This is a genomic window from Nonomuraea cypriaca (assembly GCF_015645445.1).
Classification (GTDB): domain Bacteria; phylum Actinomycetota; class Actinomycetes; order Streptosporangiales; family Streptosporangiaceae; genus Nonomuraea; species Nonomuraea cypriaca.
Window position 1 is genome coordinate 1 of the sequence record NZ_JADOGI010000055.1, and the last position, 50,798, is coordinate 50,798.

The 50,798-nt window shown below is 70.5% G+C and carries 46 protein-coding genes and 1 pseudogene; 10 read left to right on the forward strand and 37 right to left on the reverse strand.

The window, feature by feature from the left end:
- Positions 1 to 1,972 (reverse strand): lantibiotic dehydratase (locus ITP53_RS19560; RefSeq protein ID WP_195896856.1); only part of this gene is annotated, 1,972 nt, incomplete at its 3' end.
- Between the two features lie 450 nt (positions 1,973 to 2,422).
- Between ITP53_RS19560 and ITP53_RS60330 the strand changes: the two genes are divergently transcribed.
- Positions 2,423 to 3,520: a PP2C family protein-serine/threonine phosphatase gene (locus tag ITP53_RS60330; protein ID WP_195896857.1), complete on the forward strand. Its 1,098-nt coding sequence runs from the start codon at positions 2,423 to 2,425 to the stop codon at positions 3,518 to 3,520.
- Positions 3,521 to 3,579: 59 nt separating this feature from the next.
- Positions 3,580 to 4,743, forward strand: a complete 1,164-nt coding sequence (locus tag ITP53_RS19570) for a pyridoxal phosphate-dependent aminotransferase (RefSeq protein WP_207756154.1) — start codon at positions 3,580 to 3,582, stop codon at positions 4,741 to 4,743.
- An 8-nt stretch (positions 4,744 to 4,751) separates the two neighbouring features.
- Here ITP53_RS19570 and ITP53_RS19575 read toward each other — a convergent pair whose 3' ends face one another.
- Complete coding sequence (locus tag ITP53_RS19575; protein WP_195896858.1) at positions 4,752 to 6,398, reverse strand: PstS family phosphate ABC transporter substrate-binding protein; 1,647 nt, start codon at positions 6,396 to 6,398, stop codon at positions 4,752 to 4,754.
- 206 nt (positions 6,399 to 6,604) lie between these two features.
- Between ITP53_RS19575 and ITP53_RS19580 the strand changes: the two genes are divergently transcribed.
- Positions 6,605 to 8,908 carry an ATP-binding cassette domain-containing protein gene (locus tag ITP53_RS19580; protein ID WP_195896859.1) on the forward strand — a complete coding sequence of 768 codons (2,304 nt, stop codon included), beginning with the start codon at positions 6,605 to 6,607 and terminating at the stop codon, positions 8,906 to 8,908.
- A 13-nt stretch (positions 8,909 to 8,921) separates the two neighbouring features.
- Here the strand turns inward: ITP53_RS19580 and ITP53_RS19585 are convergent, their stop codons facing one another.
- Positions 8,922 to 9,791, reverse strand: a complete 870-nt coding sequence (locus ITP53_RS19585; protein ID WP_195896860.1) for a hypothetical protein — start codon at positions 9,789 to 9,791, stop codon at positions 8,922 to 8,924.
- 33 nt (positions 9,792 to 9,824) lie between these two features.
- Entirely contained in the window at positions 9,825 to 10,718 is an 894-nt protein-coding gene (locus tag ITP53_RS19590) for a S66 peptidase family protein (protein WP_195896861.1), read from the reverse strand.
- 133 nt (positions 10,719 to 10,851) lie between these two features.
- Between ITP53_RS19590 and ITP53_RS19595 the strand changes: the two genes are divergently transcribed.
- Positions 10,852 to 11,739 (forward strand): sulfotransferase family protein, encoded by an 888-nt coding sequence (locus ITP53_RS19595; RefSeq protein WP_195896862.1) that lies wholly within the window; start codon positions 10,852 to 10,854, stop codon positions 11,737 to 11,739.
- Here the strand turns inward: ITP53_RS19595 and ITP53_RS19600 are convergent.
- The 12 genes from ITP53_RS19600 to ITP53_RS19655 form a co-directional block, all read right to left on the reverse strand.
- Positions 11,708 to 13,597, reverse strand: coding sequence for an ABC transporter ATP-binding protein (locus tag ITP53_RS19600; RefSeq protein WP_195896863.1), 1,890 nt, complete (start codon positions 13,595 to 13,597; stop codon positions 11,708 to 11,710). The genes ITP53_RS19595 and ITP53_RS19600 overlap by 32 nt on opposite strands.
- 91 nt (positions 13,598 to 13,688) lie before the next feature.
- Complete coding sequence (locus ITP53_RS19605; protein ID WP_195896864.1) at positions 13,689 to 14,510, reverse strand: enoyl-CoA hydratase/isomerase family protein; 822 nt, start codon at positions 14,508 to 14,510, stop codon at positions 13,689 to 13,691.
- Between the two features lie 149 nt (positions 14,511 to 14,659).
- A complete protein-coding gene (locus ITP53_RS19610) occupies positions 14,660 to 14,875 on the reverse strand; it encodes a helix-turn-helix domain-containing protein (protein WP_125642298.1) in 216 nt (71 codons plus the stop codon).
- 113 nt (positions 14,876 to 14,988) lie between these two features.
- Entirely contained in the window at positions 14,989 to 16,587 is a 1,599-nt protein-coding gene (locus ITP53_RS19615; protein WP_195896865.1) for an ABC-F family ATP-binding cassette domain-containing protein, read from the reverse strand.
- A 112-nt stretch (positions 16,588 to 16,699) separates the two neighbouring features.
- Positions 16,700 to 19,285 carry an exo-rhamnogalacturonan lyase family protein gene (locus ITP53_RS19620; protein WP_195896866.1) on the reverse strand — a complete coding sequence of 862 codons (2,586 nt, stop codon included), beginning with the start codon at positions 19,283 to 19,285 and terminating at the stop codon, positions 16,700 to 16,702.
- Positions 19,286 to 19,385: 100 nt separating this feature from the next.
- Positions 19,386 to 20,288 carry a carbohydrate ABC transporter permease gene (locus ITP53_RS19625; protein ID WP_195896867.1) on the reverse strand — a complete coding sequence of 301 codons (903 nt, stop codon included), beginning with the start codon at positions 20,286 to 20,288 and terminating at the stop codon, positions 19,386 to 19,388.
- Positions 20,289 to 20,298: 10 nt separating this feature from the next.
- Positions 20,299 to 21,273 (reverse strand): ABC transporter permease, encoded by a 975-nt coding sequence (locus tag ITP53_RS19630; RefSeq protein WP_328815094.1) that lies wholly within the window; start codon positions 21,271 to 21,273, stop codon positions 20,299 to 20,301.
- Positions 21,274 to 21,335: 62 nt separating this feature from the next.
- Positions 21,336 to 22,766 (reverse strand): extracellular solute-binding protein, encoded by a 1,431-nt coding sequence (locus ITP53_RS19635; RefSeq protein ID WP_207756155.1) that lies wholly within the window; start codon positions 22,764 to 22,766, stop codon positions 21,336 to 21,338.
- 116 nt (positions 22,767 to 22,882) lie between these two features.
- Positions 22,883 to 23,512 (reverse strand): YesL family protein, encoded by a 630-nt coding sequence (locus ITP53_RS19640; protein ID WP_236050991.1) that lies wholly within the window; start codon positions 23,510 to 23,512, stop codon positions 22,883 to 22,885.
- A gap of 123 nt (positions 23,513 to 23,635) precedes the next feature.
- Positions 23,636 to 24,292 carry a DUF1961 family protein gene (locus ITP53_RS19645; protein ID WP_207756156.1) on the reverse strand — a complete coding sequence of 219 codons (657 nt, stop codon included), beginning with the start codon at positions 24,290 to 24,292 and terminating at the stop codon, positions 23,636 to 23,638.
- A gap of 126 nt (positions 24,293 to 24,418) precedes the next feature.
- Positions 24,419 to 25,441 carry a LacI family DNA-binding transcriptional regulator gene (locus ITP53_RS19650; RefSeq protein WP_195896869.1) on the reverse strand — a complete coding sequence of 341 codons (1,023 nt, stop codon included), beginning with the start codon at positions 25,439 to 25,441 and terminating at the stop codon, positions 24,419 to 24,421.
- Between the two features lie 127 nt (positions 25,442 to 25,568).
- On the reverse strand, positions 25,569 to 26,144 hold the full coding sequence (locus ITP53_RS19655) for a TetR/AcrR family transcriptional regulator (protein ID WP_195896870.1): 576 nt from the start codon (positions 26,142 to 26,144) through the stop codon (positions 25,569 to 25,571).
- An 85-nt stretch (positions 26,145 to 26,229) separates the two neighbouring features.
- Between ITP53_RS19655 and ITP53_RS19660 the strand changes: the two genes are divergently transcribed.
- Positions 26,230 to 26,898, forward strand: a complete 669-nt coding sequence (locus tag ITP53_RS19660) for an NmrA family NAD(P)-binding protein (RefSeq protein WP_195896871.1) — start codon at positions 26,230 to 26,232, stop codon at positions 26,896 to 26,898.
- 95 nt (positions 26,899 to 26,993) lie between these two features.
- On the opposite strand, the gene ITP53_RS19665 is transcribed toward ITP53_RS19660, so the two are convergent.
- A complete protein-coding gene (locus tag ITP53_RS19665; RefSeq protein ID WP_195896872.1) occupies positions 26,994 to 27,644 on the reverse strand; it encodes an acVLRF1 family peptidyl-tRNA hydrolase in 651 nt (216 codons plus the stop codon).
- Positions 27,645 to 27,764: 120 nt separating this feature from the next.
- Here ITP53_RS19665 and ITP53_RS19670 point away from each other — a divergent pair, with 120 nt between their 5' ends.
- Entirely contained in the window at positions 27,765 to 28,790 is a 1,026-nt protein-coding gene (locus ITP53_RS19670; protein WP_328815100.1) for an EAL domain-containing protein, read from the forward strand.
- A gap of 74 nt (positions 28,791 to 28,864) precedes the next feature.
- Complete coding sequence (locus ITP53_RS19675) at positions 28,865 to 29,545, forward strand: endonuclease/exonuclease/phosphatase family protein (RefSeq protein WP_195896874.1); 681 nt, start codon at positions 28,865 to 28,867, stop codon at positions 29,543 to 29,545.
- Positions 29,546 to 29,636: 91 nt separating this feature from the next.
- On the opposite strand, the pseudogene ITP53_RS60335 reads toward ITP53_RS19675, so the two are convergent.
- From ITP53_RS60335 to ITP53_RS19745, 14 genes and pseudogenes are all read right to left on the reverse strand, one after another.
- Positions 29,637 to 29,750 (reverse strand): annotated as a pseudogene (locus tag ITP53_RS60335) (ABC transporter ATP-binding protein); the annotation flags it as partial.
- A gap of 69 nt (positions 29,751 to 29,819) precedes the next feature.
- The gene (locus ITP53_RS19685; protein WP_195896875.1) at positions 29,820 to 30,404 is read right to left on the reverse strand and encodes a carbonic anhydrase; all 585 of its coding nucleotides are present in this window, start codon (positions 30,402 to 30,404) and stop codon (positions 29,820 to 29,822) included.
- Between the two features lie 43 nt (positions 30,405 to 30,447).
- The gene (hisG, locus tag ITP53_RS19690; RefSeq protein WP_195896876.1) at positions 30,448 to 31,293 is read right to left on the reverse strand and encodes an ATP phosphoribosyltransferase; all 846 of its coding nucleotides are present in this window, start codon (positions 31,291 to 31,293) and stop codon (positions 30,448 to 30,450) included.
- Positions 31,294 to 31,354: 61 nt separating this feature from the next.
- Positions 31,355 to 31,618, reverse strand: coding sequence for a phosphoribosyl-ATP diphosphatase (locus ITP53_RS19695; RefSeq protein WP_020547470.1), 264 nt, complete (start codon positions 31,616 to 31,618; stop codon positions 31,355 to 31,357).
- Positions 31,619 to 31,958: 340 nt separating this feature from the next.
- A complete protein-coding gene (locus ITP53_RS19700) occupies positions 31,959 to 33,716 on the reverse strand; it encodes a DEAD/DEAH box helicase (protein WP_195896877.1) in 1,758 nt (585 codons plus the stop codon).
- A gap of 303 nt (positions 33,717 to 34,019) precedes the next feature.
- A complete protein-coding gene (locus ITP53_RS19705) occupies positions 34,020 to 34,379 on the reverse strand; it encodes a metal-sulfur cluster assembly factor (RefSeq protein ID WP_195896878.1) in 360 nt (119 codons plus the stop codon).
- Positions 34,376 to 34,816, reverse strand: a complete 441-nt coding sequence (gene sufU / locus ITP53_RS19710) for a Fe-S cluster assembly sulfur transfer protein SufU (RefSeq protein WP_195896879.1) — start codon at positions 34,814 to 34,816, stop codon at positions 34,376 to 34,378. Before sufU ends, ITP53_RS19705 begins: the two co-directional genes overlap by 4 nt.
- A gap of 2 nt (positions 34,817 to 34,818) precedes the next feature.
- Complete coding sequence (locus tag ITP53_RS19715) at positions 34,819 to 36,075, reverse strand: cysteine desulfurase (protein WP_195896880.1); 1,257 nt, start codon at positions 36,073 to 36,075, stop codon at positions 34,819 to 34,821.
- Positions 36,072 to 36,818 carry a Fe-S cluster assembly ATPase SufC gene (gene sufC, locus ITP53_RS19720; RefSeq protein WP_195896881.1) on the reverse strand — a complete coding sequence of 249 codons (747 nt, stop codon included), beginning with the start codon at positions 36,816 to 36,818 and terminating at the stop codon, positions 36,072 to 36,074. The genes ITP53_RS19715 and sufC overlap by 4 nt, the downstream gene beginning before the upstream one ends.
- On the reverse strand, positions 36,819 to 37,139 hold the full coding sequence (locus ITP53_RS19725) for a non-heme iron oxygenase ferredoxin subunit (protein WP_195896882.1): 321 nt from the start codon (positions 37,137 to 37,139) through the stop codon (positions 36,819 to 36,821).
- Positions 37,136 to 38,257, reverse strand: coding sequence for a Fe-S cluster assembly protein SufD (sufD, locus tag ITP53_RS19730; RefSeq protein WP_195896883.1), 1,122 nt, complete (start codon positions 38,255 to 38,257; stop codon positions 37,136 to 37,138). Before sufD ends, ITP53_RS19725 begins: the two co-directional genes overlap by 4 nt.
- On the reverse strand, positions 38,257 to 39,669 hold the full coding sequence (sufB, locus tag ITP53_RS19735; RefSeq protein ID WP_195896884.1) for a Fe-S cluster assembly protein SufB: 1,413 nt from the start codon (positions 39,667 to 39,669) through the stop codon (positions 38,257 to 38,259). Before sufB ends, sufD begins: the two co-directional genes overlap by 1 nt.
- A complete protein-coding gene (locus tag ITP53_RS19740) occupies positions 39,666 to 40,364 on the reverse strand; it encodes a helix-turn-helix transcriptional regulator (RefSeq protein ID WP_195896885.1) in 699 nt (232 codons plus the stop codon). The genes sufB and ITP53_RS19740 overlap by 4 nt, the downstream gene beginning before the upstream one ends.
- Positions 40,365 to 40,456: 92 nt before the next feature.
- The gene (locus ITP53_RS19745) at positions 40,457 to 41,683 is read right to left on the reverse strand and encodes a multidrug effflux MFS transporter (RefSeq protein ID WP_195896886.1); all 1,227 of its coding nucleotides are present in this window, start codon (positions 41,681 to 41,683) and stop codon (positions 40,457 to 40,459) included.
- 232 nt (positions 41,684 to 41,915) lie between these two features.
- Here ITP53_RS19745 and ITP53_RS19750 point away from each other — a divergent pair, with 232 nt between their 5' ends.
- Together ITP53_RS19750 and ITP53_RS19755 are read left to right on the forward strand one after the other, a co-directional pair.
- Complete coding sequence (locus ITP53_RS19750; protein WP_195896887.1) at positions 41,916 to 42,824, forward strand: ABC transporter ATP-binding protein; 909 nt, start codon at positions 41,916 to 41,918, stop codon at positions 42,822 to 42,824.
- Positions 42,821 to 43,588: an ABC transporter permease gene (locus ITP53_RS19755; RefSeq protein ID WP_195896888.1), complete on the forward strand. Its 768-nt coding sequence runs from the start codon at positions 42,821 to 42,823 to the stop codon at positions 43,586 to 43,588. Before ITP53_RS19750 ends, ITP53_RS19755 begins: the two co-directional genes overlap by 4 nt.
- Positions 43,589 to 43,628: 40 nt before the next feature.
- Here ITP53_RS19755 and ITP53_RS19760 read toward each other — a convergent pair whose 3' ends face one another.
- The gene (locus ITP53_RS19760; RefSeq protein WP_195896889.1) at positions 43,629 to 44,843 is read right to left on the reverse strand and encodes an MFS transporter; all 1,215 of its coding nucleotides are present in this window, start codon (positions 44,841 to 44,843) and stop codon (positions 43,629 to 43,631) included.
- A 119-nt stretch (positions 44,844 to 44,962) separates the two neighbouring features.
- On the opposite strand from ITP53_RS19760, the gene ITP53_RS19765 reads away from it, so the two are divergent.
- Positions 44,963 to 45,883, forward strand: coding sequence for an EamA family transporter (locus tag ITP53_RS19765; protein ID WP_195896890.1), 921 nt, complete (start codon positions 44,963 to 44,965; stop codon positions 45,881 to 45,883).
- Between the two features lie 296 nt (positions 45,884 to 46,179).
- Here the strand turns inward: ITP53_RS19765 and ITP53_RS19770 are convergent, their stop codons facing one another.
- The 5 genes from ITP53_RS19770 to ITP53_RS19790 form a co-directional block, all read right to left on the reverse strand.
- Complete coding sequence (locus ITP53_RS19770; protein WP_195896891.1) at positions 46,180 to 46,848, reverse strand: GntR family transcriptional regulator; 669 nt, start codon at positions 46,846 to 46,848, stop codon at positions 46,180 to 46,182.
- A 68-nt stretch (positions 46,849 to 46,916) separates the two neighbouring features.
- A complete protein-coding gene (locus tag ITP53_RS19775; RefSeq protein ID WP_195896892.1) occupies positions 46,917 to 47,876 on the reverse strand; it encodes an ornithine cyclodeaminase family protein in 960 nt (319 codons plus the stop codon).
- Positions 47,873 to 48,838: a proline racemase family protein gene (locus ITP53_RS19780; protein ID WP_195896893.1), complete on the reverse strand. Its 966-nt coding sequence runs from the start codon at positions 48,836 to 48,838 to the stop codon at positions 47,873 to 47,875. Before ITP53_RS19780 ends, ITP53_RS19775 begins: the two co-directional genes overlap by 4 nt.
- Positions 48,835 to 49,836 (reverse strand): proline racemase family protein, encoded by a 1,002-nt coding sequence (locus ITP53_RS19785; RefSeq protein ID WP_195896894.1) that lies wholly within the window; start codon positions 49,834 to 49,836, stop codon positions 48,835 to 48,837. Before ITP53_RS19785 ends, ITP53_RS19780 begins: the two co-directional genes overlap by 4 nt.
- 32 nt (positions 49,837 to 49,868) lie before the next feature.
- Complete coding sequence (locus ITP53_RS19790; protein WP_195896895.1) at positions 49,869 to 50,762, reverse strand: dihydrodipicolinate synthase family protein; 894 nt, start codon at positions 50,760 to 50,762, stop codon at positions 49,869 to 49,871.
- Positions 50,763 to 50,798: the final 36 nt, after the last annotated feature.

Here is a 50,798-nt window from a genome sequence, read left to right on the forward strand (position 1 = left end):
GGGCGGGCGGGCGGATGCGTGGCAGGGCGAGCGCCGTGTGCAGTGCGGTGTCGTGGTCGCCGTTGTGGAACATCAGCGGCTCGTCCATCCCCTTGGTGCGCAGGACGGCGTGCCGGCCGTCGCAGTGGACGTACAGCTCGTCGAGCCCGACGCGGCGGCGGCGCGGGTCGGCGGACACGCCGCCCAGCTCGAGTACGAGCCCGGGGAACTCCACCGGCGGCAGGCCGGCGGTGCGGCGAGCGACGACGTTCAGCGCGGTGAAGCCGGTGAGGGCCCGCGCGATGGCCTCGTCCCGCTCGGCCAGGCGCGCCGCGCCCTTCGGGTGGAACTGCAGCGCCCACGGCGTGAGCAGCGCCGTGTCGTGCAGCCCTCCGAGGACCAGCGGAGTCACCCCGGGCTCGTACGCTTCGAGTGACGGCGCGGCCACCATGACGTCGGCCGCGCAGAGGACGGGAGCGGCGGGCGGGACGGGCTCGCCGAGACGACCGGCGAGGTCCAGTGAGGCGATGCCGGGCGGGGCGGCGCGCACGATGGCGGCGATCCGCCCGGCGAGCCGGTCGCCGTGCCTGACCTCTAGGTCGCCGGCCACCCCCAGCACCTCGGCGAGCGGGAACGTGCCAGGTCCGAGCCGTCCGGCGAGCAGCCGGTTGGTGCGCACCCTGGTCAGCTCGGCCTCCTCGGCGAGCAGGTCGAGCACCCGGTGCATGCGGCCGCGCAGGTCCGCGGCGAGCGGGTCGCCGACGGTGACCCGCAGCGTGGCGGCGGCGGCTTCGTACACGACGACGTCGTCGTCGGAGGGGCGCCCGGCCCGCCGCCCGCCGGCGAGCGACTCGATCCTGCTCTGCACGGCCAGCTTCACGTCAGGTGAGGCGGCGGGGTAGCGGTCGAGGAGCTCGGCGATCTCCTTGACCCGCCGGGCCACGGGCAGGTCGGTGCCGAGGACCGTCCGCACTCCGGTGAGTGCGCGCCTGCGCTGCTGCGGGACGCCCTGCGCCGCCACGAGGCCGTGGTCGGGCACGCCCGGCGGCTCGGCGGCGGGCAACCGGTCGCGCAGCCAGCCGAACGGGTCGGTGAGGGTGTCGGGCGGGCACAGATCGTGGGTGAGCAGCCCGCGGCGCACCGCCACGGCCAGGGCCGCCGCGGCCCGCTCCATGCCCGTGCCCGACGCGGCGGCGATCTCGGCCAGGGTGCGGTGGCCGTCGCAGTGGCCGGCGAAGGCGGCGCCGTCGTGTGCCGGGCCCGCCCACGTCTTGCGCCGCGGCACCAGCCCGGCGACGAGGCCGGGGTCGGCCAGGACGCGCTGCTGGAGCGCCTCGCCGACCCGCGGGGCGGGGAAGGCCACCCGGCGGAGGTGGTCGCGATGATGTCCCGGCCACGTGTAGCGGCTGGTCTGGCCGGGCTCGATCCGGCCGTAGGCGATGGGCGCGAAGAAGCCGACCGGCTCGCCCGTGGCGCAGAGCCCCTGCGCGTACGCGGCCACCTGCCGCCGCGGCCTGAGCCCGGTCGGCCGGCGGCGCAGCTCCCTGTAGAGGTCGGGCGACGAGCACACGACGGCGTCGAGGAACCGCTCGTCGGCCGCGATCCCGGCGATGGCCGCCCGGGCGAGCGGCGCGTCGGCTGCGACCGCGTCGGCCAGGGCCAGGCGGGCCTCCTCCAGCAGGCCCGTGACCCGGTTCCAGTCCGCAGGCCAGCCCTCGGGGCCCGGCGTGCCGGACGGCAGCGGGCGAAGGTCGCGCAGCCGCCCCCGCAGGCCGCGCGGCAATCGCCCGCCGCTTCCCCGCCCGGTGGCGGGGGGTGGTTGTGGCCGGGTCTGGGCGCCGGCCAGCAACTCCAGCGCCTGCCGCTCCAGCCGTACGACCGCCGCGGCGGCCTCCGCCGCCTGGGGACAGGCCAGCGACAGAACGAACTCCCAGGGAAACCCGGCGCTCCGGACGACCACGGTCGGCAACAGCGTCCAGTCGTGCTCGCCCATGGGAACCTTCCCTTTCCTGACACAAATTCAAGCGGCTCGTAACCCAAATGCTTACAAGATCATTTTACCCTGTCAATAAGTTCTGAGATTAGAAACGAATGAGAACCGACCACTCTCGGCTACCACGCCCGCCGGAGGATTGCCCGCCAATACAAACAAAAGCAGCCATAAGGGACAGTGCTGTTTACTTTGCGTAGTCATCGCTCTATCCTTCCTGTACAACGCACCAGACCCACGGCCGCCTGCTCCCTCGGCGCCCGGCGGAGAAAGTGAATTACCGGCCGGAAGAATAGCGACCGAATTTCGCGTCGCGTAAATCGTTTCTGCGCGCCCGCGGGCGCAGCGGATAACCGGCCCCCATCGCCCGCCGATTTGGGCGGGCCGGGCGTGCGGCCTCCGGCGGCGAGGGCCATCCTGGTAGAAGATGAGGACCAGGGGGTGAGGGGAGCCGTGACGGATGAGGAGCCGCGGACGCGTTACCTCTCGACGGCGGTGTTCGTGGCGGGGGTCGGCGGCATCACCGCGATCGTCATCACGCTCGACGTGCTCACCGGCACGGCGGTGCGGCTGTTCCCGCTGCTGATCTTTTTGCCGGCCATCGTGGCCGGCCTGGGCAGCCTGCGGCAGACGGTCATCGCGTCGGTGTGGGTGGTGCTGGTCGAGGCGGGGACCGGGGCCTATGTGCGCGGCGAGCCCGGCGACATCCTGCTGGCGTCCGCGTTCACGCTGGTGTTCGGGGTGCTGAGCGTGATCGGGTGCGCCTACCGGGTGCGGCGCGAGGAGGAGATCCACCGGTTGCGTTCGGCGACGGCCGCCCTCCAGCGGCAGATCCTGCGGCCGCTGCCGCTGCGGACCGGGGAGGTGGCCGTCGACGGGCTCTACCATCCGGTCGAGGAGGACCCGATGGTGGGCGGCGACATGTACGAGGTGGCCCCTTCACGCCACGGGACCAGGGTGCTGATCGCGGACGTGCAGGGCAAGGGGATCCCCGCGATCGGCACCGCCCTGGCCGTGCTGGGCGCCTTCAGGGAGGCGGCCTACCGCGAGGACACGCTGACCGGGGTCGTGGAGGCCCTGGAGAGCGCCGTGGAGAGGCACAACTTCTTCACCGCGCGCACCGGCGAGCCCGAGCGCATGGTCACCGCCCTCGTGCTCGACCTCAGCCGGGAGCTCGGGGTCGAGGCGGTCAACTGCGGGCACATCGCGCCGTTCGTCCTCCATGACGGCCGGGCCTGGCAGGTGGGTCTCGGCGAGCCCGGCGTGCCGCTCGGCCTGGCCGCCCTGGCCCCGGGGCCGCGCAGGATCGCGCGGTTCACGTTCCCGTACGGCGCGACCATGCTCCTGGTCACCGACGGCGTCACCGAGGCCCGCGATCCCGTCGGCGTGTTCTACCCGCTGGAGCAGCGCCTGCGCGCGTGGGCACTCGAACCGCCCGCCAAACTCGCGGACACCCTGCGCGACGACCTGCGGGCCTTCACCGCCGCCGCCCCGCGCGACGACATCGCCCTGCTGACGCTGCGGCGGCCCGAGTGGGGAGCGCCTCCGTGAACCACTCCGGCCATCGGCGCGTACCTCCACACATCGGACACGTGGTCCATGGAGGTGTCGTGGAGCTCAGCCTCTTACGCGCACAGGCGCACAGCCCGTCGTACTTCACACTGATGCGCGGCTCGTCAGGAGAGCGCGCCCCGGTGGACTTCTGCATTCCGTGCAACCCGTACTTCCCGACGCCTGAGATCTTCGAGCACCTCGGGAGAAACCTGGAGACGATACTCAAGTTCTATCCGAGCGACGCCGGCACGATCATCGAGGAGCTCTGCTCGACGCTGGGGCTGCATCCCAAGACGGTCGCCATGGGCAACGGATCGACCGAGCTGATCACCTGGATCGACCACCTGCTCGTGCGCGAGAGCCTCGCGGTGCCGATCCCCACGTTCGGCCGCTGGACCGACCAGCCGCTGGAGACCGGCAAACGGGTGGACATGTACCCGCTGCTGGAGGGCCGCAACTTCACCCTCGACGTCAACGACTACGTGTCGTTCATCCGCAGGCGCGGCTCCCGGGTGGCGGTGATCTGCAACCCCAACAACCCCGACGGCGGCTACCTCCCCAAGCACGAGGTCCTGCGCCTGCTCGACCAGCTCATCGACCTGGACCTGGTGATCGTGGACGAGTCCTTCGGCGAGTTCGTCGACGCCGAGCCGTACCCGGGCGTCGCCGACGAGGCCGCCGTCCGGCCGAACGTGATCGTGCTGAGCAGCCTGGGCAAGAACTTCGGCCTGCACGGCATCAGGTTCGGCTACCTGGTGGCCAACCCGGCGCTGGCCGGCCGGGTGCGCGACGCGCTGCCGAAGTGGAACCTCAACTCGTTCGCCGAGGTCGTGGTGTTCATGATGCGGGAGTTCATGGCGGACTACCAGGACAGCCTCAAGCGGCTGGCGAACGACAGGCGGGCGATGTTCCAGCAGCTCAGCACCATGCCGGGGCTGTCGGTGTTCGCCTCACAGGGCAACTTCCTGCTGGTCAAGCTGCCGCCCGGCCACGATGGGGTGCCGCTGCGCGACCACCTGCTCACCGAGCACGGCGTGTACGTCCGCGAGTGCGGCAACAAACTGGGCACGACCAGCCAGTTCATCCGCCTCGTCGTACGCCCCCAGGACGACGTGCGGCGGCTGCTGATCGGCATGACGCAGTTCCTGTACTCGGGCAGCCTGCACGAGGTCCCCGTCGTCGGCGTGCACCACAGGCACGCCAATCCGCTGTCCGCCTGAACCGTTCCTCAGCGCAGGTCGCACACCTCCTCGACGCCCTCCTTGGTCAGGCAGGGCGTGAGACCCGCCCCGGTGAGCCTGACCTGGGCCAGTTCGTGCGACCGGAGGAACCGCAGGAACCCGGCGGCCGGTGATCCGGGGCGCGGCCGGTCCTTCGTGTAGACGTACTCGACCGTCCAGAACGGGTAGCCGGACTCCCCCGCGGTGGCGAGGTCGAACGCCTTGCCGTCCAGTGTCAGCGCCGTGATCCCGCCGGCCCGCCGCTCCGCGTCGATCGAGAGGGCGTCGGCGTACCCGATCGCGCCGGGGATCGTGCTGATCTTACGGATGATCTCGGGGTTGTCGTCGCGTTCGCACCGGATGACGGGGGCGGCCGGGTTGCGGTCGCGTTCCACGCACTCGTCGGAGGAGAGCACGTTCTCGCCGGTGCCGAGCACCTCGTGCTCGAAGAGCTGGCGGGTGCCCGAACTCTGGCCGCGGCCGATGATGCGGATGGGCAGGGAGGTCTTGTCCTCGCGGAGCTGGTTCCAGTCCGTCCAGGTGCCGTCGTTGATCTTGCGGAGGTCGTCGAGGCTGAGCGTGGTCAGGCCGACGCCGCTGTTGACGACGACGTGGTAGACGACGATCGCCAGCTTCTCGCCGTGCAGCCGGTCGTGGTAGGCGCTCCTGCCGTCCGACACGGCGACGACGTCGGCGGCGGGCGTCTCGATCAGGTTCCGCACGCCGGCGATGGAGCCGCTGGCGCTGGTCGTGATCGTGGTGCCGCACGCGTTCTCGTACTCGTCGGCGATGGCCCGGATCGTCGGCATGATCACGGTCGACCCCTCGACCCGCAGCTCGCCCGGCGCGCAGGCGATGCCGCGGTCGGGCGGCTCTGAGAGCCTGCTGAGCACGAGCACGGTGCTCAGCAGGATGACCAGCGCGGCGCTGACCCGGGGCAGCGTGACCCGGTGGCGCTGCTTCTCGTCCTGGATCATGCCGGCGTCCTTGAGCTTGCCGGACTGCTCGACGACCTTGGTGAGGTCGCCGTGGCCCGGCCCCGGCTCACGCAGCACGACGACGAGCTTGGCCTTCTCGCCGCGCTTGAGCCGCAGGCCGGCCAGCCGCACGCCGTGCCACGCGGGCTCGGGCACGTCCGGCCCCTGGGGGGCGCCGAACCAGCGGGCCATCCGGTCGGAGAGCCGCCTGCGTACCGTGACGAGGCCGTCCCTGGCGGGTTTGTCCTCGTCGGGGAAGAACCGCAGGCTCTCCCTGAGCTGCCTGCGCAGCTCGTCCGTGCTCGCCTCCGACACCCTGGCGTTCCACACCACGCGGCCGCCGAACGTGAACGACAGGGGCCGGTCGAAGTCGTCCGGGTCGATGTCGTAGCTGCCGCTGTTGCGGATCCGGATGACGACGATGCTCATCCTGTCGAGCAGCCTGGCCACCTGGCGCAGCGTGGGAGGCCCGGACTCGGTCGGGTCGCCGCCGTCGCCGAGCCGCTCGGGGCCGAGGCCGATCTTGGAGTTGTACAGGACGCGGAAGCTGACGCGCTTGCGCCGGACGAGCAGCCGGTCGACGTACGGCGCCACCAGCAGCAGCGCGATTCCGAACAGGACCGGGCCCACGCCTCCGAGGAAGTCCACCAGCCGCCCCAGCGACTCCAGCACGGCCACCGATGCCCCCTCAGTGAATCCCCCTTTACGTCTTCGATTCTCGCTATTTCTGGATCTACGGTCTGGGAGGCACGAATCGTTCACAAGGTGTTCGGCGCCCGGCAACCCGCACCGGCCGTACCGGGTGAGCCGGCGCCCGGTGGACGGTAGGCTGTCCCGGCTATCCGCTTACCGCCTAAATAGTCGCTCGACGATGGAAGGGTTCCGTGGTCTCCAGCCATCAGGCAAGCAGCGTCCATCACCGCGATCACACCGCAGCGGACAGCCACGACCTCATCCAGGTTCGTGGCGCCAGGGAGAACAACCTCAAGGGCGTCTCCCTCGACCTCCCCAAGCGGCGTCTGTCCGTCTTCACCGGAGTATCCGGCTCCGGCAAGTCCTCGCTCGTCTTCGACACGATCGCCGCCGAGTCACGCCGGCTGATCGACGAGACGTACACGGCGTTCATCCAGGGGTTCATGCCGAGCCTGGCCCGCCCCGACGTCGACGCGCTGCGCAACCTCAGCGCGGCGATCATCGTCGACCAGGAGCGGATGGGCGCCAACGCGCGCTCCACGGTGGGCACCGCCACCGACTCCCACACCATGCTGCGCATCATCTTCAGCCGGATCGGCGAACCCCACGTCGGCTCGGCCTCCGCCTTCAGCTTCAACATGGCCGAGGGCATGTGCCCCGAGTGCGAGGGGCTCGGCAAGGCCACGGACATCGACCTGGACGAGCTGGTCGACCGGGAGCTGTCGCTGAACGAAGGGGCGATCAAGGTTCCCGGCTACGCGGTGGACTCGTGGCCTTGGCAGGTCGTGGCCGGCTCCGGCCTGTTCGACCGGGACGTCAAGCTGAAGGACTTCACCCCCGAGCAGTGGGAGGACCTCCTCCACAAACCCCCGACCAAGCTCAAGTACGGCTCCAACAACTTCACCTACGAGGGCATCGCCTCCAAGGTCAGGAAGAGCTACCTCGGCAAGGACCGCGAATCGATGCAGGCGACCGCGCGGGCGTTCGCCGACCGGGCGGTCAGGCAGGCGGTCTGCCCGTCCTGCGACGGCTCCCGGCTCAACGAGGCCGCCAGGTCCGCGCGGATCAACGGCAGGAACATCGCCGAGTGCTCGGCGATGCAGATCAACGACCTGGCCGACTTCGTGCGCCGCATCGGCGACCAGGCCGTCGGCCCGGTGCTGGACGGGCTGCGCGCCACGCTGGACTCGCTGGTCGAGATCGGCCTCGGCTACCTGAGCCTGGACCGCGAGTCGTCCACGCTGTCGGGCGGCGAGGCCCAGCGGGTGAAGATGGTTCGTCACCTCAACTCCAGCCTGACCGACGTCACGTACGTCTTCGACGAGCCCACGGCCGGGCTGCACCCGCACGACATCCAGCGGATGAACAACCTGCTGCTCCAGCTGCGCGACAAGGGCAACACGGTGCTCGTCGTCGAGCACAAGCCGGAGACGATCGCGATCGCCGACCACGTGGTCGACCTCGGGCCGGGCGCGGGCACGGCGGGCGGGTCGCTCTGCTACGCCGGCGACCTGGACGGGCTGCGCGCCTCGGACACGCTGACCGGCCGCTACCTCGACCACCGCGTACGCCTGCGCGAGAACGTCCGCGAGCCGGCCGGCCACCTGCGGATCGAGGGCGCCACGCTGCACAACCTCCAGGACGTGAGCGTGGACATCCCGCTCGGCGTGCTCACGGTCATCACCGGGGTGGCGGGATCGGGCAAGAGCTCGCTGATCCACGGGTACGTCGCGGGCCGGGACGGCGTGGTCGTCGCCGACCAGTCGCCGATCCGGGGGTCGCGCAGGAGCAACCCGGCCACGTACACCGGGGTGCTCGACCCGATCAGGGCGGCGTTCGCCAAGGCCAACGGGGTCAAGCCCGGCCTGTTCAGCGCCAACTCCGAGGGCGCCTGCCCGGCGTGCAAGGGCATCGGGCTCATCTACACCGACCTGGCGATGATGGCCGAGGTGGCGTCGGTGTGCGAGGAGTGCGAGGGCCGGCGGTTCACGCCTGAGGTGCTGACGTACACGCTGCGCGGCAAGAACATCAGCGAGGTGCTGGCCATGCCGGTCGCCGAGGCGCGCGAGTTCTTCACCACGGGGCAGGCGGGCACGATCCTCGACCGCCTGGTCGCGGTCGGCCTCGGCTACGTCGGGCTCGGTCAGCCGCTCACCACCCTGTCGGGCGGCGAGCGGCAGCGGCTCAAGCTCGCCATCAACATGGCGAAGAACGGCACCACGTACGTGCTCGACGAGCCGACCACCGGCCTGCACCTGGCCGACGTGGACCAGCTGCTGGCGCTGCTCGACCGGCTGGTCGAGGACGGCAACACGGTCATCGTGATCGAGCACCACCAGGCGGTGATGGCCCACGCGGACTGGATCATCGACCTGGGCCCGGGGGCCGGTCATGACGGCGGGCAGGTGGTGTTCTCCGGCACGCCGGGCAGGCTGGTCGCGGGCGGCACCTCGCTGACCGCGATCCACCTGCGGGACTACGTGGGACGACCGTAGCGGTAGGCGCGTCTCAGACGGCGAGGCGGGCCAGGACCCTGGCGAACTCCGGCGGCGGAGCCACCACCAGCCTGGTCTGCCCTCGCCGCATGACGATGTCGGCCCTGATGAGGGTCAGCCGCTCCCTGTGCCACCAGTAGACCTGCGAGCTGAGCCCGCCCGTGCGTACGGCGTGCACGCGCAGCCGCTCGATCGCGCGTACCACGCCGATCCCGTCCACCGGATGCAGGAGCAGCGTGTACGGGTCGGGCAGCACCACCAGCACCCCGTCGGACGGCACCGGCAGGTAGGACCCCAGCCAGCGGAGATGCGTGGCGGCGGCCGGGATCGCGCCGGTCAGCCGCGTCACCGGCGTCCCCGACAGCTCGATGTGCTCCACCAGCAGCCGCTCGTCCCGCCTGACGTTGGCGACCGCCCGGTCGAGCGCCTGCGCCGACGGGACGGGCCAGCACCCGGCCTCCTCCGGCCGCACGGTACGCGAGCCGACCGTCAGCAGCTCGACCAGGTCGGCGTTGAGGTGGCGGCCGACCACCCTGGTCAGGTCGGGCACCTCGTCCACGGACTCCACGCGGGTGCGCAGCAGCGGCGCGGCCTGCTCGAGATCGCACACGTCCAGCCACTCCCCGGCGGTGGCGACGGCGTGCGCGAGGTGCTCGGAGACCAGCATCGGCCAGTCCTCCCTGGGCCTGCGCCCCGCCTCCCGCCGCAGCCCCGTGAGCTTGACGTGCAGCGTCGTCTCACCTCTGAGCGTCACGGAAGCGCCGTCACGGGCGAACTCGAAGGTGTATCCGAGGGATTCCGCGACGAGCGCGAGCAACGAGTCGAGATCGACGTCCTCGACCGGCCGGCGCGAGGGCTCCCGGTCACGCCTGAACCAGTTCACGCGCCGTGTCCCTTTCTGTCGGGTTCGTCCTTTCTACCTTGCCTGCTCCCCATTGCGGAACGGGCCAGCCAGCGAGCACGATTCGGTATCGATAACACCAAGCCTCCCCAGCCACATCGTCATCTGTGGTGACCCGTGTCCCACAGGAAGCCCCGCCAGAACAGGCACTCCGAGCGCCCCCAGCCGGTCCTCGAGCACCGGGTAGGGATCCCCGCAGTTCACCCACGACCCGAGCGCGATCCCCCGCACCCCGTCGAACACCCCGGCCTGCAGCAACTGCGTGAGCATGCGGTCGATCCGGTACGGCTCCTCGCCGATGTCCTCCAGGAACGCGACCCTGCCCGCGAAGGACGGCTGCCACCGGGTGCCGCACATGGAGGCCAGCAGCGACAGGTTGCCCCCGGCGAGCACGCCCTCGGCCCGTCCAGGCGCCAGCACCCGGTCACCCTGGACGGGCGCGCCCGTGCCGAACAGCGCCGCCTGCAGGCTCTCCCAGGTACGCGGCTCGGGCCCGTCCTCGCCGCCGACGAGGTCGTTCGCGGGCATGGGCCCGTGCAGCGTGGGCACGCCCAGCTCGATGGCGAACGCGTTGTGCAGCGCTGTGATGTCGCTCGACCCGAGGAGGACCTTGTCGCCGGCCGCCCGCATGGCGTCCCAGTCGAGCAGCCCGAGCAGCCGGCCCGCGCCGTAGCCGCCCCTGCAGCAGAAGACCGCGGAGACGGCCGGGTCGCACCAGGCGGCCTGCAGGTCCGCGGCCCGCTCGGCGTCGCCGCCCGCCAGGTAGCCGAGTCGCTGGCGGTCGAGCGCGTGCGCGCCGACCACCACCTTCAGCCCGAGCCCCTCCAGCCGCCGCACGCCCCGCCCGAGCATCGCGGCGTCGGCCGGTCCTGACGGCGAGACGATGGCGACGGTGTCACCCCGCTGCATCGATCAACTCCTTGACGAGATGGGCCAGGGGAACGCGCGCGGGCCTGGCGGCCCGCGCTTTCCCGCTTGATGCCCGCGGCGACGCCGGCATTGGTCCTTTCACGTGCCAAACGGTGCCACACTTACGTGTCGTATGCGACTTCCGCCCCACATCCTCGTGGTCAACGGCATCAAGGTCCGCCGGCCGGTCTTCCTGCTCGGAGCTCCGCATTCCGGCGCGGATCTGCTCGCCCGCGCCCTGAAACGCTCCCCCGGCTTCCACATGACGATGGGCCGCGCGTGCGTGGCCAACGTGGTGTACGCCTTCGCCAGGAAACCGTCCATGGGCCGCACGCCCGGCGCCGTACGCGTCCTGCGCGACGCGCTGGCCGAGTCGTGGCAGGTGCTGCCCGGCGCATGCGGGCGGTGCGCCGAGCCGTGCAGGGAGGCGGGCGGCGTCACCGGCGCCGGGCCCTGCGTGTCCGCCGCCGAGATCGTCAGGTTCGGCGAGGGCGGCCCCGACCTCATCTACAGCGCTCCCGTGCTGCTCCAGGCGTTCCCCGACGCCCGTTTCGTGCAGCTCATCCGGGACGGCAGGGACGTCGCGGCCGGCATACTGGACGATCCGGCGTGCCTGGCCTGGTTCAGGCCGTCGATGTCGCCGGACCAGACCGAGTTCCCCAACGCGTTCCTCGGCGTCAACAAGGACGAGCACCTCGGCCGGTGGCGGGACATGCCGGTGGCGGGCAAGTGCGCCCTGCGCTGGCGCGGCGCCGTACGCCTGAGCGCGGAGCTGCGCAGGACGCTGCCCGAGCAGCAGCTCCTGACCCTGCGCTACGAGGACCTCGTGCTCCATCCGGCCCAGGCGGTGAGGGAGCTGTCGGAGTTTCTGGAGACGCGGGTGCCCAAGGTCACGTTGTACGGCGACGACGTGCCCAAGGTGGGGGCCCATCGCACCCGCCTCTCGCCCGGCGACCTGACGCTGGTGGAGAAGGTCGCCAGGCCGGAGCTCACGCGGCTGGGCTATCTGGCGAGGACGTGAACTGAGTGCGGTAGAGCTCGGCGTAGAGCCCGCCGCGGGCCAGCAGCTCCTCGTGCGCGCCGCGCTCGGCGATCCGGCCGTCGTGCACCACGAGGATCTCGTCGGCCTCCCTGATCGTCGACAGCCGGTGCGCGATGACCAGCGACGTGCGGCCCTTCAGCGCGGTCTTCAGCGCCACCTGCACGGCCGCCTCCGACTCCGAGTCGAGGTGCGCGGTGGCCTCGTCGAGCACGACCACGCGCGGCGCCTTCAGCAGCAGCCTGGCCAGCGCCAGGCGCTGCTTCTCGCCGCCGGACAGGCGGTAGCCGCGGTCGCCGACGACGGTGTCGAGCCGGTCGGGCAGGCTCTCGACGAGCTCACCGATCTGCGCGGCCCTGAGAGCCTCCCAGATCTCCTCCTCGCTCGCCTCCGGCCTGGCGTAGCGGAGGTTGGCTCCGATCGTGTCGTGGAAGAGATGGGCGTCCTGCATGACCACGCCCACGGTCTCGCGCAACGAGTCGAGGGTGGCGTCGCGCACGTCGAGCCCGTTGATCCGCACCGCGCCCTCGTTGACGTCGTAGAGGCGTGACACCAGCGAGGTCATCGTGGTCTTGCCCGCCCCGGAGTGGCCGACCAGGGCGATGAGCTGCCCCGGCTCGGCGCGGAACGACACGCCCTTGAGCACCGGGTGCGAGGGCCCGCCGTCCTGCCTGGCCACCGACTCCAGCGAGGCCAGCGAGACCTCCTCGGCGGCCGGGTAGCGGAAGCGCACGTCGTCGAACTCGATCGTGACCGGCCCGGCCGGCACCGGCACGGCGTCCGGCTTCTGCGCCACCATGGGCCGCAGGTCGAGGATCTCGAAGACCCGGTCGAAGCTCACCAGCGCGGTCATCACGTCCACGTGCACGTTGGACAGGGACGTGAGGGGGCCGTACAGGCGCATCAGGAGGGCGGCCAGGGCCACCAGCGTGCCCAGCTCGAAGACGTCGGACACCGACAGCACGCCGCCGATGCCGTAGACCAGGGCCGTGGCAAGCGCGGCGACCAGGCCGAGCGCGACCCGGAACACGGTGCCGTACATGCCGACCGTCACGCCCACGTCGCGCACCCTGGCGGCGCGCCTGCCGAAGATCTCGGCGTCGTCCTCCGGCCTGCCGTAGAGCTTGGCGACCATGGCGCCGGCCACGTTGAACCGCTCGGTCGTGACCGAGCTCATCTCGGCGTCCAGCTCCATCTGCTCGCGGGTCAGCGCCGACATGCGGCGGCCGACGTACTTGGCCGGCACGATGAAGATCGGCAGCAGCACGAGCGCGGCCAGCGTCACCTGCCACGACAACGCCAGCATGGCGCCCAGCACCAGGATCAGGCTCACCACGTTGGACACCACGGACGACAGCGTGCTCGTCAGCGCCCGCTGGGCGCCGATCACGTCGGTGTTGAGCCTGCTGACCAGCGCGCCGGTCTGCGCCCGCATGAAGAACGCCACCGGCATGCGCTGCACGTGGTCGAACACCTCGGTGCGCAGGTCGTAGATCAGGCCCTCGCCGACACGCGACGAGAACCACCGCTGCGCCAGCGTCAGCCCGGCGTCGGCGAGCGCCAGCACGGCGATCGCCACCGCCAGCCCCACCACGACACCGGGCCGCTTGGCCAGGATGCCGTCATCGATGATCGCCTTCATCAGCAGCGGGTTGGCGACCACGATCACCGCGCCGAGCACCACAAGCGCCAGGAACGCCGCCATCTGCCGCGTGTGCGGCCGCGCGTAACGCGCGATGCGCCGCACCGTGCCCGGCCGCAGCCGCTGGCCGGTCACCGAGCCGTCGCGTCGCAGTGACGCCATCGCATGTGGGCCGAAGCCCCCACCCATCATCGCCATTCGGGGGATCCTCCTCCTCCCCCGGAGTCAGCGCCACAGGGATCCGCCGGATTCCCGGCTCCGCTCACCGCGAAACCCCGGGCGCGGCCGGTCAGCCGAAGAGGGCCTTGATACGTGCGGCCTGTTCGATCCCCTCGGCCACACTCTGCTCCTCCAGGGTGCGTGAGCGCGCCCCCTGGAGGAGTCGCTTGGTCGCGACAGCCGCGTCCCGGTTGACGGCGAGCAACTGCGCGATCCTGTCTTGTACGGCCTGTTCCAGGTCGCCCCCGGCGACCACGAGTTCCGCGAGGCCGATGCGCATGGCCTCGTCCGCGTGCACGATCCTGGCGGTCAGGCAGATGTCGATCGCCTTGGCCAGGCCAACCAGCTCCACCAGGGGCTTGGTCCCCGTCAGATCGGGCACCAGGCCCAGTGCGGGCTCCTTCATGCAGAACTTGACATCATCGGCCACGATCCGCAGGTCGCAGGCGAGCGCGAGCTGAAATCCCGCGCCGATCGCGTGCCCCTGCACAGCGGCGATGGAAACGATCTCCGGGCGGCGCAGCCACAGGAACCCCGCCTGTGCCTGTCTGATGCGCTGCTCGAAGTCCGCGCCGCCGCTCCTGGCCGCCGAACTGAACGAGCCTTGTCCGGGCACCCCCTCGGGTGTGAACATCCGCAGGTCTATCCCTGCCGAGAAGGACGGTCCCTCACCTTTCACGACGACGACGCGCACCTGCTCGGGCAGGCTCTCGCCGATGCGGCCCAGTGCCGACCATGTCGCGAACGTCTGCGCGTTGCGCTTTTCCGGCCGGTCCAGCGTGATCGTCGCTATCTCACCGTCCACCTCGAAGCGAAGCCCGATCTCCGCGAGTGCTGCCACGGAGACGTCCTTCGCCTTCCCCCCGCGCTGTCGCGCCTGCGCTTCCGCCATCGTCCGCTCCCTGTGAGTCCCGGCTGCGCACCACGGTGCGCCGCCGACGCTGACCGTCGCGCCCGAGCCTACAGAATATCGTTCTGGCTCGGGCGCGACGTCGGCCGACTAGGGACGGGCGGCTGCGGTCGCACGTTCCGAGGCGGTCGTCAGCGCTTGGACTTGCCTCGGGTCGCCCCGCCGCGCCCGCGCAGAGTCACACCGGACTCGCTAAGGATGCGGTGGATGAACCCGTAGGACCGGCCGGTAGAAGCGGCCAGCGCGCGGATGCTCTCGCCCTGCGCGTAGCGCTTCTTGAGATCGCCGGCCAGTTTTTCCCGGTCGGCCCCGGTGACCCGGGTGCCCTTCTTCAGTGTCTCGGCCACGAGTACCTCCTGTAGTGCCGGACTTCCGCAGCGTTACTCCGCCATGATCAGTCATTTCAGCGGGATCGGCTACCTACTCCACGGGAAAAGATCCGTACCCACTCAAATTAAGATCAGGCAAGTGCCACAAGATCGGAAAATTCGGCGCTCCATGCGTCTTCAGTTCCGTCAGGTAGCAAGATCACCCTATCCGGTGACAGGGCGTCAACGGCACCCTCGTCATGTGTGACTAGGACGATTGCTCCTGAATACGACCTCAGAGCGGTGAGAACCTGCTCCCTGCTGACCGGGTCGAGGTTGTTGGTCGGCTCGTCGAGAAGCAGGACGTTGGCGCTGGAGAGCACCAGGATGGCGAGCGCGAGACGGGTCTTCTCACCGCCGGACAGGACCCCGGCCGGCTTGTCGACATCCTCTCCGGTGAACAGGAAAGAACCGAGGACCTTGCGCAACTCGGTGTCGGTGAACTGGCCGCCGGCCGAACGCATGTTCTCCAGCAGGGTGCGGCCGGGGTCGAGGGTCTCGTGCTCCTGGGCGTAGTAGCCGACTTTCAGGCCGTGTCCCGGCCTGATCTCGCCGGTGTCGGGCTCCTCGACGCCGCCGAGCACGCGCAGCAGCGTGGTCTTGCCCGCGCCGTTGAGCCCGAGGATGACGACCCTGTGACCTCGGTCGATGGCCACGTTGATGTCGGTGAAGACCTCCAGCGACCCGTACGACTTGGACAGGCCCTCGGCCATCAGCGGGGTGCGTCCGCAGGGCAGCGGGTCGGGGAAGCGCAACCGCGCCACCTTGTCGGCCTTGCGCACCTCCTCGGTGCCGGACAGCAACCGGTTGGCACGGCGCATCATGTCCTGGGCCGCCTTGGCCTTGGTGGCCTTGGCGCGCATCTTGTCGGCCTGCGCGAGCAGCGCGCCCGCCTGCTTCTCGGCGTTGGCCCGCTCGCGCTTCCTGCGCTTCTCGTCGGTCTCGCGCTGGGCGAGATAGGCGGTCCAGCCGACGTTGTAGTGATCGATCGCCGACCGGTTGGCGTCCAGGTGCAGGACCTTGTTGACCGTGGCTTCAAGAAGGCCGACATCGTGGCTGATGATCACCAAGCCACCTTGATGACTTCGCAAAAAATCGCGAAGCCAGCCGATTGAGTCCGCATCCAGGTGGTTTGTGGGCTCGTCGAGAAGGAGAGTTTCCGCTCCGCTGAAAAGAATTCGCGCCAATTCCACGCGCCTGCGCTGGCCCCCGGAAAGCGTTTGCAACGACTGCGAGAGCACTCGGTCCTGCAGGCCGAGGCTGGAGGCGATGGAGGCCGCCTCCGACTCGGCCGCGTAGCCGCCGAGGACGTGCATCTGGTCCTCGAGCCGGCCGTAGCGCTTGACGGCCTTCTCGCGGGTGCGGTCGTCGGCCGAGGACATCCCGACCTCCGCCTCGCGCAGCTTGCGGATGACCTCGTCGAGCCCGCGCGCGGACAGGATGCGGTCGCGGGCCAGCACCTCCAGGTCGCCGGTGCGCGGGTCCTGCGGCAGGTAGCCCACGCTGCCGCTGGTGGTCACGGTGCCGGTGGCGGGCAGGGCCTCGCCCGCCAGCACCTTGGTCAACGTCGTCTTGCCGGCGCCGTTGCGGCCGACGAGCCCGATCTTGTCGCCCGGGTTGACCCGGAACGTGGCTTTCTCGATGAGCAGGCGCGCGCCCGCGCGCAGCTCGATATCACTGGCGATGATCATGTTGGCGGAACACTCCCGAGCTAGGAAACGAGGGTTTGGGCGTGCGACGCCGGTTCAATCGGGAGTGTGCATACAGATCAGTGTAGGGCCCCTTCCGGGGCCCCACTTCTGGTTAATGCTCCGCCAGGTGCTTGCCGATCAGCGCCAGGTTGTGGATCGCGGCCAACGCGTACTGCGAGGCGGTGTTGGTGCTCACGAAGGGCGCCTCCCGGACGGGAGAGAGCACGTTCGGCCCGTCGACCACGGCGATCTCCCAGTCGGCCTGCCGCTGCAGCATGTTCGTGTTGCGCTGGTCGCCCTCGTCGAGGTAGAACTTCCGCCACGCCCAGGCGGCCAGCCCTGCGTCGTCCAGGCGCGTCGCCGCGTACGCGGTGAGCCGGCTGTGCGCCTGCACCAGCGAGATGCCGGTCAGCCGCTGCCCCACCTCCGCCTCCTGCTGCTCGGGGGTGGCGAGATAGAGCCGGCAGTAGTCCAGCCACGTCTTCTCGAAGCCGGGCACGTCCAGCCCGAGCCCGATCAGCTCGGCGCACATCTCCGGCAGCCCGAACAACGACGAGAGGTGCGAGATGGAGATCTTGTCGCGCGTGGTGTCGAACCGCCCGGCCGCCAGGTCGAGCCTGGCCTCACCGGTCAGGAATCCGTGCGGCAGCGCGCCGATGCCGGCCATCGTGCCCAGCAGCCGGTCCTTGGCCCGCTCGTCGCCGTGCCGCTCCCAGCGGGTCAGCCAGGCCGCCGCCAGCGCCCCCCAGTCGGTCCCGAGCCCGACCGACAGCGCCGAGGGGTCCGGGGTGTAGACGTCCTCGCGCACCTTGCGCGTGGGGTCGATCACCACGAACGTCTCCTCGGGCGTGCTCAGCTCGTCCATGAGGTCGCCGGTGCGCTCGTCGGCCGTCAGGTAGTAGTAGAAGCGCCGGTAGGCGGCGTTGGAGATGCGCAGCTGCTTGCAACTGCACCCCCAGTGCTGCACGTTGTGCCTGCTGCCCAGGCCCTTCCACCTGCCGAGGTGGTAGACGTCGACCTCGCCGGTGTGGCGGGTCAGCGACTCGGCGAAGCGGAAGACGTCCGATCTTCCGGTGCGCAGATACTGCAGCCACAGCCACAGGTCGGGCGACAGCTCGGAGTTGTCCCACGCGTAGCCGCCGATGTCGTAACGCCAGGTGTGGCGGTCGCGGTCGTAGGTGTGCATCACGTCGCCGTAGTCCCAGAACCCGTACCACCTGCGTTGCTCGCGCTCGCGTACGTAGTGGTCGAACAGGAAGTCCAGGCGGTCCTCGATCCTGGCGTGCGCGGGCGTGGAGCGGTCGGGCAGGCCCCACACGCCGAACACGCCGGCCTCCAGCATCCGCTCGGGGGCCACGGCCAGCAGCCCCGGCCGGTTCATGGCGGCCGCGTGCCCGGCCAGGTCCCGCGACGGGGGCGTGGCGTCGCAGGCGCGCAGGGTCAGTTCGTGCGTACGCGCCACGCCGTGCGCGTCGCCGAACCCGGGCTCGTAGTCCTCGTACGTGATCTCCAGGGCCTCGAGCTGTTTGGCGTACGTGTCCTGGCCCAGGCCGTCGTGGTAGAAGCGCAGGTCCATGGCGGGCGCGGACGGCGACCAGAGCCAGACGGTCACGGTGGCGAGGTCGGTGGCAGCGTTCCTGATGTCCAGGCGGGTGGGGTGCAGGCGCCAGAAGTCGCGCAGGCCGAAGCCGAGGCCGCCGCTGACGCCGCCGACGTAGCCGTACCCGGCCGAGCGGGTGCCGGAGGGGATGGTCACCCACGCGTGGCCGTCGGCGGTGCGTTTGCGCAGCGTGAAGCCGTCGGCGGAGCTCTGGTCGAGGGTGTAGTCGTTCCAGGCGGGGATGAAGTGCAACCGGTTGCCGACCTCCGGGTTCAGCTCGCCGGCCGCCCTGCCCTCGATCTGCGCCCGGCGCGCGGCCTCGCCGGGGTCCGTGCGCAGGCCGGTCAGCCCGCGTACGGCCTCGGTGAGGAAGCCGCCCTCGGCCCCGGCCAGCCGCACGTGCCTGTCGTGCGGTTCGTCGCGCATGACGACGTCGGCGCTCAGGCCGAGCCCGGCCAGGAAGTCGCGCTCGGGGTCGCCGTCCCAGACGAACGTGTGCATGACACGCACGTCCTCCGCCCCCGCGTAGAAGTACAGGCGCACGGTGAACGGCAGCCAGTCGCCGTGGCGGCCCTCCAGACGCACCACGGCGCGCACGGGCCCGTCCTGCTCGACGGTGACCCGCTCGACCACGCCGGTGGCCCGCTCGCGGGGCGCGCCGCCGCCCTCGTCGGGGGTGGGCTCGCTCTGGCGGAGGCTGACCAGGCGGACGTCCCTGGCGATCTCGCGGCTCCCGCGCGAGATCGAGCGGGCCAGCGTCCCGCCCTGCTCCTCGATCGTCCACGTCACCACGCCGGTGCCGACCCGCAGCACGCCGTCCGCTCGCTCGACGGTGACGGGCGTCCCCGCCGCGGCGGGCTCGCGCCCTGGTTCGAGCCGGTACGACTCCACCGGGGCGTGCGCGCCGACGGCGTGGGCCGTCCACTTGACCGAGCCGTCGGGCCAGGTCGCGGTGACCCAGCTCTGCACGGGCACCTCGCGCCCGCCCTCGTCGGCCAGCGCGAACGCGGTGTCCCGCCCGACCGCGCCGCGCGGCCACGGGACTCCCCAGGTCACCCCCTGCTCGCCCGGTCGGTCCAGCCAGCGAAGTGCGGTCATGTGATCTCCCTGAGTCACTCGGCGACGATCGCGGCCACCTTGCCGGCGCCGCGGAAGCGGAAACGGGTGCCGCCGGACAGGGCCGGCGGCACCGGAGGGGTCACTCCTTGACCCCTCCGATCAGCACACCCTTGGCGAAGTGCTTCTGCAGGAACGGGTAGAAGAACAGGATCGGCAGCGTCGCGATCACCACGACCGCGAACTTGAGCCCCTGCTCGGGCGGCACCCAGGTCCGGTCCAGCTGGGACAGCGCGGTCGCCGCGTCGGTGCTGGTGAGCTGGCGTACGAGGATCTGCAGCGTCCACTTGCTCGGATCGTTGATGTACAGCAGCGGCGACATGTAGTCGTTCCAGATGCCCACCGCGTAGAACAGCGAGAACGTCGCGATGATCGGCTTGGACAGCGGCAGCACGATCTTGAAGAACACGCCCATCTCGTTGCAGCCGTCGATGCGCGCCGCCTCCTCCAGGGCCTGCGGCAACTCCTGGAAGAAGCTCTTCACGATGATCAGGTAGAACGGGTTGATCGCCAACGGCAGGATCAGCGCCCAGTAGCTGTTGAGCAGCCCGAGATCGCGCACCACCAGAAAGGTGGGGATCATGCCGCCGCCGAACACCAGCGTGAAGATGATCAGGTTCAGGACCAGCGCCCGGCCCGGCAGATACCGCTTGGCCAGCGGGTATGCCATGGTGAACGTCAGCAGCACCTGCACCACCGTGCCCGCCGCCGTCACGAGGACGGTGGTGACCAGGGCGCGCAGGAAGGCGTCCGTGGCGAAGATGTACTCGTACGACTCGGTGACGAACTTCTGCGGCCACAGGAAGAACGGTCGCGAGGAGATCTCCGCCTCACCCGCGAAGGACCCGGCCAGCACGTAGAGCAGCGGTAGGACCGTGATCAGCGCCAGCCCGGCGAGCACGACGACGTTGAGCGCGTCGAACACGCGGCCGCCGGGCGAGTTGTGGTGGTGGACCGCCTGCTTGGTCGCGGTCTTGGTCGACATGCGTGGCTCCTCAGAACAGCCCACGCTGGCCGAGGCGCTTGGCCAGCCAGTTGGAGCCGAAGATCAGGATGACGCCCGCCACGCCCTTGAACAGGCCGACGGCGGTGGAGTAACTGATCGCGCCCTGGATGATGCCGGTGTTGTAGACGTAGGTGTCGAACACGTCGGCCACCGAGCGGTTCAGCGAAGTGGTCATCAGCCAGATCTGCTCGAAGCCCGTGTCGAGCAGGTTCCCCGACATGAGGATGGCCATGACGACGACCGTGGGGCGGATGGCGGGCAGCGTGACGTGCCAGAGCTGACGGAAGCGTCCCGCGCCGTCCATGCGGGCCGCCTCGTACAGGTTGGGGTCGACGCCGGCCAGCGCGGCCAGGTAGATGATCGTGCCCCAGCCGGTCTGCTTCCACAGCAGCTGCAGGATGATCAGCGGGCGGAACCACTCCTCCTGCGCCATGTAGTCGACCTTCGCGGTGTCACCCAGCAGGTCGCGGATCCACCCGGAGATCGCCCCGAAGTCCGCGGCGAACAGCACGTACGTCAGCGAGGCGACGATCGTCCAGGACAGGAAGTGCGGGATGTAGATCAGCGACTGGACCGAGCGTTTGACGATGTTGATCCGCAGCTCGTTCAGCAGCAGCGCCACGATGATCGGCGCGGGGAAGACGATGAGCACGTTCAGCAACGCCAGGAACAGCGTGTTGAACATCAGCCGGCCGAAGTCGGGCCCGGCGAACAGCTGCCGGAAGTTCTCGAACCCGACCCACGGGCTGCCGGAGTAGCCGAGGAACGGCACGAAGTCCTGGAAGGCGATCGTCACGCCGTACATCGGCAGGTACTTGAAAAGCGCGAAGTAGGCGATGCCCGGGATGAGCATCAGGTAGAGCCAGCGATAGCGTAGCAGCGCGACGCGCAGCGACACCTTGCCGGCTCCCCGCCCGCTCTTGGGCACCGCCTTCTCAGGAGGCGGCGCCAGGTCGGTGGCCACAGCGGCCTCCTTTCATGCGAGGGGCCCAGGAGACGCGTCCCAGGGCCCCTCAGGGCCGGTGGTCAGTTGCCGAGCTTGGAGACCAGGTCGTTGACCTCGGCCGCCACCTGCGTGCCGCCGCTGTCGTACCAGCGCTTGATCTCCCCCTTCAGCTGCTCCTCCGTGATGGCCCCCGACAGGTACTTGATCCGGGCGTCGGGAATGATCGTGTCGATCTGGCCGCCCTTGGAGACGGCGGTGGGCGAGATGACCGGCAGGGCCGGGTTGTGCACGGCCGTCTTGAGGTCCTCCGCCATCAACTCGTTCTGCAGCTTGAGGGTGTCCTTGTACGGCTGACCGGACGGCGTGCGCGGGTAGGCGATGCCCCCGATGTCCAGGTCGCCCTTGAAACTGAGCTGGACGAAGGCGTCGTCGGCGTTGTCCTGGATGGTCCTGATCACGGGGTCGGTCTCGTTGATCAGCGTCGCGGTGTTGTCCACCACCTCGTAGTTGCGGCCCTCGATGCCGAGCTGGACCAGGTTCTGGCCCTCTTTCGTGCCCAGCTTGTCGAGCGTCTTCAGCACGTTGTCGAGGTCCTGCTCGGTCGGCACGCTCTGCCGGGAGATGGCCAGGACGTCGAGGTAGCCGGTGAACGGCAGGGAGAACTTCTGGCCGTCGGAGCGCTTGAGGTTGCCGACCATGGCGACCTTGTCACCGTAGTTCTTGTCACCGTCGTCCCTGAACAGGTCGAAAGCCTGCCTGGAGCGGACGTTCACGTCGATGATGATGCCGCCCCTGCCGTGGAAGAACGGCTCGTTCCACTTGGCCGAGTCGAGGGTGGCGAAGTCCGGGTTGACCAGGCCCTCGTCGACCATCTTCTTGAGGAACCTGTTGGCCTCGAGGAACTCCGGGGTGTCGAACCCGGGGACGAGCTTGCCGCCCCGCTCGCCCCAGCCGTTCGGGGCGCCGAACCAGGTCTCGAGCGTGTCGTAGGGGCTGGAGCTGGCGTAGTTGCCCGGCCACTTCGGGATGATCAGGCCGTAGGTGTCCTTCTTGCCGTTGCCGTCGGGGTCCTTCTCGGTGAACGCCTTGGCGACCTCGTACAGGTCGTCGACCGTCTCCGGCTCCTCCAGGCCGACCTTCTTCAGCCAGTCCTTGCGGAGGATGACCGCCGAGCGCAACGCGGCCCGCATCCGGTAGATGCCGTAGATCTTGCCGTTGACGGAGGAGTTGAGCGCGGTGCGCTGGTCCATCGGCTTGAGGTTCGGGTACTTGTCCAGCTTGTCGGTCAGGTCCCAGAACGCTCCGGCCTGGGCCGCCCTGACGAACGCCGGGAGCTTGGGGTCCACGACCATGACCTGCGGGATGTCGTCCGAGGCGAGCGTGACGTTCAGTTTGTCGGTGTACTCGGCGTTGGGCACCCAGGTCATCTGGAGCTTCTTGCCGAGGAACTTCTCGACCGCCTGCTGCAACTCGCCCTTGGGGTCGGGCGCCGTGCCGTGCAGCTTAGTCATGATGGTCAGCGTGTTGGCGTCGGCCTGGGGGGCGGCACCGCCTGAGCATGCCGAGGCGGTGAGAGCAGCCGTTAGCGTTAATGCGCCGGCCATGAGCCGCCGGCGACGGGATGCGCTCATGAGTTCCCTTTCGAATGCAGGCGCGCCTCGTTCTCCTCGAAGAAGCGCAGGCAGAGCCACGTGTTGAGGTGGATCCACGCGCCGAAGCTGACCAGGGGCGCGAGGATGGGCGCCACCGAGGTCGCGAAGGCGATGGCGGAGAGCGCTAGCAGCAACAGCACGGACGAGGCCGGGCGCAGGAGCGCTAGCTGGGACGCCTTGAGCCAGTAGGCCCGCAGCGGCAGGTCGAAATGCGCGTAGAGGGGGCCTACGTACGCGCCCGTACCGGCCAGGGCGAGGAGCGCGACGAGCGTCGCGATGCGCAACGTCCCCATGCCGGGCCCCAGAGCGGAGAAGTACAGGTAGTTGCCGATCAGGACGACGGCGGTCGCCGCCGCGGGCAGGACCAGCAACGAGGCCCGGACGAACTCCCGCCGGTAGACGGTCCAGAATTCGGTCCAGCCCTGAAACGATTCATTTCGGGCATGCCTCCGAGCCAGGGTGTAGGCGGCGACGGTGGCGGGCCCGAGCCCGAGGAGCACGCCTCCCGCGAGGGTGAAGACGATCCACATCAGATTCAGCCTGACCGCCCAGATGAGCTCTGAGCAGGCAGCTTGAATCCTGATCGACATGGCGGGATGGGTCATCCGGCACCACCTTCTCGTGGCACGTGCACGGATACGGGGGTGGGTTGTTGCACCGCAATTCCTGCCCTGTTACAAGCTGGTGAACGGCGGTTGGTGCGAAATTAGTGTTGAATCGACTCAAAGTCAATGACAAGACACGCGGAGATTTGCGTACTCACCGATGAACGGCGCCATCTGCCGGAACCCGATCTTGCCCCCTGCCAGGGCGGGACCACCGATCGAGCCGTCGTCCTCCCAGCGGAACGAGACCAAATCGTTGACCGAGAACACGACCTCCCGGCCGCTGACGTCCAGCCGCATGGCATAGGGCCCGTCGGCGTCGAGGACGCCTGGTATCGGGTCGGCTCCCTGCGCGACCAGGTGAAACCCGTGGCTCTTGCGCAGGTTGCAGGTGTGGAAGGCGCGCTCGGCGGGCCACCTGCGCCGGAAGTAGGAGACGTGGTAGGCGTCGATGTCGCCGTGGTGGTACTGCTCGTACGGCCCCGTGCGCGCGGCCAGGCGCGGATCGAAGAGGTCCGCGCCGTCGCGGCCCCTGGCGTGGAAGAAGAGTATGGCCAGCCCCGGCTCCCTGACCGGCCAGAAGTCCCACTCGATCCGCACGTCGGCGGGGAACTCCCCGGGACACCACAGCACCAGGTTGGCCTCCTGCCCGTCGGACGGCGGCCGGCGACTCTCCAGGCGCAGCCGTCCCTGCGGGAAGGACGTGGCGCCGTCCCCCTCCATGCGGAAGCCGGCCAGGTCTTCCCGGCAGGCCAGAGCGTTCTGATAGATCTCGGCCAAGGGGGGCTCCTTCGGGATCGCGGCGCCCGGCACACCGCTCGGCGCGCCCACCCGCCGCGCCTGCCGCGGCGTGCGCCGCAGTGGCCTGCGCCGTCCGAGGTGGCCGGGCGCGCTGGGTGAATGGGTTCAGCGATGATCGCGGTACGGCGCGCTGGACTCGCGGATCACCAGGTCGGGCTGGAAGATGACCTGCCGGTGCCGATGCTGCTCGGGCTCCGCGACCTCCTCGAGCAACAGGTCGATCGCCGTCCGCCCGAGCAGCTCGCGAGGCTGTCGCACGGACGACAGCGGCACCGCGGCCGCGGCGGCGAAGTCGATGTCGTCGTAGCCGATGATGGCCAGGTCCTCAGGCACCCGGAGCCCGTGCGTCGCCATGGCCTGCAGCAGGCCCAGCGCCATCATGTCGTTGGCGCAGAAGGCGGCCGTGGGCCGCTCGGCCGCGGGCAGCGCCGCCACGCGCTCCCCGATCGCCCGCCCCTCGGCCACGGTCAGCGTGGGCGCGGTGGCGGTGAGTAGTTCGACGGCGCCGCCGACGGCCGCGACCGCGCCGCTGACGCCCGCGTGCCGGTCGGCCACCTGTTTGATGGACGGCGGCCCGCCGACGAACATGATCCGCCGATGCCCCCGTTCGATCAGGTGGGCGCCGGCGATCTGCCCGCCGAGCCGGTCGTCGACCGCGACCGAGCACTGCAGGCCGGTGGCCGGGCTGTCGACCAGCACGACGGGCGTGCCCCGGGCGACCAGCTCGGCCAGCCACGGGCTCTCCACCTCGACCGGGGTGATGAGGATGCCCATCACCCGCTGCTGTTCGAGCTGGTCGAGGTGGCGCTTCTCGCGGCCGATGTCGGCGGCGCTGTTGCAGAGCACCACCATCGTGTCGTGGTCGTCGGCCACCGACTCCGCGCCCTGCGCCACGTCCACGAAGAACGGGTTGGACACGTCGAGCACCACGAGCCCGACCGTCCTGCTGCGTCCCACCCGCAGGTGACGGGCCACCTCGTTGCGGACGAAACCCAGCTTCTTGATCGCTTCGAAGACGCGTTCGCGTGTGGCTGGAGACACGATCTCCGGGCGGTTGAGCACGTTGCTGACGGTGCCCACAGAGACCCGCGCCAGCTGCGCGACCTCCTTGATGTTCCTGGTCGCCATCGATCCTCACGAGGCCGTGCTGCTGTAGGTGCATGGTCGGCTACTGACGGTGGCCCGCTGGGAGCGGCCCGCCGTGAACTCTCGCATCATAGCGGCATCCAAGATTTTTTTGAATCGTCTCAAAGACTCAACACTGCACGGTGGCCGCGGTGGCCTTCATGCCGTCGAGCATCAGGCGCAGGTATCTCCCCGGGTGTGAGGCCACCGGCTCGGGGAGTTGCCCGGGGTGGCAGGTGAAGACGTTCAGGAGGTGGATGAGGTCCTCGACGCCCACGTCCGTACGCATCGAGCCCTCGGCCTGCGCCCGGCGTACGAGCCCGTCGAACCGCTCCACCCACCCCTGCCTGGCCCGCGCGAACTCGGCCCGCTCCGCGATCGCCTCCTCGGGGAGCACGGCCAGCGCGGTGGCCAGCGCGGCCCGGCCGGGCTCGGCGACCCAGGAGACGAAGTCCCAGATCGCGCTCCAGGCGTCGGCCCGGCTCCTGGCGGCCTCGTCGAGCGCGTTCGCCATCGTGTGGATGTAGTGGTCGCCGACGGCCGCGATCAGCGCGTGGCGGTCGGGGAAGCGGCGATAGAGCGTGCCGATGCCGACTCCGGCCCGCTTGGCGATGGCCTCCATGGGGGCGTCCACGCCGCGCTCGGCCACGGTCTCGGCGGCCGCCTCAACGATCTTGTCCAGATTCCGCCTGGCATCCGCGCGCACGTACGACTCCAAAGTGGACGGCTCGATTCCGCTTAGTGTACCGTCCGGGCTAACCGGAATTCGAGATTCCACTTAGGAGGTCAGGGTGATCGTGATAACCGGCGCGACCGGGTCGATCGGCCGCGCGGCCGACGCCCACCGCGCGGTGATCGACCTTGCCGCCCGCGCGGGCGTGGCCCAGGTGGTCGCGGTGTCCGTACGCGGCGCCACCCCGGGCGCGAAGCTGGGCGGCGGCATGCACGGCGAGGTCGACGCCCATCTCAGGAAATCGGGCGTGCCCTGGTCGATCCTCCAGCCGACCAGGTTCATGCAGAACCTGCCGCGCGACGTCCAGGACGGCCGCTTCTACGGCTCGTACGGCCCCAAGGAGGTCAACTACATCGACGCGCGGGACATCGCCGAGGTGGCGGCCGCCCTGCTCACCGGACCGGTCGGCCCCGGCGGCGACCACGTGCTCACCGGGCCGGAATCCCTGTCGCACGACCGGATCGCCGGGGAGATCGGCGCCGCGCTCGGCCGTACGGTCCGCTACGTGGATCTGCCGGTGCCGGAGATGACCGCGCACCTGGAACGCCAGGGCGTCCCCCAGCCGCACGCCGGCGACCTGGCCGCGCTGATGGCCGAGACCGGCGACGGCCGGTGGGCGACGACCACGACGGCGGTCGAGGACCTGACCGGCCGCCCGCCCCGCCCCCTGTCCGCCTTCCTCGCCGACCACAAGGACGCCTTTCCTGAAGCCCTGAAGGCCATTTGAAGCTCTGAAGCTCGCTCGGCCACTCAACCCCGGCTCGGGAGCCACTCAACGCGGCCGGCTCGGGAGTCGCGCAAGGGTCCCGGCCTGGGAGTCGTTCAAGGGTCGAGTACGCGGACGCGGACCGCGCGGAAGGTGGCGGGGGTGTCGCGCAGCACGGCCAGCCGCGGATCCGGCACCACCAGGAACGGCTCGGTCTCCAGCGCCAGCAGCGGCGCCAGCCGCCGGTCGGGACGCAGAGCGTCCATCGCCCTGCGGTCCCCGCCCAGCACCACCCCGTCCAGCTCCCCCAGGTACGGCGACAACACCCGGATCGCCGTCTCCACCGCGTCGTCGAAGACCTGGGCCGCCTGGTTGCGCCGCCGTCTGGCGTAGCGCTGCTGCGACCACCCGCCGGCCGCCGTACGCCCCTGCACCAGCCGTGACCCGACCTTGGATGCCACCAGTCCGGACCCGTGGAAGACGCCGGCCGCGTACCCGCCGAGGCGTACCAGGAACACTCCCGCCCTCCGCTCCGCCCGGGCGTGCGCGACGAGCCGGGTGACGTGCGGCGGCCCGGCCTGCATGGGCGGGAAGGGCACGTGCAACTCGGCGAGGGCCCCGTCGGCGGCCAGCAGCCGCACCACCAGGGCGTCCCCCGTCGCCGTGAAGGGGCCGTGACGTGCGGCGAAGCCGTCGATCCAGGGGTGCACGCGTTCTGGCGGCACCGTCACCCACCGGCCGCCACCCTTGGCGGGACGCGCGCTCATGCCCCGAAGGCTAACCGAACGGCATTCCCCTCGGAGCCGGCAGGGAACCTAAATGGAAATGTCGGTAAATTTTGTTTCCCGGGACTTCTGATACACATGCGACGCGAGGATCCTCTGAACGTGTCCTCCCTGCTCACCAGCCCCATGGTGGATCTCGACTCCGGGGCCGTCATCGCGCACCCCGCCGTCGTGGACTCCACCGGGACCCTGCGCGCCGCCCCGCTGCCCATGGTGATGGAGCTTCCCATCGGCGTGGTGTTGTCGGGCGCGGGCGCGCTCGCCCCGCTGCACGAGGCGCTGCGCCGGGCCGGCCGCCATCCCCGCGAGGCGATCCTGCTGCTCACTGGACCGTGCCAGGAGCAGCACCGCCGGCTGCTGAGAGTGAGCCTCGACGGCCTGCGGACGATCGGCTACCTGCTGGGATTCGGCGGCGTGGGGTCGGACGGCATGTCGCTTGACCTGGTCTCGGACGCGGCGCCGTACCTGGTGGCGCTGGACCCCGAACTGGTGGCGCGCATTCCCGGGGACCACCGCGCGATCGCGGTGGCACGGGCGGTCGTGACCCTGGCCCGCGGGGTCGGCGCGCACGTGCTGGCGCCGGGAGTCGAGCGCGAGGCGCAGGTGGCGGTGGCCCGCGGCCTCGGCGTACGCCTCGCACACGGCCCCCTCCTGGCCCCCGGCCCCGACGGCAAGGTACGCGTGCCGCTCCCCGTCACCGACGAGTCGCCCGCCGGGATCATGCTCGGCCCGCGCGTGCAGGAACTGCTGATCCCGGCCGTGACGCTGCCGGCCGAGGCGAAGGCGGAGGAGGCGGTGGCGGCGTTCGGGCAGGAGCCGACGATCACCAGCGTGATCCTGGTGGACGAGTTCCAGAGGCCCATGGGCAGCCTGGACCGCAGCCGCTTCCTGCTGTCGTTCGCGGCCCGCTACGGCCATGCCCTGCACGGCTCGAAGCCCGCGCAGCGCCTGGCCGACCGGCCGCGCACGGTGCCGAGGACGACCCCGGCGATCGCGGCCATGCAGGCGGCGGGCCGGGACTCGGCCCGCGTCTACGACGACCTGGTGGTCACCGACGAACTGAACCGCTGCCTCGGCATCGTCCGCGTCTCCGACCTGATCAGGCAGGTGACCTCGGCCAGAAGCTGACGACCTGCCCCTCGCTCCCGCGGTCCCGAACCAGTATCGTGACGACCCCGTCAAGGTGGTGTGGAGGGGCCGGCATGGACTGGGCGGAGCCGTACGGACCGTTGATCGAGACCCGCGTACGCCTGCTGACGTGGAACGTCTGGGGCGAGTACGGCCCGTACGCCGAACGCGCCCAGCTGATCAGGAAGGTCGTGGGCGAGCTCGACCCCGACGTGGTCACCCTGCAGGAGTGGGCCGGACAGACGCTCGGCTACGAGCACGCCGCCTCCGGCACGGGGACGCTGCCCTGCGCGGTGTTGTCGCGCTGGCCGATCACGCGCACGGAGGAGCGCCGGCTACCCGGCGGGGAGATGCCGGGCACCGCGCGGTTCTGCGAGCTGGCAGGGCCGCGCGGGCCGCTGCAGGTGTTCAGCGCGATCATCGGCTCGTTCCGGCTGGACGAGTCGGAGGTGCGCCGGTCGCAGGTGCGGGCGCTGACCGCGTTCGTGGCCGAGGTGGCCTCGCGCCGACATCTCACGGTGGTGTGCGGCGACTTCAACGCGCCGCCCGACAGCGACGAGATCAGGATGCTGACCGGCCGCACCGCGCCCGCCACGCCGCGGGTGGTGTTCTACGACGCCTGGGAGGTCGCCGGCGACGGCGGCCCCGGCCACACGTGGAGCAACGCCAACCCGTGGGCGCGCCCCGGCCTCTACCCGGACCGCCGCTTCGACTACGTCCTGAGCGCCTGGCCCCGGGCGGCCGAACTACGCTAGTCAGCTTCTCGGCCGTAACCGACCGAGCTTGCAGTTCCTCGCCGTCGATGGCTTCGAGCAGGAGGTTGATGGAGGTCGACTTGCCCGCGCCGTTGGGGCCGAGCAGCGCCACGGTGCTGCCCGGCTCGATGGTGAGCGAGAGGTCGTCGACGGCGAGCACGCCCCCGTAGTACTTGCTGACGTGGTCGGACACGATGGCGTTCATAGAGGGAACGCTATGGCCGGGATCTCGGCCGGGTTAGTGCGTTCCCTCCGGCGTTGACCATGACATTTGTCAGGCCATCCGGGTCACCAGGCCCGTGTCGAGGCTGTAGTAGGCGCCGATCACGGTGGCGGCGCCGTAGAGGAGCGGGTCGGCTCTCAGGCGCGAGACGGTCCGCAGGATATGGGCGCGGACCATGGGCTCGACCTGGCCGTCCGAGGAGGCGTAGGCGGGTTCGAGCGCTGCGACGACGTGGGGCAGCTCGCCGGGCAGCGTCTCCCGCCCGCGTAAAGCCCGGGCCGCGGCGGTGACCGCGCCGCAGCGTTGGTGGCCGAGGACCACGACGAGGGGGGCGCGCAGGTCCTGCGGCCCGTACTGGACGGCGGCGATGCCCAGCGAGTCGAGTGTGTGCGCCGCCGTACGGACGACGAGGAGATCGCCGATGCCTACGTCGAACACGACCTCGGGTGGCACCCGCGAGTCGATGCACGACAGGACCACCGCGTACGGTGCCTGGCTCGTCGCGACCTGTTTCCTGCGTTCGGGGTCCTGGCGCGGGCGGTGCGACGTGCCCGCCGCCCAGCGCCGATTACCCTGCTCCAGCCTTGCCCACATTTGCCTGGCAGTGCCACGCCAGGCGACCAGTTCGTTACGCACGGTACCGATATGCCCACCCGGCCCGTGGCCTAGCGGGCAGATCTCACAGGCGGCAGGCGTAGATGTCGGTGACCAGGATGGCTCTTGCGCCGATGTCCCACAGCTGGTCCATCACCCGCTGGTGGCCCTTGCGCCGGACCATGGCGCGCACCGCGACCCAGCCCTCCCTGTGCAGCGGGGAGACCGTGGGGCCCTCCATGCCGGGCGTGAGCGCGATGGCCTCCTCGATCCGCTCCGCGCGGATGTCGTAGTCCATCATGACGAAGTCGCGGGCATGCACGACGCCCTGGAAACGGCGTATGAGCTGCTCCAGGCCGGGCGTGTCCGAGGCGCTCTGCTGCTTGATCAGCACGCCCTCGGAGCGCATGATCGGCTCGCCGAACACCTCCAGCCCGACGTTGCGCAGCGTCGTGCCGGTCTCCACGACGTCGGCCACCGCGTCGGCCACGCCGAGCCGGATGGCGGTCTCGACGGCGCCGTCGAGCTTGATCACCCGGGCGTCGACGCCCTTCTCTGAGAGGTACTTCTCCAGCAGCCCCGGGTAGGAGGTGGCGACGCGCCGCCCGTCGAGGTCGTCGGCCGAGGTCATCGTGCCCGCGGTGGCCGCCAGGCGGAACGTGGAGCCGCCGAAGCCCAGCGGCATGATCTCCTCGACCGGCGCGCCGGAGTCGATCAGCATGTCCCTGCCGGTGATGCCGACGTCGAGGGTGCCCTCACCGACGTAGACGGCGATGTCGCGGGGGCGCAGGAAGAACAGCTCACAGCCGCTGTCCTGGTCGACGACGACCAGCTCCTTGCTGTCCCTGCGCGACCGGTAGCCGGCCTCTTTGAGCATGCTCTGGGCGGCCTCGCTGAGCGCGCCCTTGTTGGGTACTGCCAGACGCAGCATGATCAGGTCCTTCGGTCTCTCGTGATTGCTTCTCCAGGGCCGGTGGCGGGCGCACGGCGCCCTAGAGATGCTTGTAGACCTGGTCGAGCCCGATGCCCTTGGCGATCATGAGCACCTGCACGTGGTAGAGGAGCTGTGAGATCTCCTCGGCTGCCCTGTCGTCTGACTCGTGCTCGGCGGCCATCCAGCTCTCGGCGGCCTCCTCGACGACCTTCTTGCCGATGGCATGGACGCCGGCGTCGAGCGCGGCCACGGTGCCCGAGCCCGCGGGCCGGGTCCTGGCCTTCTCTGACAGCTCGGCGAACAGCTCTTCGAAGGTCTTCATGGTCTCTCTCGTCGGTCGGCTGACGTGCTTGTCAAGCCTAGTCTGCGGGACAGGGTGACCACGCCCCGCGTCCGCCACGCGAGACGCCCCCGGTTTCCATGGGGCCGAATTTTCCAAGGTGTCGGCGAAACATGCAGGTCAACCCCCGTATATCTCGACAGCGCCGCGGCCGATGGAGCTTCGAGACCGACGGCTCGCGTCGTACCACTGGGCCGGAACACGACGCTGCCCGCCGCACCCTCACGGGCACGGCGGGCAGCGGTCATGATCGGCCAGCGCCGTCGACGAAACACCGTCGGTCGGCGCCGTCGGTTCAGCGCCGTCGGTTCAGTGGCGTCGGTCAGCGGTCGAAGCGGCGGCCCGAGTTGCGGCGGAAGCCGCCGTTGCCGCGCTCGTCCGTACGGCCGCCGGAGCGGAAGCCGTCACGCGGCGCGCGGTCATCGGAGACGAACCCGCGGTCACGGTCGCCCACGGCCGGCCGGGCGCCGTCGGAGGCGTAGCGGCCGCCGCGGTCGTCGGAGCGGAACCCGCCGCCCCGCTGGCCGCGGTCGTCCTGCCGGAACGGGCGATCGTCGGAGCGGTAGCCGCCCCGCGGCCTGCTGTCACCGCGCCGGTCGTCGCTGAACGTGCGCGGCTCCTGCGCCGGACGCGCGTACGGCCGCTCACCGTCGGTGTGCCGGCGCGGACGGCGGTCGTCGCCGGACGCGAACGGACGCTCGCCGGAGGCGGCGGGCCGCCCGCCGTCCTCGTGGCGGCGCGGGCGGCGCTCGCCGTCGAACTCGCGGCGCGGACGACGCCCACGACGCTCGGACCCGCCATGACCGCCACCGTCGCGGCGAGACCGCAGCGGCTTGCGGACGTCCGGCTCCCACACCGGGATGGCCTCGCCGCTCGGCGTGCGGGCGCCGGCCACCTCGGCGAGCCGGGGGTGGCCGGGCGTGGCCTTCAGCCGGAACGGGTGGATCCCGGCGCGCCGGGTGAGCGCGTCGGTCGCGCGGCGCTCGTTGGGCAGCACCAGCGTGACGACGGTGCCCTTCTCGCCGGCGCGGGCGGTGCGCCCGCCCCGGTGCAGGTAGCTCTTGTGGTCCTGCGGCGGGTCCACGTGCAGCACCAGGCTGATGTTGTCGACGTGGATGCCGCGCGCGGCGACGTCGGTGCAGACCAGCACGTTGACAGAGCCCTCGCGGAACTCGGCGAGGATGCGGGTGCGCTGGTTCTGGCGCTTGCCGCCGTGCAGGCCGCCCGCCTTGACGCCGACCCTGGCCAGCTGCTTGCACAGCCGGTCCACGCCGTGCTGGGTGCGGACGAAGATGATCGTACGGCCCTCGCGGTTGGCGATCTCCGCCGTGACGTCGAACTTGTCGTCACGGGTGACCTGCACCACGTGGTGCTCCATGGTGTCGACCGGCGAGGTAGCCGGGGCCACGGAGTGGGTGATCGGGTCCTTGAGGAAGCGCCGCACCAGCTTGTCGACGTCGCCGTCGAGCGTGGCCGAGAACAGCAGCCGCTGCCCGTCGGCCGGCGTCTGCGCGAGCAGGTCGGTGACGACGGGGAAGAAGCCGAGGTCGCACATGTGGTCGGCCTCGTCCAGGACGCTGACCTCGACCTCGGACAGCGAGCACTCGCCCTGCCGGATCAGGTCGCCGAGGCGGCCGGGGGTGGCGATCACGACGTCGACGCCGCGTCGCAACGCCTCGATCTGCTTGCCCATGGACATGCCGCCGACGACGACCTTCATGCGCAGGCCCAGGCCGCGGCCCAGCGGCTCCAGGGCGTCGTGCACCTGGAGCGCGAGCTCGCGGGTGGGAACGAGGATCATGGCGCGGGGGCGGCCGGGAGCGGGCCGCACGCCGGCGAGGCGGGCCATGGTGGGCAGGCCGAAGGCGAGGGTCTTGCCTGAGCCGGTCTGGCCGCGGCCGAGCACGTCCTTGCCGGCGAGCACATCGGGGATGGTGGCGCTCTGGATGGGGAAAGGGCTGTCGATGCCCTGTTTGGCCAGTCCGGTGATGAGCGGCTTGGGCAGGCCCAGCAGCTCGAACTCGGACGGGCCCGGCTCGGGGGTGTTCTCGCCGAGTTCGGGCATGACAGCGTCAAGCATGGTCACGAAAGTCGTGCCTTTCCATCGAAGTGGCGCGTCACTTCTGCGAAAGGACGAGCCAAGGCGTGCGGCATGGGCCGCACAGGGTTCAAGGGCACCCGCCGTCGGGGCGGGTCAGATGAGGGGGATACACCGGGGCACCGGCCGCAGGCGGCGCGAGACGCGCAATGAGACGTCAGGTGTACCTGGTGCCAACGCCGTGGATGTTATCGGATATTCCCCGGACGGGCCCGGACCTTCCGAAACCCACTTTGGCACGCTGAAACGGCTGACGCTTTACGTCAGCCATAGCAGCAGAAAAGATCAGACGTTAAAGCCTAGCATACGCAGTTGCTCGCGCCCCTCGTCAGTGATCTTGTCCGGGCCCCACGGCGGCAGCCAGACCCAGTTGATCTTCACGTCGGACACCATACCGTCGAGCGCCGAGTGCGCCTGGTCCTCGATGACGTCGGTCAGCGGGCAGGCCGCGCTGGTCAGCGTCATGTCGATGGTGGCCACGGGCTGCCCGCCGTCGGACGGATCGAGGTTGAGCCCGTAGACGAGGCCCAGGTCGACGACGTTGATGCCGAGCTCGGGGTCGACGACATCCTTGAGCGCCTCCATGACCTCCTCAACGGTGGCGTCACCGTCGAGGTCGGTCGGGGTCTCCACCGGCTTGCTCATTCGGCAGCACTCCTCACAACAGCATCCTTGTAGGCCATCCACGAAAGCAACGCACATTTAACACGCGCCGGGAACTTGGCCACGCCCGCGAACGCGACCGCGTCGCCGAGCACGTCCTCGTCGGCCTCCACCTGGCCCCTGCCCTGCATGAGCCTGGTGAACTCGTCGACCACGGCGAGCGTCTCCACGACCGTCGAGCCGGTGGCCAGTTCGTGCAGCACCGAGGCGGCGGCCTGGCTGATGGAACAGCCCTGGCCCTCGTAGGAGACGTCGAGGATCTTGCCGGCGTCGCCCACCTTGATCCTGAGCGTGATCTCGTCGCCGCACGTCGGGTTCACGTGGTGAACCTCGGCGTCGTACGGCTCACGCAGCCCCCGCCCCTGCGGGTGCTTGTAGTGTTCCAGGATCAGCTCCTGGTACATCGACTCGCCGATCATGGCTATGCGAACACCTTCTGAACGTGGTGGAGGCCGCGCACCAGGGCATCGATCTCGCCCGTGGTGTTGTACAGGTAGAACGACGCCCGCGTGGTCGCGGGTATTCCGAAGCGCAGGTGCAGCGGCCGGGCGCAGTGGTGGCCGACGCGTACGGCGACGCCGAACCGGTCGTCCAGGATCTGCCCGACGTCGTGCGGGTGGATGCCCTCCATCGTGAACGACACCGTGCCGCCGCGCCGCTCCAGCGAGTCGGGGCCGATGAAGCGCAGGCCGGGCACCTCGCGCAGGGCGTCGAGCGCGTAGGCCGTCAGGGCGCGCTCGTGCGCCTCGATGGCCTCCATGCCGACCTCGGTGAGGTAGTCGGCGGCCGCGCCGAGCCCGATGGCCTCGACGATCGGCGGCGTGCCCGCCTCGAACTTGTGCGGGATCGGCGCGTACGTCGAGTGGTCCATCCAGACCGCCTCGATCATCTCGCCGCCGCCCAGGAACGGGGGCATCGCCTCCAGCAGTTCGGACCTGCCCCAGAGCACGCCGATGCCGGAAGGGCCGACCATCTTGTGACCGGTGAAGGCCACGAAGTCGGCGCCCAGTTCGGTGACGTTCACCGGGTGGTGCGGCACGGACTGGGACGCGTCGAGCATGATGAGCGCGCCCACCTCGTGCGCCCGCCCGGCCACCTCGGCGACCGGGTTGACGGTGCCGAGGACGTTGGACTGGTGGGTGATCGAGACGATCTTCGTGCGCTCGGTGATCACCGCCGGGTCGTAGTCGAGCCGGCCGTCGTCGGTGACGCCGAACCACTTCAGCGTCGCGCCGGTGCGCTGCACGAGCAGCTGCCACGGCACGATGTTGGAGTGGTGCTCCATCTCGGAGATGACGATCTCGTCGCCGGGACCGAGCGTGAAGCGCGGATCGGTGTTGGCGGGGTTGCCGAAGGAGTACGCGACCAGATTGAGCGCCTCGGAGGCGTTCTTGGTGAACACGATCTCGTCGCGCGCTGGTGCCCCGACGAAGCCCGTGATCGTGTCGCGGGCGTTCTCGTAGGCGTCGGTCGACTCGGCGCCGAGCACGTGCATGGCCCGCCCGACGTTGCTGTAGTGCATCGCGAAGTGCTCGCGCATGGTCTCGATGACCTGGGCGGGCTTCTGCGAGGAGTTGCCCGAGTCGAGATAGACGAGCGGGCGCCCGTCGGGCAGCTCGCGGGAGAAGATCGGGAAGTCCTTCCTGATCCTCTCCACATCGAAGCTGGTGGAAGTCATGCAGTCGCCTTCGTGTACTGCTCGTAGCCCTCGGCCTCGAGCTTCTCGGCCAGTTCTGGACCGCCTTCCTCGACGATCCGGCCTCCCGCGAAGACGTGCACGAAGTCGGGCTGCACGTAGCGCAGGATGCGGGTGTAGTGCGTGATCAGCAGCACGCCGGTCTCGCCGGAGGCGCGGAAGCGGTTGATGCCCTCCGACACCACGCGCAGCGCGTCGACGTCGAGGCCGGAGTCGGTCTCGTCGAGCACCGCGATCTTCGGCTTGAGCAGCTCCATCTGGAGGATCTCGTGGCGCTTCTTCTCGCCGCCGGAGAACCCCTCGTTGAGGTTGCGCTGGGCGAAGGCGGGGTCGATGGACAGCGCGTCCATGCCGCCCTTGAGATCCTTGGCGAACTCGCGCAGCTTGGGCGCCTCGCCGCGGACCGAGGTCACGGCCGAGCGCAGGAAGTTCGAGACGGAAACGCCGGGGACCTCGACCGGGTACTGCATGGCCAGGAACAGGCCCGCGCGGGCCCGCTCGTCGACCGACATGTCCAGCAGGTCCGCACCGTCGAGCAGCACCTGCCCGCCGGTGATCGTGTATTTGGGGTGGCCGGCGATCGCGTACGCGAGCGTCGACTTGCCCGAGCCGTTCGGGCCCATGATGGCGTGGGTCTGTCCGGACTTCACGGTCAGGTTGACGCCGCGCAGGATTTCCTTGTCCTCGACGGCGACCTGCAGGTCACGGATCTCCAGGATTGACACTTATGACTCCTTCGAGAGCGAGACGAGGACGTCATCGCCGTCGATCTTGACTGTGTAGACGTTCACGGGCTTGGTGGCGGGCGGGCCGGTGGGCTTGCCGGAGCGGATGTCGAAGCACGAGCCGTGCAGCCAGCACTCCAGCGTGCCGTCGTAGACCTCGCCCTCGCTGAGCTTCACCTCGGCGTGCGAGCAGACGTCGTGCAGGGCGAACACCTCGCCGCCCTTGCGTACGAGCGCGACCGGCGTCTCCCCCACCTCGACGCCGAGGGCACCCCCGTCGGGGATGTCGTCGAGCTTGCACACCTTCTCGAACACGGTCATCTCGCGAGCTCCGCCTCCACCGCGGTGAGCACCCGCTCGCGGATCTCCTCGATCTGGATCTTCTCGATGAGCTGGCCGAGGAAGCCCCTGATGACCAGGCGGCGGGCCTCGTCGTAGGGGATGCCGCGGGCCTGGAGGTAGAAGATGTGCTCGTCGTCGAGCCGGCCGGAGGCGGAGGCGTGCCCCGCTCCCGCGACCTCGCCGGTGAGGATCTCCAGGTTGGGCACCGAGTCGGCGCGGGCGCCGTCGGTGAGGATGAGGTTGCGGTTGAGCTCGTAGGTGTCGGTGCCCTCGGCCTCGACCCTGATGATCACGTCGCCGATCCAGACGGCGTGCGCCTCCTCGCCCTGCAGCGCGCCGCGGTAGTCGACGTTGCTCTTGCAGTTGGGCTGCGAGTGGTCGACGAGCAGGCGGTGCTCCAGGTGCTGCCTGGCGTCCACGAAGTAGACGCCCGACAGGTCGGCGTCGCCGCCCGCGGCGGTGTAGGACACGTTGGGCGACAGGCGTACGAGGTCGCCGCCGAGCGTCACCACGAAGCTGCGGAACGTCGCGTCCTTGGCCAGCTGGGCGTAGTGGTGTGAGACGTGGACCGCGTCGGCGTCCCAGTCCTGCAGGCTGACGACCCTGAGCGTGGCGCCGTCGCCGACGACGAACTCGATGTTGTCGGCGTAGACCGCGCTGCCCTTGTGGTCGAGCACGAGCACGGCCTCGGCCATCGGCTCGACCTTGACCACGATGTGCCCGTAGGCGGCCCCGTCACCGCTGCCGGTCAGCGTGAGGACGGTCGGCCTGGAGGTGACGGCCTCGCGCGGCACCGTGATCACGGTGGCCTTCTCGAAGCCGTTCCACGCCTGCGCGCTCACCCGGTCGGTCGGCACGAACGCCTTCCCGACGCGGGAGTCGTCGCGGCCGACCGTCTCGACGGTGACCTCGGGGGCGGCGTCCGCGTCCACGCGTACATGGCCGACGGGGTCGGCCTTGCCGCTGTGCAGACCCTTGAGGCGCGAGAGCGGCGTGAACCGCCACGCCTCCTCGCGCCCGGTCGGGACGTCGAAGTCGCCCAGGTCGAAGGACGCCTTCTCGTGCAGAGTCGACAAGGGCTTCTCGTTCAGGCCCATCAGCCGACGGCTCCTTCCATCTGCAGCTCGATCAGCCGGTTGAGCTCGAGGGCGTATTCCATGGGCAGCTCGCGCGCGATCGGCTCCACGAAGCCGCGCACGATCATCGCCATCGCCTCGTCCTCGTCGAGCCCGCGGCTCATGAGGTAGAAGAGCTGGTCCTCGCTGACCTTGGAGACCGTGGCCTCGTGGCCCATCCTGACGTCGTCCTCGCGGACGTCGACGTACGGGTAGGTGTCGGAGCGGCTGATCTGGTCGACCAGCAGCGCGTCGCACTTGACGGTGCTGGCGCTGCCGTGCGCGCCCTCCTCGATCTGCACGAGACCGCGGTAGGAGGTGCGGCCGCCGCCGCGCGCCACCGACTTGGAGATGACGCTGGAGCTCGTGTGGGGCGCCAGGTGCACCATCTTGGAGCCGGCGTCCTGGTGCTGGCCCTCGCCCGCGAACGCGACGCTCAGCGTCTCGCCCTTGGCGTGCTCACCCATGAGGTAGACCGCCGGGTACTTCATCGTGACCTTGGAGCCGATGTTGCCGTCGATCCACTCCATGGTCGCGCCCTCGTAGGCCACGGCGCGCTTGGTGACCAGGTTGTAGACGTTGTTGGACCAGTTTTGAATGGTCGTGTAACGGCAGCGGGCGTTCTTCTTCACGATGATCTCGACGACGGCGCTGTGCAGCGAGTCGCTGGAGTAGATCGGCGCGGTGCAGCCCTCGACGTAATGGACGTAGCTGTTCTCGTCCACGATGATCAGGGTCCGCTCGAACTGGCCCATGTTCTCGGTGTTGATCCGGAAGTAGGCCTGCAGCGGGATCTCCACCTCGACGTTCGGCGGCACGTAGATGAACGAGCCACCGGACCAGACGGAGGTGTTGAGCGCGGCGAACTTGTTGTCGCCCACCGGGATGACCGAGCCGAAGTATTCCTTGAAGAGGTCCTCGTGCTCCTTCAGGCCCGTGTCGGTGTCGACGAAGATGACGCCCTTCTCCTCGAGGTCCTCACGGATCTTGTGGTAGACGACCTCGGATTCGTACTGGGCGGCGACACCGGCGATGAGGCGCTGCTTCTCCGCTTCGGGGATGCCGAGCTTGTCGTAGGTGTTCTTGATGTCGGCGGGCAGCTCGTCCCAGGAGGCGGCCTGCTTCTCCGTCGAGCGCACGAAGTACTTGATGTTGTCGAAGTCGATGCCGGTGAGGTCGGAGCCCCAGGTGGGCAGCGGCTTCCTGTGGAACAGGCGGAGGCCCTTCAGGCGAAGGTCGAGCATCCACTCCGGCTCGTTCTTGAGCCTGGAGATGTCGCGTACGACCTCCTCGGACAGGCCGCGCTTGGCCGCCGCGCCCGCGGCATCCGGGTCGGCCCAGCCGAACTTGTAATTCCCGAGGCCTTCCAGCTCCGGGCGGTCGGTGACAGTCACCTTCCGGTCTCCTTGCTCTTGTCTCTATGTGCGGATTCGCCCAGCGTCTGCGGGCTCACGTGTGTCGTGCAGACCCCGTCGCCGTGCGCGATCGTGGCCAGGCGCTGCACCGGCGTGCCGAGCAGCTGCGCGAACGCCTCCGTCTCGGCCTCACACAACTGCGGGAACTCCGCCGCCGCGTGCGCCACCGGGCAGTGATGCTGGCAGAGCTGGTCGCCACCCGACTTGGCCTTGCTGGCCGAGGCGGCGTACCCCTCCGCCGACAGCGCCTGCGCCAGCACTTGTACGCGCTGGTCCGCGGGCACCGTCCGCATGACCGGCTCCAGCCGCTTGAGCAGGCTGGACACCTGCGAACGGGCGAAGTCGGTCACCGCTTCCCGTCCCATGCGCTCGGCCAGGAAACGCAGCGCGCTCCCGGCCAGATCGTCATAGGCATGCTCGAAAGCACTGCGCCCCGCGTCGGTGATGGCGAACAGCTTGGCCGGTCGCCCCCGCCCGCGTTGACCGCGCGGGCGCACCGTGCGAGGCTCTATCAGCCCATCGGCCAGCAACGCGTCGAGGTGACGCCGCACCGCCGCGGGTGTGAGCCCCAGCCGCTCGCCGAGCGAGGCGGCCGTCACGGGACCATGCTCCAGGATCAGCCTGGCGACACGGGCGCGGGTGCCGCGCTCGCTGCCTGGCTCGATCGAGGACATGTTTTTCACAACATCAGTGTGCCGTAATTCCTTCCCGCTGCACAAACGGATCGGACCAAGGCCGCGAATGGAATTCCTCACGCAGGCAAGGCTTACCTAAATTTTGGGCGACCGAGGATGGCGAACGCCAAACCCGAGCAAAAGATGAGCACCAGCATGACGCAGCCCATGGGCACCGCGGTCCCGGAACCGGCAAGTCCGACCAGCGGGGCGGCCGCCGCGCCGAGCGCGAACTGCACGACGCCGAGCAGCGCCGAGGCACTGCCGGCCACCTGGGCGGGCTGCGAGCCCAGGGCCAGCGCGCCGGTGCCCGGCAGCACCAGGCCCTGGCCGAGCATGATGACGAACAGCCCGGCCACGATGCCCCACAGTCCGAGCCCGGTGAGCGCGGCGGTCAGCAGCAGCGTGGCTCCGGCCAGTCCTGTGACGAGTCCGGTGACGACCAGGCGGACCGGTGACACCCGGCCCGACAGGCGGCCGCCGAGCTGGGCCGTGACGGTCAGGCCGAACGCGTTGAGCCCGAAGATGAGGGAGTACTGCTGGGGTGTGGCGCCGTACACCTCCTGGAGCACGAACGGGGAGCCGGAGATGTAGCCGAACATGGCCGCGAAGGCCAGGCCGGCGGTGAGGGCGTACCCCATGAAGGCGCGGTCGCGCAGGAGCTGCCAGAACGTGCGCACGGTGTGCCTCAGCCCGCCGCTCTCGCGCTCGCTCGCGGGCAGGGTCTCGCGTACGCCCGTCAGCACGGCCACCAGCAGCACCAGCCCCGCGACGCTGAGCGCCACGAACACCCCGCGCCACGACGTGAACGCCAGCAGCTGTGCCCCCGCGATCGGCGCCAGGATCGGCGCCAGGCCGCTGACCAGCATGAGCGTGGCGAAGATGCGCGCGATGGCGGCGCCGTCGTAGAGGTCGCGCACGACGGCCCGCACGATGACCAGGGCCGCGCCGCCGAGCATGCCCTGGAGCAGGCGGAAGGCGATGAGCATGGGCACCGTCTGCGCGAACGCGCACAGCAGGGAGGCCGCCATGAACCCGGCCACGCCCACGATCAGCGGCACCCTCCGCCCGCGTACGTCGCTCAGCGGCCCGGCGATGATCTGGCCGACGGACACGCCGATGAGACAGGCGGTGAGGGTGAGCTGGACCTGCGCGGCGCCGCTGAGCATCTCGGAGGTGATGACGGGCAGTGCGGGGAGGTACATGTCGATGGAGAGCGGGCCGATCGCCGAGAGCGCGCCGAGGATCACCAGCAGCAGCGCACGGCGGCTCCTGTGATTCTGCTGGACGGCGGCGGACGTGGCTTCTGCCACGGACATGCGTGTACCCCTCTCCCTCGCGGACCTGTGGCCCCACGAGGGCCGAGGCGTCAAACGGGGATCCGATCCTCCTAATTCCCGGTTATCTGATAAATCGGCAAAGTTCACAAGAAGGTAACGCGAGGGTCGCGAAGCCGGCCCGCGACCCTCAAGCAGACTGGGACCGGTCCACATCCGGTCGATCCCTTACCTGCGGCCTGGACCGCCTGCCACAGTCCCTAAACTCGTGCTCATGGGATCCCCAGCCGTCGAGATCATCGACCTGGTCAAACGTTACGGCGGCAACACCGCGGTCAACGGCCTCACGCTCCGCGCCGAGCGCGGCGCGGTGACGGCCGTCCTCGGTCCCAACGGCGCCGGCAAGACGTCCACGGTCGAGATCTGCGAGGGGTTCCGCCCGGCCGACGCGGGCACGGTCAGAGTGCTCGGCCTGGCGCCCGCGCGGCCCGAGCTGCGCGCGCGGGTGGGGGTCATGCCGCAGGCGGGCGGCGTGCCGCCGGCGACGCGGTGCGGCGAGTGGCTGCGGCTGGTCGCGCGCTTCCACGCCCATCCGCTCGACGCCGCCGCCCTCCTGGCGCGGCTGGGCCTCTCGGATCACGTACGCACTCCTTACCGGCGGTTGTCCGGCGGCCAGCAGCAGCGGTTGTCCCTGGCGGCCGCCGTCATCGGCCGGCCCGAGCTGGTGTTCCTCGACGAGCCGACGGCCGGGCTCGACCCGCAGGCCAGGCACGCGTGCTGGGACCTCGTGGGCGAGCTGCGCGGCGCCGGCGTGTCGGTGGTGCTGACCACGCACCACATGGACGAGGCCGAGCGGCTGGCGGACCACGTAGTGATCATCGACAAGGGGCGCGTGGTGGCCGAGGGCACCCCGGCCACGCTGACGGGCGCGGAGCGGCAGCTCAGGTTCAGGGCCAGACCGGGGCTGACGCTGGAGGAGCTGCTCAACGCGCTGCCCACGGGGAGCGCGGCCAAGGAGTCGCCCGCCGGCCACTACATCATCGAGGGCCAGGTCGGCCCCGAGCTGCTGGCCACGGTGACGGCCTGGTGCGCGACCGAGGGCGTCACGGCCGACGACCTGCGCATCGAGCGGCGCACCCTGGAAGACGTCTTCCTCGAACTCACGGGCAGGGAGCTGCGATGACCGCGCTGGACTTCACCCCGGCCCCCGGCGCGGCGCCGTTCCCGCGGATGGTCCTCGCGCAGGCGGGCGCGGAGATCCGCGCGATGCTGCGCAACGGCGAGCAGCTGCTGCTGACCCTGATCATCCCGGTGCTGCTGCTGGCGGGCTTCTCGCTGGCGCCGCTGATCGACGTGGGCGGCGGCCGGCGGGTCGACTTCCTGACGCCCGGCGTGCTGGCGCTGGCCGTCATGTCCACGGCGTTCACCGGCCAGGCCATCGCGACCGGGTTCGAGCGCCGCTACGGCGTGCTGAAGCGGCTGGGCGCGACCCCGCTGTCCAGGCCGGGGCTCATGCTGGCCAAGACGGCCGCCGTGCTGGCCGTGGAGGTCATCCAGGCCGTGGTGATCGTGGCGGTGGGGCTGGCGCTGGGCTGGCGGCCGCACGGCTCGTTCCTGAGCGCGGCGCTGCTCGTCGTGGCCGGGACCGCGGCGTTCAGCGGGCTGGGGCTGCTCATGGCGGGCACGCTGCGCGCGGAGGCGACGCTGGCCGCCGCCAACCTCGTCTACCTGGTGCTGCTCGGGGCCGGCGGCGTGATGTTCCCGCTGTCGAAGTTCCCCGAGGGGATGCGGCCGGTCCTGGAGGCGCTGCCGATCTCGGCGCTGACCGGCGGTCTGCGCGCGGTGCTCGCCGAGGGCGCGGCGCTCCCGGTGGCCGCGCTGGGCGTGCTCGCGGCCTGGGCGGTGCTGTCGCTCGGCCTTGTGTCACGCACGTTCCGCTGGGAGTAGCCGGGGTGCGGCGAGGGCGGGCCGCGAGTGGCCGGGGCGGTCATTCGGGCTGGGGCTGGGTCGTTTCCGTGCGGAGGGGGCCGTAGCGGTGCCTGGCGAGGGCGGCGACCACGGTCAGCGGGATCATGGCGCCCGCGGCGATCCCGAACAGCAGCGGGTAGCGCCCGAGCTCGGCCAGCGGCCCGGCCGCCCATGACGCGACCGCGCTGCCCACGAACAACGCCGCGGCGAAGAACGCCATGCTGGTGCCCCGCGCCTCCGGCACCACCGAGGTGGCCCACGTCTGCAGCGAGGAGTGCAGGAACGACCACCCGCCGCCGAGCAGCAGCGCGGTGACGACCACCGTCACCATGCCGACGTCCACCGCCACGAGGGCGAACCCGGCGCAGAGTTGCGCGCCGCCCACGCTCATCAGCACCGGCGCGGGCCGGCGGCCCGCCAGCCGCTTGACGACCTTCGACGACGCCCAGAGGCCCAGCCCGTACGCGGTGATGGCGAGGCCCGCCACGGCGGCGTCGATCCCCGTGTGCTGCAGCGCGGGGGCCAGGAACGGCATGGCGCCCAGCAGGATCGCCCCCTCAACGAACGCGAGCCCGAACACCAGCAGCGCCCACCGCTGCCGGAGCACCGCGCCGAAGTAGCGGCCCACCCCCGGCGGCGCTCCCGTGTGGTGCCAGGCGCGGGCCGGCTCGGGGAGCGAGCGCAGCATGAACGCGCAGACCAGGGCGCAGACGGCGGGCACGATGAAGGCCACCCGCCAGTCCAGCAGGCCGGCGAGCACGCCGCCCAGCCCGGTGGCCAGGGCGGTGCCGAGCGCGGCGGCGGCCATGAGGTCCGTCAGGGCGCGCTGGCGTACGGATTGCTCGACGGTGTCGCCGACGTACGTCAGGCCCGTGGGGATCACCGCGCCGAAGCAGGCGCCCGCCACGACCCTGGCCACCACCAGGGCGCCGAGCACGGGCATGAGCGCCGAGACGACGCCGGCCAGGGCCGCGCAGAGCAGGGCCACACGCATCAGCCGTACGCGGCCGAACCGGTCGGACAGCACCCCCCACAACGGCTGCGTGAGCCCGTAGGACAGGTAGTAGCCGCTGGCGGCGGCGATCGACGCGGAGAGTGAGACGCCCAGATCGGCGGCGATCAGCACGAGCATGGGGCTCACGGCGAAGCGGTCGAAGCTGCTGACGAACGCGGCCACGGACAGGGCACGCGGTGGCCGGGTGAGACTCGCGGAGGAGGCGGGGGAGGTTTTCATACGTCCACGCGTGCGAATTGTCCGATTTAATGATCGGCCCAGCGTAGTACCACCCTAAATCGGGAAATGTCATCGGCCCCCAGTAGTCTCATGAGGTTGTCTCGACGTCTAGGAGTCCCGTGACCGCCTTCGCCCTCGACGATCCCCTCGATCGCGGCCCCGGCCTGCCCGGGCCGGGCAACGTGCTGCGCACGGCCGCGGACTCGATCCCGCCGTCGAGCCTCGTGGTGCTGGCGATCTTCTCGGTGCAGCTCGGCGCGGGGTTCGCGAAGGAGTTGTTCGCGGCGCTGCCGCCGAGCGCGGTGGTGTTCCTGCGCATCGGGGCCGGGGCGCTGATCATGGGAGCGTTCGTCAGGCCGCGGCTCAAGGGGCTGTCGTCGCGTGACTGGGCGGTGGGGATCGGCTTCGGCGTGACGCTCGCCCTCATGAACCTCGCCTTCTACGAGGCCCTGTCACGGCTGCCGATGGGCATCGCGGTGGCGATCGAGTTCCTGGGGCCGCTGGGCGTGGCCGTGGCGGCGTCGCGGCGCAGGATCGACCTGCTGTGGGTCGGCCTGGCTGGCGCCGGGGTGGCGCTGCTCGCCCCCTGGGGGCAGTCGGCGTCGGTGAGCTGGATCGGCATCGCGTTCGCGATGCTGGCGGGAGCCTGCTGGGCCGGATACATCGTGTTGTCGGCGGCGGCCGGGCGGCGCTTCCCCGGCACGAGCGGGCTGGCGTTCGCGATGATCGTGTCGGCCGTGGTGATCGCTCCGGTCGGGTTCACGACGGGCGGGACGGAGATGCTGCGGCCGGAGTTGCTGCTCATCGGGCTCGGCGTGGGGTTGCTGTCGTCGGTGATCCCCTACTCACTGGAGTTGCAGGCGCTGCGGCGGATGCCCAAGCGGGTCTTCGGGATCCTGATGAGCCTGGAGCCGGCGGTGGCGGCGCTGATCGGGCTGGTGCTGCTGGGTGAGTTCCTGCACGCGCAGCAGTGGGTGGCCGTCATCTGCATCGTGGCCGCCAGCCTGGGCTCGACCCGGATGTCGCGGCGGCGGGAATAGTCCCGTGGAGGGCCGCCGCGCGCCCTGGGATTGGGGTCTCGGGCGCGCGGCGGAGGGCTCGGCATCGGTGGGCGGGGTGTGCCGAGCCCATGGAAGGTCAGCGGAGTGCGGGGTTCCGCGTGACCAGGCGCTGGTGCCGTGACGGACCGGATGTCTCCGGCCGGTCGGCGTGGCCGGTCCTGCGAGGACCACGACCACGAGGCGAGTGACCGTCTGGCATCGCTCAGGCGGCCCGAATTCGAGAGTACCGCCATCCGAGCATGCTCGATCCGGAAATATCGGAACTTGTCCCTAAATCAGTGCTCGGCCCAGATGCCGCGTACGTGACCGATGTGCTCCGCCATGATCCGGCCGACGGCGTCGCCGTCGCCGCGCTTGAGCGCGTCGAGCAGGTCGAGGTGCTCCCTGGCGGAGTCGCCCAGCGTGCCGCGCTCGAAGAGCTGGGACAGGCCGTAGAGCCTGGCCCTGTTGCGCAGGTCACGCACCACGGAGACGAGGTGGTCGTTGCCGCACAGGCTCAGCAGCTCGACGTGGAAGCGCAGGTCGGCGTCGACGTACGCGAGCAGGTCGCCGCGCTCGCCGGCCACGACGATCTCCTCGGCGATCGGGCGGAGGCGTTCGAACTCCTCGGCCCGCGAACTGTCAGCCAGCCTGGCCACGGTGGGCACCTCGATGAGCTGGCGGATCTCGGTGAGCTCGTCGAGGTCGCGGTCGGACAGCTCGGTCACCCGGAAGCCCTTGTTGCGCACCGCCTCGACCAGGCCCTCCTTGGCCAGGTCGAGCATGGCCTCGCGGACGGGCGTCGCGGAGACGCCGAACTGGGCGGCCAGCACCGGCGCGGAGTAGACCACCCCAGGCCGCATCTCGCCGGTGATCAGCGCGGCACGCAGCGCGTGCGCGACCTGCTCGCGCAGGCTCTGCCGCTCCCCCACCATCGGCAGGTCGAGCCGCTCCTCGGCAGCCATCCGCCCATCCCTTCCCTGCTCACCCGAAAAACTCCTGACGGACCTTCGAGGCCGTGACGGCAGCCCCGTTACGCGGATTCCCCCGGAGAGATCCACGCCTCGTAGGCGGCGGCCGCGACGACGAGGTCCTCCCACGCCATGCCCGTGCTCTTGAACACGCGCGGCCCGGCCCCCGTGATCACCCCTCCGGCGATCAGCTCGGCGAGGTTTCCGGCGAGATGACCGGTGGGGATCGTACCGTGACGGATGGGAATGATCACATCGCCCGCCTCCTCCAGGGCGGCCGCTCTGGCCTCGACGACCACGGTGGCGCGGGCGACGAGATCGCCGTCGAGCTCGCGGGCGCCGGGCTCGTGCGAGCCGACCGCGACCACGGTGACACCGTCGCGGGCGAGCTTACCGGGGAAGAGCGGCTGCCTGGCGGTGGTACAGCACGCGACGAGGTCCGCCGCCGTCACCGCCGCCGCCACTGATGGTTCACCCGCCGTCAGGGCTTCGGCGGTGAGGCCGAGCGTACGGCAGCGCGCGGCGAGCGCCTCGGCGCGCGCCCGGTCGCGTCCCACCACCGTCACCTCGCCGACCGGCCGCACCTCACGGAACGCGAGCACGTGCCCCCACGCCTGCGGCCCGCTCCCGAACACCACGAGCCGCCTGGCCTCGGGATCCGCCAGATGCCGCACGGCCAGCGCCGATACGGCGGGCGTGCGCAGGGAGGTGAGCGCGATGCCGTCCATGGCCGCCAGCGGCGCCAGGGTGTCGCCGTCGAACAGCAGGTACGTCCCCTGGATCCGGGGCAGCCCGCGCCCGGGGTTGCCGGGGGCGACGCTGACCGCCTTGACCCCCGCGTACCGTCGGGTGGCGGCGGGCATCAGCAGGAGCTGCCCCGCGGGGACGCCGGCGACGGTGCGCGGCGGCGTGGCCTCAGGATCGAGCCCGTCCCGCAGCGCGTCCTCCAGGATCTGCACGGCCCGCCCGTACGGCACCAGCCGCTCCAGCGTGGCCGCGTCGAGATACGGCAGTCCGGTCATCGCAGTGTGAACCCCGTTCCGATCGGATCCCCGGGATCGAGCTCGAACACATGCCGCCCGGTCCGGTACGCCATCCCCTCGATCTCCGGCACGACTCCCTCGTCCGTCACGCCGGTGACCTCGGCGCGGAACGAGCTGCCCACGACGCTGTCGTGGATCAGCGGCCCGCGCAGCCCTGAGTCGTGCAGCAGCGCCAGCCGCGCCGCCGTGCCTGACCCGCACGGCGAACGGTCCACCTCCCCGTCGGCGAACACCGTGACGTTGCGCTGGCGCGCGACTCCGTCCACGTCGGGCAGCTCGTCGTGGAAGATCACGCCGTAGACGCCGGACAGCCGGTCGTCGGACGGGTGCTTCGAGGCCGGATGACCGGCCAGGGCGGCCTTGATCCGGCGGGCGTGGCCGATGAGGTCGCCCAGGTGCCTGGGCTCCACCGACAGCCCCAGCGCCCGGGCGGGCACGGACGCGTAGATCGCGCCACCGTAGGAGAGGTCGGCCTTGACGCCGCCGGCCGGGACGTCGCGGGCGATCACGTACGACGGGACGCTGACGAACGTCACCGACGCCACCTTCCCGCCCGCGCACCGCACCCGGGCCGTGACGCGCCCGGACGGCACGTCGATCGGCACGTCGGTCACGCCGTCGGGATCCGCCGCCACCAGCCCTTCGTGCACCGCGTACGCGCCCAGCGCGATGGTCCCGTGCCCGCACGCGGTGGAGAACCCGTCCTTGTGCCAGAACAGCGCGCCGAAGCGGGCGCCGGGGTCGTCCGGCGGCACGAGGAAGCAGCCGTACATGTCGGCGTGCCCTCGGGGCTCGTGGCACAGCATTCGGCGCACGTCGTCGTGCTCGGCCATGGCGGTGGTGCGGCGCGAGAGCACGTCGGCCCCGGCGATCTCCGGCACGCCGCCGGTCACGATCCTGAACGGCTCCCCGCCCGTGTGGTAGTCGACCGTCGTGATCACAGCTCGAACCCCGCGGGGAAGGGGTCGCGCGGGTCGAGGAAGTACTGGGCGGTGCCGGTGATCCAGGCGCGTCCGGTGATCGACGGCACGACGGCGGTCCGGCCGCCGACCGTGGTCTCCTCCAGGATCCGCCCGATGAACCTGGTCCCGATGAACGACTCGTTCACGAAGTCGCGCCCGGCCGGCAGCTCGCCGCGGGCGTGCAGCTGCGCCATCCTGGCGCTGGTGCCGGTGCCGCACGGCGAGCGGTCGAACCAGCCGGGGTGGATGGCCATGGCGTGCCGCGAGTGGTGGGCGTCGGACCCGGGCGCGGCGAAGTAGACGTGGTGGCAGCCGCGGATGCGGTCGTCCTCGCGGTGCACGGGCTCGTCGGCGGCGTTGATCGCCTCCATGGTGGCGAGGCCGGCCGCAATGATCTCGTTCTTGGCCTTGCGGTCGAAGGGCAGGCCGTAGGCGTCGAGGCCGACGACGGCGTAGAAGTTGCCGCCGTACGCCAGGTCGTACGGGATCTCCCCGAACCCGGGCACGGTCACGGCGGCGTCCAGGCGGTCGCAGTAGGAGGGCACGTTGCGCAGCGTCACCGACATGGCCATCCCGTCCTCGACGGCCACGTCGGCCTCCACCAGCCCGGCGGGGACCTCCAGCCGCACGGTCGTGACCGGCTCGGTGACCTCGACCATGCCGGTCTCGACGAGCACGGTCGCCACGCCGATCGTGCCGTGCCCGCACATCGGCAGCAGCCCGGACACCTCGATGAACAGCACGCCGAAGTCCGCGTCCGGCCTGGTGGGCGGCTGCAGGATGGCGCCGCTCATGGCGGAGTGGCCGCGCGGCTCGGTCACCAGCAGGGTGCGGATGTGATCGAGGTGGTCGCGGAAGTAGACCCGCCGCTCGGCCATGCTCGCGCCGGGAACCACCCCGATCCCGCCGGTGATCACACGGGTGGGCATGCCCTCCGTGTGGGAGTCGACGGCGTGGAAAACGCGCTTGGTCCTCACAGTGTCCTCACAGGGTCGTCCTCACAGGGCCGTCACCGCAGCCCTTCTGCCAATGCCTTCTCGGTCGCCGACCGAACGATAGCCGCCTGCGCGTCCGTCAGCGGCTGCCTCGGCTGCCTGCAGGGGCCGCCGTAGCGGCCGGCCAGGTCCATGGACAGCTTGATGGCCTGCACGAACTCGGTCTTGGAGTCCCAGCGCAGCAGTGGGTGCAGCGTGCGGTAGAGGGGCAGCGCGGTCTCGAGGTCGCCCGCGAGCGCCGCGCGGTAGAGGGCCACGCTGGAGGCGGGCAGCGCGTTCGGGTAGCCGGCGATCCAGCCGACCGCCCCGGCCACGGCGAGTTCGAGCAGCACGTCGTCGGAGCCGATGAGCACGTCGAGGCCGGGCGCCAGCTCGGCGATCTCGTACGCCCGCCGCGGGTCCCCGCTGAACTCCTTGATCGCCACGATCAGGCCCTCCTCGTGCAGCCTGGCCAGCAACGCGGGGGTCAGGTCGACCTTGGTGTCGTACGGGTTGTTGTAGGCCACGATCGGCACGCCCGCCTTGGCGACCTCGCGGTAGTGGGCGACGACCGCCCGCTCGTCGGCCCGGTAGGCGTTGGGCGGCAGCAGGAGGACCGAGCCGCAGCCCGCCTCACCCGCCTGCTCGGCCCAGCGGCGCGACTCCGCGGCGCCGTACGCGCCCACTCCGGCCATCACGCCGGTGCCGCCGACGGCCTCGACGGCGGTCTCGATCACCTTGGCCCGTTCCTGCGGGGTGAGCGTCTGGTACTCGCCGAGCGACCCGTTGGGCACGACCCCGTCGCAGCCGTTCTCGACCAGCCAGCGGCAGTGGCCGGCGTAGCCGTCGAAGTCCACGGACAGGTCCGTGCGAAGGGGCAGCGCGGTGGCCACCATGACGCCGTGCCAGGGCTTTGTACGGTTTTCCATCAGGGGTTCCTCCATGTCTCGGGGTTGATCCGGCTG

What these genes read in the sequence shown, in the direction of transcription:
- ITP53_RS19590 (WP_195896861.1), bottom strand. Translation starts at nt 10,718, where the DNA reads ATGCAGCGGGGTGACACCGTCGCCATCGTCTCGCCGTCAGGACCGGCC.
- ITP53_RS19595 (WP_195896862.1), top strand. Translation starts at nt 10,852, where the DNA reads ATGCGACTTCCGCCCCACATCCTCGTGGTCAACGGCATCAAGGTCCGC.
- ITP53_RS19600 (WP_195896863.1), bottom strand. Translation starts at nt 13,597, where the DNA reads ATGGCGATGATGGGTGGGGGCTTCGGCCCACATGCGATGGCGTCACTG.
- ITP53_RS19605 (WP_195896864.1), bottom strand. Translation starts at nt 14,510, where the DNA reads ATGGCGGAAGCGCAGGCGCGACAGCGCGGGGGGAAGGCGAAGGACGTC.
- ITP53_RS19615 (WP_195896865.1), bottom strand. Translation starts at nt 16,587, where the DNA reads ATGATCATCGCCAGTGATATCGAGCTGCGCGCGGGCGCGCGCCTGCTC.
- ITP53_RS19620 (WP_195896866.1), bottom strand. Translation starts at nt 19,285, where the DNA reads ATGACCGCACTTCGCTGGCTGGACCGACCGGGCGAGCAGGGGGTGACC.
- ITP53_RS19625 (WP_195896867.1), bottom strand. Translation starts at nt 20,288, where the DNA reads ATGTCGACCAAGACCGCGACCAAGCAGGCGGTCCACCACCACAACTCG.
- ITP53_RS19635 (WP_207756155.1), bottom strand. Translation starts at nt 22,766, where the DNA reads ATGACTAAGCTGCACGGCACGGCGCCCGACCCCAAGGGCGAGTTGCAG.
- ITP53_RS19640 (WP_236050991.1), bottom strand. Translation starts at nt 23,512, where the DNA reads ATGACCCATCCCGCCATGTCGATCAGGATTCAAGCTGCCTGCTCAGAG.
- ITP53_RS19650 (WP_195896869.1), bottom strand. Translation starts at nt 25,441, where the DNA reads ATGGCGACCAGGAACATCAAGGAGGTCGCGCAGCTGGCGCGGGTCTCT.
- ITP53_RS19665 (WP_195896872.1), bottom strand. Translation starts at nt 27,644, where the DNA reads ATGAGCGCGCGTCCCGCCAAGGGTGGCGGCCGGTGGGTGACGGTGCCG.
- ITP53_RS19675 (WP_195896874.1), top strand. Translation starts at nt 28,865, where the DNA reads ATGGACTGGGCGGAGCCGTACGGACCGTTGATCGAGACCCGCGTACGC.
- hisG (WP_195896876.1), bottom strand. Translation starts at nt 31,293, where the DNA reads ATGCTGCGTCTGGCAGTACCCAACAAGGGCGCGCTCAGCGAGGCCGCC.
- ITP53_RS19695 (WP_020547470.1), bottom strand. Translation starts at nt 31,618, where the DNA reads ATGAAGACCTTCGAAGAGCTGTTCGCCGAGCTGTCAGAGAAGGCCAGG.
- ITP53_RS19700 (WP_195896877.1), bottom strand. Translation starts at nt 33,716, where the DNA reads ATGCTTGACGCTGTCATGCCCGAACTCGGCGAGAACACCCCCGAGCCG.
- ITP53_RS19705 (WP_195896878.1), bottom strand. Translation starts at nt 34,379, where the DNA reads ATGAGCAAGCCGGTGGAGACCCCGACCGACCTCGACGGTGACGCCACC.
- sufU (WP_195896879.1), bottom strand. Translation starts at nt 34,816, where the DNA reads ATGATCGGCGAGTCGATGTACCAGGAGCTGATCCTGGAACACTACAAG.
- ITP53_RS19715 (WP_195896880.1), bottom strand. Translation starts at nt 36,075, where the DNA reads ATGACTTCCACCAGCTTCGATGTGGAGAGGATCAGGAAGGACTTCCCG.
- ITP53_RS19725 (WP_195896882.1), bottom strand. Translation starts at nt 37,139, where the DNA reads ATGACCGTGTTCGAGAAGGTGTGCAAGCTCGACGACATCCCCGACGGG.
- sufD (WP_195896883.1), bottom strand. Translation starts at nt 38,257, where the DNA reads ATGGGCCTGAACGAGAAGCCCTTGTCGACTCTGCACGAGAAGGCGTCC.
- ITP53_RS19740 (WP_195896885.1), bottom strand. Translation starts at nt 40,364, where the DNA reads ATGTCCTCGATCGAGCCAGGCAGCGAGCGCGGCACCCGCGCCCGTGTC.
- ITP53_RS19745 (WP_195896886.1), bottom strand. Translation starts at nt 41,683, where the DNA reads ATGTCCGTGGCAGAAGCCACGTCCGCCGCCGTCCAGCAGAATCACAGG.
- ITP53_RS19750 (WP_195896887.1), top strand. Translation starts at nt 41,916, where the DNA reads ATGGGATCCCCAGCCGTCGAGATCATCGACCTGGTCAAACGTTACGGC.
- ITP53_RS19755 (WP_195896888.1), top strand. Translation starts at nt 42,821, where the DNA reads ATGACCGCGCTGGACTTCACCCCGGCCCCCGGCGCGGCGCCGTTCCCG.
- ITP53_RS19760 (WP_195896889.1), bottom strand. Translation starts at nt 44,843, where the DNA reads ATGAAAACCTCCCCCGCCTCCTCCGCGAGTCTCACCCGGCCACCGCGT.
- ITP53_RS19770 (WP_195896891.1), bottom strand. Translation starts at nt 46,848, where the DNA reads ATGGCTGCCGAGGAGCGGCTCGACCTGCCGATGGTGGGGGAGCGGCAG.
- ITP53_RS19775 (WP_195896892.1), bottom strand. Translation starts at nt 47,876, where the DNA reads ATGACCGGACTGCCGTATCTCGACGCGGCCACGCTGGAGCGGCTGGTG.
- ITP53_RS19790 (WP_195896895.1), bottom strand. Translation starts at nt 50,762, where the DNA reads ATGGAAAACCGTACAAAGCCCTGGCACGGCGTCATGGTGGCCACCGCG.